Consider the following 55990-nt stretch of genomic DNA (forward strand, 5'->3'; position numbering starts at 1 on the left):
CCTTCATCAGGCCTCCGCCTGTTTGTGCCTGCGGCAGCGGGGGAGCGGCGCGCTGAGATGCTGGCTCAGATTGTGCCGGCCCACCGGGTGCTGCCGGTGGGCTTAGATGAAATTTGCCATCAGGCCGTCGGTCGGTCGCGGAATCAGATGCGCGCTGACGAGTTCGCCAACGGCACTGGCCCGCTCGGCTCCGGCGTCGACGGCTGCGCGGACGCTACCGACATCGCCTTGGACGACGGTCGTCACATAGGCGCCGCCGATTTGGACCTGCTTGACGAGCGTGACGTTGGCGGCCTTGAGCATGGCATCGGCCGCTTCGATTTGAGCGGTCAGGCCTTTGGTTTCGATCAATCCGATCGCTTCGTTCATTGGATTAAGTCTTTATAGAGATTGAATGAGTCAAATCAGACGACCGAGCCGACTAAGCCTGCCCGCCGGAGGACGCACGCTGCGGAAGGACGGAGGCGAGTTCTTCGTGCGGGCGAGGAATGACCTGCACGCTGACGACTTCGCCAATTTTGCTGGCGGCGGTCGCGCCGGCATCGACGGCTGCCTTTACAGCGGCGACGTCACCGACGACAAAAGCCGTGACCAGGCCGCTGCCGACCTTTTCCCAGCCCACCATTTCCACGTTCGCGGCTTTGAGCATTGCATCAGCCGCTTCGATCAGACAGACGAGACCTTTCGTCTCGACCATTCCCAGTGCTTCCATCGACTTTGCCATTTCAGTAGTTCCCCGAGGTTCGAGTTTTTTAAAGAGCTGCCCGTATTAAGTAGACAGCGATCAGCCAGAAATAGTGGTCTCTTGGTGCTGCCAGCAAATCGCTGACAGCCGGTCGCTTTAATGACTGCATTGGCACGGGGCCGGTTGAATCAATTCGACGCGCGTGGCGTTGACAAGATCAATCGCGTTGCCTTCGTCGGTATCAAGATGCACTTCCAGTTTAATTTTCTCGCCGGCGCGAACGACCATGTCTTCGAGGACGGTCGTGCAGCCAGGGGATTCGACACGCAGGTGCATCTTGTCGCCGTTTTGAACGCCGTAGTGTGCGAGGTCGGCGGGCCCCATGTGCACGTGACGCATGGCCCGAATGACACCCTGCTTTAACTCAACGACTCCCTTCGGCCCGACCAAAATGCAGGGAGCGCTGCCTTCGACATCGCCGCTGATTCGGACCGGGATATCAATGCCGAGGGAGATGGAGTCGGTGAAGGCAAGTTCGACCTGAGAGTCGCCACGGCAGGGGCCGAGGACACGGACGTTGGGAATCATCCGCTTGCGCGGCCCAACGACCATGACGGTCTCTTCCGCCGCGTAGTAGCCGTCTTGATAAAGGTCTTTTTGGGGCGTCAGGTCGTCTTTGCCGAAGAGAATTTGCACGTGCTCAGTCGTCAGGTGACAGTGCCGGGCGGAGATGTTCACGACGAGCGGATTCGCTGCTCCGGGAGCGGCGGCCGCTGGTGTGGCGCCGTTGAGTTTCTTCGCGAGAATATCGCGGACGACGCGTTCGACATCCGGGCGATTCAGTGCGGCGAGTTGATTCATCGGGAAAGCTTCGGGTGGTTGCGTGTGCTGAATACGGTCTTAATTATGTGGCGACGGTCAGTGCGACTTGCTTGCTCTTAATGACATCGCGCCAGCGATCAGGCAGCGCGTCGTCGGTCACAATGCGATCGACCGCGTCGAAACTGCACAGCGGGCTGATCGCCGAGCGTCCGAACTTTGCGCTGTGAGCGGCGACGATGACCTCGTCAGCGGTGTCGATCATTCGCCGCTCCATGTCGACAAGCAGCGTGTTCTTATTGAACAGCCCCTGCTCGGTGACGCCGCCGACGCCCATCACGAGGCGGCGGACGCGAACGCCTGAGAGTGCCGCCAAGGCCATGGGGCCAAGGGCGACACCGCTTGAGCGATCAATAATTCCGCCGATCATCATCAGTTCGATTTCCGGCCGGTGGGCGAGGATGTTCGCGATGGGCAGTGAGTTGGTCACAATTTGAAGGTGCATTGATTCTAGACGTCGGGCGACCTCGATTGCGGTCGTTCCGGCGTCCAGCAGGATGGCGTCGCCCGGTTCAAACAACCGCACGACCGCCGCTGCGATCTTCCGTTTTTCTTCCATCGATTCGGTCCGCAGGTCTTCGAATGGCTGTTCGGTGTCGTCGATGACCGCCGCGCCGCCGCGAGTTCTGCGAACCTGTCCAATTCTGTCAAGATGTTCCAAATCCCGTCGTACCGTCGATTCACTGGCTCCAACCCGATCGGTCAGCACCTGCAGCGAAATAAAGCCGGAATCCTCGATTTCCTTGAGGATTTTCGCTCTTCGCTCATCGACAATCATCACCGACTCCGACCGGCAGGGACACTGTTACCTTCCTATCTTTCCACCAAAATCAATCAAAAGCAATCATATCGCATCATGTTTGCGCAAAATTAATCAAAATGTGTTGATTGGTTATGGGTGGAACACGGTGTCTGCGCAAACTTAGATTGCACAACCGCCGCGCAAGCCGTTGCATTTCGGCAACATGCAAATTTGAAGAGGCCGCGCGTCCATCGCCGATACAGTCGGCACGACCGGCGTCACACGCGGCTCTGGGGGCGTCGTGCTGCTCAGACCGGTCGCACGCGGACACGGTTGCCGGCAATCTCCAGCCGGCCCGAGGCGAACAGCCGCACGGCTTCGGGATAGGCCTCGCACTCGGCGGCAAAGACCCGGGCAGCCAGCGAGTCGGCGGTATCCTGGGGCAGTACTGGGACCGTGCGTTGAAGGATGATCGGCCCGTGGTCGTATTCGTTATCGGCGAAGTGGACCGTACAACCGCTGACCTTCACACCCCGTTCGATCGCGGCGCGATGCACGTGCTCGCCGTGATAGCCTTTCCCGCAGAAGGCCGGGATCAGCGACGGATGAATGTTGAGCACCCGGTAGGCGTAGCGTTCGGGGATCTCGATGAAGGCGAGAAAACCAGCCAGCAGCACGAGGTCGGCTTCAGCACGATCGATGGCCTCGAAGGTCGCTTCGCTGAAATCGGCGGTGCTTTCAAAGCCCTTGCGACGGATGACCTCGACCGGGACCTCTCGTGATCTCATCCGATCGATGCCCGCGCAATCGGGCCGGCTCGCAATGACGTTGACGAGTTCGGCGTCAAGTTCGCCGGCGACGATCAGGTCGTGCAGATTCACGACGGTCGTTCCGCCGCCTGAAATTAACGCGGCAAGGCGGATCGGCCGTGACAGTGGCTCGGCAAGCGGTCGGATCGCTTCTTCCCAATTCGGTTGGCTCATTCCGATTCCGGCAGGTCCAGTTGGGGAGAGTCGTCCGTCTGCCGCGTCTGTCTGAGTTTCGCCCGTGCCTGGCGATCAGAACGCTGGGCCAGAAATACCGACACGACGGCGACGGTCACAATGAAGATGAGTCCCGCGGAAAGCCAGAATGTCGGTGCATCGTCTGCCGGCTCCGCGAGCGGAACGACCGGCCCGGCAATAATGAGGGGGGCGATTCTCGCGGTGTCACGGGCCTGGTAACCGTAAAGCTTGAAAAAGTAGCCCACAATGCGGACCGGCCGCTGCAGGTCGTCTCCCATCGGAAACCCTTCCGGCAGGTCCGATGTCACGATGACAGCCGGATTCTGCTGGGAATCGTCGGTGTACATCCAAAGCTCATAGAGCGTTTCGATGCCGAATTCGTTCGTATCAGCCGGATAGCTGATCGCTTTGCGAACGTGGCCGATCAATTCGACGGCCCGGCCTTCATAGGCTTCGGGGTTACTAAAGATGTCGACAAAGCGACGAAATGGAGCTTCCGCTTCGGTGGTGCCCTTGTAGCGGGGATCGGCCGCGCGCCGTTGTTGAAGGTACATTCTCGCGGCGTCCTGAAAATTTTCGGCGTCCGCTTGCCCGGCCCGCTCGACGAGCAGGTAATACAAATCACGTTCGGCCGGTGCGATTCCGAGCGTGCGATGCCGGACGTTCGCCCACAGGCCGGGTTCGACACCGACTTGTGACGGCGGCGGGACTGCGAGCGGTTCAAACTCACTGGCGATGATGCCGGGTCGCGAGGGCTCGTCCGCTTCGGAACTGACCAGTTTGAAGAACAGGCCCGTCAACTTGAGCATCTGGCCCGGTTCGGGAGGAGCAGCATTCTCCGGAAGCAGAACGATCGCCTGACGCCCGGACGCTCCGCTCACGGTCAGAACAATCGCACCCTCTCCCGGGGAGTCGCGTTCGACGCGACCCCGCACATGAATCGGCCGACCGCGATAGGTCTTGGGATATCGGAGCATGTCGGCATAGGGAGAGAAATCGGCGGGCGAACCCGAGAAGACGTCGAGCCGTCGCTCGCGAAATTCCTCGGCCGCCTCCCGAAGTACTTCCGCAGATTGATCTTCCAACTCCGCAAACAGTTCGGCCCGTCCCTGCTCCTCTTCGGTCCGGAACAGCGGTGTGCGGTCTTCCACAGCGGCCCACGAGTCATCCGCCGTTTCTTCTGCGGTGTTTTCCTGTCCGACCGCCGTTGTGAGCGGGACGAACTGGCAGACCGCCAACACAATCAAGCTCGGACACATCCATCGCATCTGATGAATTCGCCAAGGGGAGAGCCGGACGAGAACCTTCGCTTGCCCGAACGTCGATCGAGCAACGCGACCTCGGAAACTTGGAAAGGTAGACATGGGCATGATTTCGGTGATTTTTGGGGGACGATCTCGGGCCATTCGCTCGACTGTCGAGGCTTGCCGACACGGCTCACGGCTCTGACGGATGTCAATGTTTTGCTTTGGCTTACAACAAATCTGCTCTGCGATAGCACGTTGACACGGCTGATACGATCTTTATAATCCGCGCGATTGCCGGATAGCGACCGTCTGTCGGGAGTTCGACGTACGTGACCTGACTGCTAACCGATCGGATTGTCCGCGGATTCCCCGCGGACCGGAAGGGTGAAACATGGCGGAAAATGTAATGGAGTTTACTGACTCGAACTTCGAGTCCGATGTCCTCTCGGCTGGTGAGCCGGTCCTCGTCGACTTCTGGGCCCCCTGGTGCGGTCCTTGCCGAATGCTCGCCCCGACCGTCGAGCAGATCGCCGACGAGTACTCGGGGCGCGTCCGCGTCGGCAAGGTCAACACCGACGAAAATCCCGCTGTCGCGTCGAAGCACAACATCAGCTCGATTCCGACGGTGATGCTGTTCAAGGGTGGCGAGGTCGTTGAGACGTCAATCGGTGTTGCGCCGAAAGAGAAGCTGTCGACCATGATCGACAACCACCTCAGCTGATTGAAGCCTTTGGAAATATTGAAGCACGAACGGCCGCGGAGAAACGGTGATGTCTCTCGCGGCCGGTTGCCGGATCGGCAGGATGCTGATCGAGAAGATTGAGTGCCGGCTGGTCAAGGTCGCTCGCGACTGCGACTGTCGGCTTCGTTGACTTTCAGGGAACGGAATCCCTTTCATGGCTCGCTCCAGCGGTAACGCGCCCGATTATTCGCGCGACCTTGATCACAGTCACGCGGCGCATTTCCGGTTTGATCTGGAAGAGCCCGAGCCGATCGGATCATCGCCGTCGGCCTCCGGTCGCCCGATTTCCGACGCCGAGCTGCGTCGCCGCGAACAAGCCGTTATTGAGCAACTCTCTCTGCTGGAGCAGGAGCAGCGGCGATTCCGACTTGAGTACCAAAGCACGATCGACGAACGCGGTCGGCACGAAGCACGGATGAAGTCGGCCGAACTCGACCTGAAACGCCGCTCCGACGAACTCGATGAGAAGTTCGCGCGATGCGATGAGTTTCTGACGCAGGTCGAACAGCAGCAGCGCGCCCTCGAAGAGGAGCGACGCCGGCTCGACGAAGAACGGGACGCCGCCGCTCAGGATGCCGAGCAGCACGCCACCGAAAGTCTCGAAGAACAGAAGAAGCGGCTCGAAGCGGAACTGAAAGCTGAAACAGCGGCCGAACGCGAAGAGCTGCGTGCTCGAAAGGACGAACTCGATCGGAAAATTGCGGAGCAGGATTCGTTTCGCGAGAAGGCCCTCGCCGAACTCAGGCAGGGCTGGGACTCCGAGCGGGCCGAACTGCGACGGCAATTGACTTCGAAGCTGATCGAAGAATTGGATGCCGATCGAAAGTCACTTGTCGAGGAACGAGAGCGATTCGAAGCCCGCTGCGCTGCCGAGCGTGGCGAGTTGGAACATGAGCGTGAATTGCAGGATCGGGCCCTGCAGCAGTCCGTTCAGGAGGTGGAGCGTCTCAAAGCCACCGCCGCCCATCAGGCCCGCGAGGCCCGCGCTGAACTTGACGTGGAACTGCAGCAGCTCCGCGATCAAGCCGAGGCCGAGTTGCAGGCTGATCGGAATCAGTGGCAGGAGGACCGCGATCGCTTCGAGGAGACCGTCAAACTGAAGTATGCGGAAGAAGCCGAGCAGATTCAGAAGGACCGCGAAGAATTCGAGCAATACCGGTCCGCCGAGCTGGAACGTCTCGAGTCGGAGCGGCAATCGTCACGGGAGCAAATTGCCGAAGAGCGTGAACGCTGGCACGAAGAACACGCGACCGAGACCTCGAAGCTCGAACAACGCCTCGCCGAAGTCGACACGTTCGTTGATGAAACCGAGCGGCAGGTCGGCGAATGCCGGGCGAAAGCCGAAGCGGAGATCGCGGAACAGCGGCAACGTGCCCAGGCCGAACTCGATGCCGCTCGCTCGGAGCAGGACGAGGAACTGGCCGACCGGCGAGCCGCATTCGAACGCGAAATGGAAGCCCGACAGACCGCGTTGACCGAAGAGCGCGAGGTCATGGAAAACCGGTTTCATTTCCGCGAACAACACCTCGAGAAGACTCGCACAGAACTGGAGCTGGCCCGAGACGAACTGAGCCGTCGATTGCAGGCGGGCCAGACATACGTCACCGAAGCCGCCGAGCAGCATCGGTTGCGATACGCGCAGCTCCAACGCATGCGAGACCGACTTGACGAACGGGAACGCTCGCTGGAGCGTGAAAAACAGGTGTTGGCCGAGATGCGTCGCGTCGTATCGGCCGACCGCGAGGCGTTCGACGAGCGCGCCGCAGCGGAAGATACCGCTTGGAAACATCGGCGCGAGAGCGATCAGGCGGAGATGCTTAAGCGGCGCGATGTGATCAGTGCCCACGAGGAGGAACTCGCGGCGCGACGATCTCGACTCGACCGACTGAAAGAAGAACTCGACCGCACGCACCGCGAGAATCTCGAACTGCGGGTCGCCGCTGAAGAAGCGTGGGTCAAATTCAACAGGGCCGCCGGTCCCGACGAATCGCAGCGGCGAATTGCTGCCGCTCGCAAAGAGGTCGGCAACTACATCGCCCAACAGGAGCAAAGTCTGGCCGCCGAGCGCGAACGCGTTTCCGCCGAGCGCGATGCGATCGAGTCATTGGTGACTCAGCACGAAGAGCAGCGACGGGTGCTGGCGCACTGGTATCGTGATCGCGAAGAGGCACTGGTGCGGCGGGACGCGGAGCTTCGACGTCAGACCGACGAAGCGCGGACTATCGCGGACCAATGGTCGTCGGCTCAGCAACACTGGCTCAACGAGAAATCACACGCCGAGAAAGTCATCCGCGATTTAATATCGCAGGTTGAAACGGGCGACGATCCGGCTCGGCTTCCGGAGCCACCCGCAGCCGAGCAGCTTTGGCTGCCACCCGGCCTGACCCTGCCCCAACAGGCAGGCGGAGACGAGTCCGTCGCGTCGGGGGATGTCGTCGGCTTGACCCATTCGCTGTCCGAAGAGGAACCCACGAACCGGCAGGAAAATCCCGACGAGCCTGATAAACCGCGGCTGCTGCGGCTTCCCCACGAAGATGATCGGTCCGTCGCCTGACCCCTTAACCGCAGTTCAATTCATGGTCAGCTTCTGCTGAAGTTTTTGAAGCGGATGCGGTGCGGCTGGTCGGCCTCGGCTCCCAGCCGTTCGTGTTTATTCGCCTCGTAGGAATCGAAGTTCCCTTCGTGCCAGTAGACCTGGCTGTCACCCTCGAAGGCGAGGATGTGCGTCGCGACGCGATCGAGGAAGTATCGATCGTGACTCGAAACCATCACGCAGCCGGCGAAGTTGCTGAGGCCCTCTTCGAGCGACCGTAGCGTGTCGACGTCGAGGTCATTCGTCGGTTCATCGAGCAGAATCAAGTTGCCGCCGGAGCGAAGCACCTTCGCCAAGTGAACCCGGTTGCGTTCCCCGCCCGAGAGCACACCGACTTTGACCTGCTGGTCGGTTCCTTTGAAGTTGAACCGGTTGCAATAGGCCCGCGTGTGGAGCTTGTGGCCGCCCAGTTCGATGAAGTCCGTTCCGCCGCTGATCTCTTCGTAGACAGTCTTGTCCGGATCAAGCGTGTCGCGTGACTGATCGACGTAGGCGAGCTTCACGGTATCGCCGACGCGCAGCGTCCCGGAGTCGGGTTCCTCCAACCCCATGATCATCTTGAACAGGGTCGTCTTACCCGCCCCGTTCGGACCGATCACACCGATGATGCCCCCGCGGGGCAGCCGGAATGTGAGGTCTTCATAGAGCAGCTTATCGCCGAACGCCTTCGTGACATGTTCGCAATCGACGACGAGCGTGCCGAGCTCCGGCCCGGGGGCGATTTGGATGACGGTATCATCGTCCCGCGTGTCGAACTGCTCGTTCCGCATTTCTTCGTAGCGCTGGATTCGGGCCCGGTTCTTGGTTCCGCGGGCTTTCGGCGAGGTATTGATCCAGTCGAGCTCCTGTTTCAGCATCCGATCGCGCTTCGACTGCCGCTTCTCCTCGACCTTGATCCGGGCCGCCTTCTGCTTGAGCCAGCCGGAGTAGTTCCCCTCGAACGGAAACGCCTTGCCCTTGTCGAGTTCGAGAATCCACTGCGCGACGTTGTCGAGGAAGTACCGATCATGCGTTACCGCGACGACGGTCCCGGCGAAGTTCTCGAGGTACTTCTCCAGCCACAGGACCGACTCGGCGTCGAGGTGGTTGGTCGGTTCGTCCAGCAGCAGGATGTCTGGGCTTTCGAGCAGCAACCGACACAACGCGACGCGACGCTTCTCACCGCCGGAAAGATTGCCGATGACCGCATCGTCCGGCGGCACGCGAAGCGCATCTTTGGCGATATCGACGGTGCGGTCGATTTCCCACAGATTCGCCGTATCAATTTTGTCCTGCACAACGGCCTGTTCCTCGAGCAACGCCTCCATCTCTTCGGGCGACATCTCCTCGCCGAGCTTCATGTTGATTTCGTTGAATCGCTCCAGAATCGCATTGGCTTCGGCGACCCCCTCGGCGATCGACTCCTCGACAGTCTGGTCGGGATTCAGCTTCGGCTCCTGATGGAAGAAGCCGATCTTCACGCCTTTGGCCGGTTCGGCCTTCCCCATGAAGTCCTTGTCATCACCGGACATAATTCTCAGCAGCGTACTCTTGCCGGTCCCGTTCTTGCCGAGGACGCCGATCTTCGCACCGGGATAGAACGCCAGCCACACGTCGCTGAGCACTTCCGTCTCATCGTGAATCTTCGTGAGGCTTTCGATTGTGAAAATGTAATTCTGACCCATGATTTCCGTATAAACTCGACGAAATGTGTTTGAATTATTCCCGTTTAGCCGCGACCGCCAGGGATCACTCCGTCTACTCGTCGCCGAGCATTCCGAACAGCAATCGCAGATACGTCGCCGCCTCCGCCGCAATACCCGGGTGCGTGCTCTCGCGGGGACCGGCGATATTCAGAGCCGCGATTCTATTAGCTTTTACCCACCCGGCAACCTGACCGGCCGGCGGCGGGGCCGAAAGATCGACGAGCCGCACCGGCTTGTGCCGTTCCATCGCGAACTTCGCCGTCAGAAAGGTACCGCCCGAGACAACCCCGCGAAACAGAATCAGCGTCCCGTCAGAGTCCCGCACGTTGAGCTTCGTCCGCACCGCATAGTCGGGCGATTCAGTCTCCGTCAGCGGATACCGCTCACCGAGGACACCATCCTCCGCCCGTCGCCCGCGCGGACACCAACCCCGACAGGCAAGCCGCAACTCGAGGGCGACATCAAGTGCCGCCCGATCGACCCCGGTCTGCCCGCCGGAGATGATGGTGAGGGAGGAGATTTGCATCCCGGAAGAATAGCAATCGACGGACAGCCCAGCCCACCCGGGCCGGGTGCCGCACGTGCGAGCGGTGTGGATGAGCTAGATTACATTCGATTGCGGTTCGTCGATCAAACGGCGGCTTTTCGCTCAATCGCCTATCATTGCTCCTCGTCGCTTTGTGACCCGGCCCGAGATCAAGCAACCGGCCAATCTGGTTTGTATTAGTCAGTGAGCGACAAATTCGGTTCCGTAGAATTTGCACGAGCGATTTCCAGCCAAGCCTTTCGGAGTGCAAAGACGACCAATCCAAATCCGACCCACTCACAAAACTGAAGAAGCAGGAAGGTGATGAAATACTTTTGGTTTGCGAAGTCGCCCCCGCCTAATTCGCCGAACAGGACCGTTCGCATCCCCGGCACATAGGTAATAGCCGTCCAGGCAACTTGTCCAAACCACGACAGCGCGAATCCAATCACCGCGATTCGTGCCGACGCAGGGACCGCATAGCGAAATCGTAAGCTGATATAAAACCCGACAGTCGAGATCGCGATCGGCGGCAACGCTATTAAACCAAAGTTATAGAGCAAATTCGTCAGAATAGTGAAAAGTTCGAAAGGCATGGTTCACCCTCGGGAAAAGGCTCGAGTAGTCGGGCACGAGCGAGTGGGCCGGCGGACCCAACAGGGGTGCCTCCGACGCTAATGCAGCGTTGACGCTCAGACACCAATATTTTGAGACCTGTCGACAAACCAGCAATCCTCCGCTGATTGCGCGATTGCCGCAAGCTGAGTCGCGCCCGAGAAAATGGCGTTCACCTGCCTGGACCGGGTTTAACTGAATCGGATAGCAATCGTTACTGCTTCACAAAGTCAGCAACGCGCCGCACGTAGTTCCTCGCGCACTTCCATCAGGATGAGGCCCAGCCAATTTCGCCCGGAGCCGTCACCGCCATCGCCCCAGAATGCGTCGTTCGACGTGTGCTCAACAAGCTTTGCATCGCCGGTGCCGAGAAGCTTAATTCGCAATTCGTCATATTGCGCGAACTTGGCAATGACCGCGGCCCTCATGACCTCAATCTTAATAGACTCCCAGTCTTTACGAAGCGGTTTCTTACGGCTGCGTCCGAGCCGTGCTGCTTTCATCGGCGAATGGGCAAGACGTATTTCTTCCTGATATGCCGAATCAGCAAATTTGGCGGCCTGAAAATAGTGCTCGCTGGTCGGCCAGCGTTTTCCATCAAGCCGAATCGGGAACGCTGCGAAGTTCGAAAACTCCCCGTACTCGTCGGTCGTGCTGTAGAAGTTGATGACTTCGGACATGTCTGAATCGTCAGCCGATCGCCAAGCGCTTTTAATTTGGATCGCGGCCGTCGCGACCGAATTGCCAGACACCGTCTCGGCCCTCAATGTTCACGGCCCTTCGATTCAGAGCGAGTACGACCGAGCCCGTAGGGCCGTCTTACTAGAAGGTATTTCAATACCAGCCAGAGGCGCAAGCCGATGGTTGATCAACCAGCAATTTGCCCCGACGGCTTGCGCCTCGGGCTTGTATGCTGGGCGATTTGAAACCGCTCTTAGGAGATCGGACACTAGGAATCTGTTAAGCGACAGATAAGCAATGCAAGAGCCCTCGAGTCCCGTGCTATTCCAATCAGCGTGTCGCCAACTCGGGTCAGCATTTCTGCCCAATCGCGATAAGGCCTCTCAAAAACGTAAGCCACGAATCAGCTCACAACGCGAGAAGAGCAGCGAAAGTAGGCCGCAAAAATCGGGGCAAGAAAGGATCGGGCGTTAACCGCTCATCGCCTCTCTATTTTACCCGCGCTGCCCTCTCCTACTTCACGAGGCAAAGCCTCAATCGGGGTGACATGATTTGAACATGCGGCCTCTACGTCCCGAACGTAGCGCTCTACCAGGCTGAGCTACACCCCGCTGTGGTCGCGATGCCGGGTTGAAGCCGGTCGCGGAACCGGTTCAGGCCTCGCGGCTCGAACCGGACGAATCGCAGAGTCTAATGATTCCACAGGTTCGGTCAACCGCGATGGTCGGCTTCCCAAATCCGGCGTGTGACCACTGCACTTGCATGACACGCCCCGATTGGCGGGGTTCACCGGCGGAATTGACAGTCGATCTGACAGTCGTCGCCGATCCGCCCGCCGATTGCTGCCAGCTTGGCAGGAGGGCGGCGCGGGCGAAAGCGGGTCAATCGTAAAAAGCCTTGCCTGCTCAATGGTTATGAACTTCGCACTTTGTCTGGCGCGCGTGTTGCATCAGTGACAGCCGGGCAGGGTCCAGCCGGACAACATGGTTCGAAATTGGACTCGGCCCGCTGATTTTGACTTTGAATGGGACACGCGGGCTTCCTCGAAGGATGCTCGCGAGAGTCGTACTCGATTGAAACGACAAGAGGTTCGGACGTGGCAAAGCTGCTCGAATTTGATGAAGACGCTCGCAAGAGCCTGCTCGCTGGTGTGACGAAACTGGCCCGTGCCGTGAAGAGCACGCTCGGCCCCCGCGGTCGCAACGCGGTGCTCGACAAAGGCTGGGGTGCTCCCAAGGTGACCAAGGACGGCGTGACCGTCGCCGAGGACATCGAACTGGAAGACCCCTTCGAAAACATGGGTGTCCAGCTCGTGAAGGAAGTCGCCTCCAAGACGAACGATGTCGCCGGAGACGGCACCACGACGGCAACCGTGCTCGCCGAAGCGTTGTTCCGGGAATCGCAGCGGTATCTCGCCGCCGGGGCCGACGCCACGCAGCTTTCCCGCGGGGCCTTCAAAGCGGTCGACGCGGTGATCGAAGAGCTGAAGAAGATGGCCAAGCCGGTCGACGCCAAAGACCGCAAAGCGATCGAAACCGTTGCCACGATTGCCGGTAACAACGACAAGACGATCGGCAAAACGCTGGCCGACGCCTTCATCAAAGTCGGTAAGGATGGCGTCGTCACGGTCGAAGAAGGCCGTGGCACCGAGACCTCCGTCGATATCGTCGAGGGAATGGAATTCGATCGCGGATTCCTCTCACCCCACTTCGTTACCAACGAAGACGACCAGCGGGTCGAACTCGATAACTGCAAAATCCTGATCTTCGAAGAGAAGATTTCGAACGCGAAGAACCTCGTTCCGTTGCTCGAAGAAATCTCGAAGTCGGGAGCGCCGCTGCTGATCATCGCCGAAGATGTCGAAGGCGAAGCCCTTGCAACACTCGTCGTGAACAAGCTCCGCGGCATCCTTAAAATCGTCGCTGTGAAGGCTCCCGGTTACGGCGATCGCCGCAAGGCCATGATGGAAGACATCGCGATCCTCACCGGCGGCAAGGCGATCTTCAAAGACCTCGGCATCAAGCTCGACGGCGTCACGATGGCCGAACTCGGTACCGCCAAGAAGGTCCGGATTGATTCGGGCAAGACCCGCATTATCTCCGGCGGCGGTTCGAAAGGCGACATCGACGGTCGTGCCAACCAGATTCGCCGTGAGATCGAAGAAACCGACAGCGATTACGATCGCGAAAAGCTCGAAGAGCGTCTCGCGAAACTCGCCGGCGGCGTGGCTCAGATCAACGTCGGAGCCGCGACAGAAACGGAAATGAAAGAGCGTAAGGATCTCATTGAGGATGCTTACAACGCGACAAAAGCTGCGTTGGAAGAAGGCATTGTCCCCGGCGGTGGCGTGGCCTTGCTCCGCTGCAGCAAGGCGCTCGACAAGTTGAAGCTCAAAGGCGACGAAGCCCTGGGCATCGGACTGATCAAAGGCGTGCTTGAAATGCCGCTGCGGACGATCGCCCAGAACGCCGGGCAGGACGGCTCGGTCGTTGCCAATCGCGTTCGCAAGAATGGTGAAGACAGCTACGGCTATGACGCCCTGAACGACAACTACTGCGATCTCGTCGAAGCCGGCGTTGTCGACCCGACGAAAGTCGTTCGCACCACGCTGCAGAATGCCCTCTCTGTGGCATCGCTCCTCATGACGACCGATTCGATCATCGTCGAAGCTCCGTCGGATGAGGAAGAAGGCGGCCACGACCATGACCACGACATGGGCGGAATGGGTGGCATGGGCGGCGGCATGCCGGGTATGGGCGGCATGGGTGGAATGGGCGGCATGCCCGGAATGATGTAGACGCTTAAGGCAGCCCGACGCGCAAGCGAGGGATGATTTCCAACGAACTCCGATCGATCTGGATCGGACCTTAATAAACAATCAACTACGGAGTGCTCACTGATGAAACTGAATCCGCTTGATGATCGTGTCGTTGTCGAACCGCTCGAAGCCGAAGACGTGACCGCCGGAGGCATCGTGCTGCCCGATTCGGCCAAAGAAAAGCCGCAACGTGGCAAGGTCGTCGCTGTTGGTCCGGGCAAATTGCTCGATTCCGGCGAGCGTTCTGACATCGGCGTGACGGTCGGCGACGAAGTTCTGTTCGGCAAGTACGGCGGAACCGAAATCGAAGTCGAAGGCACCGAAGTCAAGATTCTTCGCGAATCAGACATCCTCGCCAAGGTCGTCGCGTAGCGGCTGGCGCCGCGGTCGATAGTCGAGGGTCGAGAGTCGAATGGCTCCTCCACATCTCTTAACTATCGACGATCGACTCTCAACTCAGCCTCTATCAGCATTCATCTTGGAGCATTTTTTCGATGGCCAAGCAGTTACTATTTGATGACCGTGCCCGCATTAAATTGCAAAAGGGCATTCGCACCCTGGCCGATGCGGTCGCGGTCACGATGGGGCCGACCGGTCGCAACGTGATCATCGACAAGTCCTTCGGCAACCCCACCGTCACGAAAGACGGTGTCACGGTTAGTAAGGAAGTCGAACTCGAAGACCCTTACGAGCACATGGGGGCAAAGCTCGTCAACGAGGTCGCCACCAAGACCAGCGACACCGCCGGTGACGGCACCACGACGGCGACCGTTCTCGCCCGGGCGATCTTCGAAGAAGGTCTCCGCGGCATCACGATGGGAGCCAACCCGACGATCGTCCGCCGCGGCATCGACAAAGCCGTTGACGCGGCGATCGCCAAGCTCGAAGAAATGTCGGTCCCTGTGAAGGACAAGTCGCAGATCGCCCAGGTCGGTGCGATCTCGGCTAACAACGATGACGAGATCGGCGCCATGCTCGCCGACGCGATGGAGAAGGTCGGCCGCGACGGGGTCATCACCGTCGAAGAAGGCAAGACGAGCAGCACCACGCTCGAACTTGCCGAGGGGATGCAGTTCGACAAGGGCTATCTGTCGCCCTACTTCGTGACCGATGCCGACACCATGTCGTCGGTCTTGGAAGACTGCTATATCCTGATCCACGAGAAGAAAGTCTCGAACCTGCGGGACTTCATTCCGCTGCTTGAGAAGATTTCTCAATCGGGCAGGCCCCTCTTAATTATTGCCGAAGACGTCGAGGGCGAAGCGCTCACGGCGATCGTCGTCAATAAGCTTCGCGGCACTTTAAATGTCTGTGCGGTCAAGGCACCGGGCTTCGGCGAACGCCGTAAGGCCATGCTGGGCGATATCGCCACACTGACCGGCGGCACCCTGCTCTCCGAAGACCTCGGCCTCAAGCTCGAAAATGTCGAACTCGAGCAGCTCGGCCGGGCAAAGAAGGTCGAAGTCACCAAGGATCAATGCACCATCATTGAAGGTGGCGGCGATCAGGACGCCGTTAAGAATCGCGTCGCTCAGATCCGCAAGGCGATTGAAGACACCGACAGTGAGTACGATCGCGAGAAGTTCCAGGAACGCCTCGCTAAGCTCACCGGCGGCGTCGCGATCATCTCGGTTGGTGCGGCCACCGAAGCTGAGATGAAGCAGACCAAAGCCCGCATGGAAGACGCCCTGCACGCCACCCGCGCTGCGGTCGAAGAGGGTATCCTGCCGGGCGGCGGCGTCGCGCTGCTTCGCTGCATTGAAGCGGTCAAAGGGGTGAAGGCGAAAGGGGACGAGAAGATCGGCGTCCACATCATCGCCCGCGCCCTGACGGCTCCCATCCGCCAGATCGCCGAAAACGGCGGCAAGGATGGAGCGGTCATCGCCGACGAAGTGCTGGAGCAATCAGGCAACTACGGGTACAACGCCAAGACCGGCGAATACGGCGACCTGTTCGAACAGGGCGTCATCGACCCGGCCAAGGTCGTTAAGAGTGCCCTGACCAACGCCGCCAGCATTTCCGGCCTCCTGCTAACCACCGACGTCCTCGTCACCAAGACCGACGAAGACGACAAAGACCACCACCACGACGTCGAAGGATCGGTGCGTTAAATAAGCTGTCAGCTATCGGCTGTTAGCTGTCGGCTATTAAGGTGACTTTGATCGATTTGCGGCACACGGGCCGGCCGGGAAACCGGCCGGCCTTTCTTACATCGAACAAAGAATGGGTGGCTGGGGTCGGCGCTTTCGCCGCCCCCAGTCGAACGCGGAGCACCAGTCCGAATTAGAAAAAATTGGTTTAGCATCACCTATCAAACTGGGGGCGGCATCCATGCCGTCCCCAGCCACCCGCCGTGGTGGAGAGCAAGGAGGGCAAATGATCACTCAAAGTGTCTTTGACGAGGTGATAGACAATCACGCGAGCTCAATGGGGGGCGATGTCTCAGTTGAGATTCAGCTCGTCGACGGTAGCGTACTCAATCTAAAGAGGGTGGTGTCCACGGAAGCTGACTACTTCGTCGCCGAGATTTACCCGGTTGAGGGAATGTCGGAAGAGGCCCTTAAAAGTCGTGAACGTCCGCTTGTAACTGATGATCCTACGAGCGTCGTTTTTGATCGAATTATAGTTGCTTATGAATCAATTCGATGGGTTCGGATTTCCGTAAAACGTACAGACTTGTCCACAACGCTGGGCTTTAATTCAAGCCGCTAAATTGCGATTGTTACGAGGGGTGGCTGGGGACGGCGCTTTCGCCGCCCCCAGTCGAGCGCGGAGCACGAGTCCGAACTTGAGTAAAATCATTTAGAACCAATCTGCAAAACTGGGGGCGGCATCCATGCCGTCTCCAGCCACCCGCATAGAATGAAGCGGCGTCATCGGAGGAACTACAATGAACCGGGGCATGCCCATGAACTAACATTTTCGTGCTTCCGGGGACTGCCACTGCTCGCGAAAGATCGAGCGCGACAGTGGCTTGCCGAATCCATTGACGAGGCCCGGCAGAAACACGACTTCGATCTTTGGGCGTACGTGTTCATGCCGGAGCACGTGCATCTCATCATTCATCCACGAAATGACGAGTACGATATTGCGGTCATCCGCCGGACTATCAAGTCGCCGGTCGCCCGAAAGGCGATCGATTACCTCGAACAGACAAAGTCGCCGTTCCTCCGGCGACTGACTCGAAAACGGGGTGTAAAGTCTGAACGATGTTTCTGGCAGTCGGGCGGCGGATACGATCGAAACATTACAGAGGCGAAAGCGCTGGAGAAAATGATCGACTACATTCATCTGAATCCAGTACGACGCGAACTGTGCCTACTTGCGACGGATTGGGAATGGTCGAGCGTGAACTTCCATGTGCATGGCACGCAAGGACAACTCAAAGTCGATTCCATCCCCCCAGACTGGACCGCATGAGGTCTATCAGAATGGGATTGTTCCGGAACAATTCTGACTGAACCCCGCGCTCGCTGGGGGCGGCGAAAGCGCCGTCCCCAGCCACCCAAACTAATTTCCAAAAGCTGATAGCTGACAGCCAACCGCTGGCAGCTCTTTAAAAAAATGATGGCGACAGATAAACGTGACTATTACGAAGTGCTCGGCGTCTCGAAATCGGCGACGGTCGTCGAGATTAAGAAGTCGTATAAGAAGCTCGCGCTGAAGTTCCATCCCGACCGCAATCCGGGGGATGAAGAAGCCGTCGTGCAGTTTAAAGAGGCCGCCGAGGCGTTTGAGGTCCTCGCCGACGAGGACAAGCGCGCCCGTTACGACCGGTTCGGACATGAGGGTCTGCGAGGAGCCGGCGGAGGCGGCTTTCAGGACGTCGACGATATCTTCGGTGCGTTCGGCGACCTGTTTGAGAGCTTCGGTTTCGGCGGCGGGCGGCGCGGCACGCGCGTACGGCGGGGTCAATCGTTAAGAGCTCAGGTCACGATCGACCTGTTGGAAGCAGCCGGGGGCGTCGAGCGCGACCTCGAAATTCGCCGCTCCAAACTATGCGGCACCTGTGATGGCAGCGGAGCCAAACCCGGTTCGCAGCCGGAAACCTGCTCTTATTGCGGCGGGGCCGGTCAGGTCGTGCAGTCGCAGGGCTTCTTCCGGATGCAGACGACCTGCCCCGGTTGCCGCGGCGAGGGGAGGATCGTCCGCGACAAATGCCAGGCGTGCGGCGGAGCGGGGTTCGAGAGGGAAAAGGTCACGCTGAACGTGAAGATTCCCGGCGGCGTCGACAACGGAATGCAACTTTGCCTGAGGGGCGAAGGCGATCCCGGTCCGCAGGGCGGGCCGCGCGGCGATTTGTACGTCGACATCCGGGTGAAAGAGCATCCGTTGTTTCAGCGGGAAGGTCAGCACCTGACCTGTCAGCTGCCGATCACCTACACGCAGGCGGCGCTCGGCACGGAGATTGACATTCCGACGATCAGCGGCAAGCAGTCGCTCAAAATTCCGGCCGGGACGCAGCCTGATGAAACCTTTCGCATTCGTGGCGAAGGGATGCCCGATCCGCACGGCGGACCCAAGGGTGACCTGTACGTGCACCTGAAATTAGAAGTCCCGAAGAAACTCGATGCGACGCAGGAGAAACTGCTTCGCGAGTTGGCCGAGACCGAACAATCGAACGTCAGCGCCCACCGTAAAAGTTTCTTCGAAAGCCTTTACGATTACTTTGCCGGGCACGAAGAAGAAGAGGAAGAGAAATAATATAAGCCGCGCACGTAGTAAGCGGATCGTGTTTCAGGTCACGTTAAGCTGACTTCATCCGCTTACTTCGTGCGCGGCTTGTTGCAAGCATTAATTATGTTGGATGTAATCATGCCCGATAACGAAGAATTAAGACCCGAAAACCAGCAGCGGCCCGATGAAATGAAGGCCGAGGTCGTCAGCGATTCTGCCGCCGATTCCGAAGCCGGCTCGCCGGAAGAGGACGGTAGTCGCATGGGACTCGAAGACCAGCTCGAAGCCGCCCGTGCGGAGCGCGATGAAGCGAAGGATAAGTACGTTCGCGCCCATGCGGAATTCGACAATTTTCGCAAGCGGATCGAGCGGGAACGGGCTGACGAATATAAATATCGCTCGCTCGGCGTCGCCCGTGATGTGTTACCAGCCTTGGACAACTTGCGACGGGCACTGGAGGCGGCGGAGAAGACCGGCAATGTCGAAGAGTTGGTGCAGGGGGTCGAAATGGTGTCGCGGCAATTTGAAGATGCACTCAAACTGCACGGCATCGAGCGAATTGCCGCCGAGGGCCGAAAGTTCGATCCCAATTTGCACGAAGCGCTCACCCAGGTGCCGTCGCCCGATCACGAGCCGATGACCGTCCTGCAGGAAGTCGAACCCGGTTATAAACTTCACGATCGCGTGATCCGCCCCAGCAAAGTCGTGGTCGTCGCGAATCCCTCATAAGGGTCGAGTGTCAAGGGACGAGAGTCGACAGCCACTCTCGCTCTGCTCTTGCTCTGGACTCTGGACCCATAGCCCTGGACTCAATCCATGCCGACTTACGATTATCGCTGCAAAGCTTGCGAGCACGAATGGGAGCTCTTTCAGAGCATTAAGGCCAACCCGATCCGGAAGTGTCCGGAATGCGGCAAGCTGAAAGCCGAGCGGGTCATTGGCACCGGCGGGGGGATCATCTTCAAGGGGTCGGGCTTTTATAAGACCGATTACCGCAGCGACTCTTACAAGAACGCGGCCAAGGCCGACAAGCCGGCAAGTGAGTCGAAATCGGAATCCAAAGGCGATTCCGGCAAGAAGAACTCCTCCGGGTCAAAGAACTCGTCCGATTGATTTTCAAAATTTCGAGTTTGACAGTACGCGTCGCCTTACTACGATCTGGGCGTCCTGAATCGAATGACGCGGTGCCAAATGATCCGCCCCCAGACCTGTCCGATTTGTAAAACCGAGCTTCCGCCCGAGGCGGCGACGCGCTCGAAATGGTTCCCCTTCTGCGGCGAACGGTGCCGCAACGTTGATCTCGCGCGGTGGTCTGACGGACGCTATGCGATCGTTGACGACCTTTCGCCCGATCAGATTGTCGACGAACTGGAGAAGCAGGGCATCGATGTCGAGGATTTGCTCGACGATGAAAACCTCACCGATTTTTAGACGATAGACTTCTGAACGTAATGCGGTCCGGCGGCGACCAGTTCAATACATCGCATTAAAAAAAGCCGGTCGGATCGTTAATCCAACCGGCTCTCATCAACTCACGATCTCAATGGTTTTGTTTAGTCGACCAAATCATCGAGTCCGTTGCGGCGAGCGGCTTCGTCGACGATCTCATCGACAGCCTCAGCCGAGTTCTCAAGTTCGGCATCCCGACCCGCTCGATTGGGCGGGGTCACGGGACGAAGAGTTTCGCGGCGGTTGGGAGCGTCCGATGAGACGGTTCCTCGACGATCATCGTTATTGTCCGCTGATTGCTGCTGATCGGCTTTTCGGTCGGCTCGCATCGCATCCATAATGCGACGGGCCAATTTGTTATCGCCCGCACGCAGCATGTGAAACAGAGCGATGTCCAAGTGGGACTGAGCCATCGAAGCGTGTTCGCGGCGCGTCATCGGTGCCGCATTGCGTTCGACCTCTTCTGGTCCTAATCGTTCTTCGTAGTCGGCCGCGTATTGATTGCGGTCAATCATATTCGGCAACAGGTAGCGGTCATCCAATCGGCTACCGGCACGATTCGATAGATAGCTGCGACGCAGGGCGTCTTCAGTGGCTGTCAGATCGTCGCCGAGGGGACCGACGGGATCGATGAGTTCGTCGCGCACGCCGTCCAAGTCGTCGCCATCGTATCCTGCGACCGGATCGATCGGGTCGCTGTCATACTCGGCTCGACCGTCAAAGGCACCGCCGACGCGTCGGCGAGCATCGTTCCGGTCGAGCAAGCCGTCACGATCAAGCGGCTCGATGTCGAGTTCGGCGTCGGGATAAGGTCCGACATCGTCATTCAAATCGACATCGCCTTCGTCATCCCGATCGATCGGAGCCTTGTCGGCGAGAGCTCGCTGGTCGACTCGATCCTGTAATTCAACAGTCTCGAAGTTGCGGGCATCGTCCGGCGAGACAGGTTCTGGCGTGTTTCGCAGTGGCGTTTCGTCGCTCGTCGCGCCGCCGATGTAAGTTTGAGCCGTCGCAGTCGTCAGCCCGAGCGACAACATTGCGACACTGGTGAGAAATACGCGTGGCAGATTCATGGTCGTTTTTCCTCGAAAATTCTGTGACTCCTCAAGATGATGCAAATGAATTGCCACTCTTCGCTGCTTTACGGTTCAAGACGTAAGTCACTCAGAGAATTGGATTTGTAGCCGCGCGGCGGATGGGACATTTCGTGAATGCGACTCAATCGCCGAATCACGCTCGAGAATTGATGTCGGGGTTGTTCGCCGAAGAGCCACTGCGGTCGATCGCAGGTCGGCCCGGCGTCGCAAATTGGGCGGAGTTTGCCGTTTGGGTAAATCGTTCGAACGCCGGTGCGTCTGAGACGGCTATCCCGCGGTCGACCAGAGTGCGATTTGCCGACCCGCTGCCACGGCGGCGAGACCCAAGAGCAGATTCAGCGCGACGTTCAAAGCCGCGAGGTCCCATCGCTTGAAATCGGTGACGTATTCCAACGTCTCGTAGCCGAAGGTGGAAAACGTCGTCAGCGAACCGAGCCCGCCGGTTACCAGCAGGAGCTTTAACTCGGGCGACAATTGCGACCGCATTGCCAGCGTTCCGAGATAGCCGATCAGCAGGCAGCCGACCACGTTGACGAGCAAAGTCCCCAGTGGCGCGTAGTCCGGGAACAACCGGCGAGCCCACAGTGAGACGAGAAATCGCGCGATCGCCCCGACAGCACCGCCAAAACCAACGGCGAGGAGCGCGAGAGGAAAATTCTGAGGCAAGGGACAGCTCGGCAACGGAACAATTGGCGGGCGGATCAGTCGGCGATCTTCCACAGCGTTGAATCGGTGCGGAAGTAGATCGCATCGTCACCGAGCGCGGGCGAACTGTGGATGTTCTCGCCGAGATCGTTTTCGGCGACGATCTCGCCCTTCGACCCGCTCAGGTCAACGACGCGCACCACACCGTCCTTCCCGGGGATATAGAGCCGATCGGAAGCGACGACGGGCGTTCCCCAAGCCGAAGACCCGGCGCGAATCTGCCATTCCACTTTGCCGGTCTCCAGATTGCCGCACGTCAATACGCCGGAGCGGTTGATGATGTAGACGCGATCTTTGTAGACGACGGGACTCATCGTCGAGGGAGAGAGTTTCGAGCTTTGCCACAATTCTGAGACCGAGCGGTGGTCGGGGGCGAGCCGGTAGGCCGTCAGCCCCGACTGCGGCAAGATCACGACATCTTCGACCAGCGCTGCCGAGGAGATCGAAGACGCACCGCTGTCGAGAGACCAGACGGTCGTTCCGGTCTTCGGCTCGATCGCGTCGACCCGGTCTCCTGATTGAAGAATGACAAGCTCCGGCGTCTGTGCTGTTCCGGGAATAACCAGGGGGGACGACCAGTTTGCTTTTCGGGGCCGATCAATCTTCCACCGCGTCGTGCCATCCGTCGGGTCGACACCGACCGCAAAAGACTCGGCATCGTTCTCCACTTGGGCGATGAGCACGCCGTCCGACAATACGGGAGAAGAAGACATCCCGAGGCTGTTGCTCGCATTCGGGAAGTCATAGGTGAGGCCGCGATACCACAGCAGATTGCCGTCGAGGTCGAGACCGATCAAATCGTTGCTGGAATAGAACGCGAAAATGCGTTCTCCGTCGGTGACGGGCGTCGGTGTGGCAACCCGCATTTCCCGGTGCGTCGTCGTGCGGCCGGTCGCCCAAAATTGACGGTGCCAGCGCTCTTCTCCCGTTGAGCGATCGAACGCGACGACGTGCAGGCGGTCGTTGCCGTATCCGCTGTTGCCGGTCACGACGACCAAGTCTTTGGTCACGATCGGACCGGAGAAGCCTTCTCCCGGCAACTTTGCTTTCCACGCGACTCCCGATTCGTCCGACCATTCGATCGGCGGGCTGGCGTCGCTGCTCGACGGCGCGGTTTTACCGCCACGAAACCCGCTCCACTCGGTCGCGAGCGCTGTCGACAATCCGATGCAGAGAATTGATGCTATGACTGCGCCACTGCTTAGGCCGCGGCTGTTCATCAGGACGTGAGGTTGCTTGCCCATCGACGGAATCTCATATCGTAGGAAATTGTTCTATCGACTGGCTCATTGAGCCGGTCGAATCGCGGCGCCGGCACCGTCGGTCACCCGGACTTGAACGGTGTAGGCCTGTGCCCAGTCCTGCGTCTGTTCATTTTGCAGCAGCTTGATGAGGAAGCGGTTTTCGCCACGCACAAGGTCGATCGGCACCAAGTATTGGTCGAGCCGTTTGCCTCGGTGATATTCCTCACGACCGAACACGAACTCGCCGTTGACCCAAATTTTGTAGGCGTTGGCCGTTCCCAACCTGAGTTGAGCGCGGCGGTTCTCGGACGAGTCGAAAGTCGTCGTTAGATAGACCGCCGATCCCTTCCAGTTCTCAAATGACTTGGCAATGTCGACGACGCCGAAATCATCATCGGTCTCAATCGGCTGCCAACGCACCTCGCCCAGTTTCCCGGCATAGGAAGCCGTCGGTTCGAACTTCGATTCGGGCGGATAAGCGACGTCAAAGCCGCCGGTGTCGGTATTGTCGAACGGCCCGATAACCTGCCACTCGCGGAGAAGTCCGAGATGCTCGGCAATGTCGACTTCGACATCCAAGTCGCCCAGCGCGGCGACAATCGCTTTGACCTGATCTTCATGGACTGCGCCGCCGAGGGCCTCCTGATAGACGTCCCGCGCCAAATCGAACTGCTCCTGTTCGAGCAAATTCTCCGCCCGGTCGACGCGGCGGGCCACAGCATCCCGCCGAAGTTCCCCACTCGGATCGGAAAGAAATCGATCAATCAACTCGTCCGCTCGCGTGGGGGATTCTTCTCGCACCCATTCGACGACCATTTTTCGGGCCTGGGGATCCTGCGAAGTGTCGGCGGCGAATCTCACCAGTTCATCGAGCGAAATCTGGTCCCGTTCTCGAGTGAAAATTTGCTCTGCGGCATTGCGGAGATAGTTCCGGGCGATCGGATTCGCATCCTTGAACGCGTGCAACACTGAAGCCAACTGCGATGCCGGGAGCTTTCCCAATCGATCGACGGCCTCGCGGGCGGCTGCATTCCCCTCACCGAAATGATCGACGGCTCGAACCGTTCGAAGCGATTCTTTGACCGTGGAGCCGACCGGCTCGTCGGCCGAGGTATCTGCACCGGGCCGACAAACGAGAAGGCAACCGAACATCGCACAATACGCCAAACTTCGTCCCATGCTCACTCCCATCATCTCTGCCGTGCAAAATTTCAGTCGCCGTCATCGAACAGAACGACTCAACCGCGTCTCAACCATTCGGTCGGGCATCGCTTCAGCGTAGCCGACGCCGGAGCAAAGGTCACGAAGTCGGGCCATCAATTTCGACGACCCGTCCTCTTCAAACCTCCTCGCCGAAATTTTCGCCGTACCGCTGCAATTTGCAAATTCGGCCTCGACTCACTTCGAGCGGACTGCTAGATTCCCGCCCCCATCCATGGGCCCCTCCCGGTCCTCAGCAGTATTTCCATGATATTCAGCCAAGTTCGAAGGCCCTATCGAACCACGCGCGGACGCCAAGTCCTTCGCGTCGGCGTTCTCGTATATGCTGCGATGTTATTGGTATTGGGAGCTCCCGAATGGAGCTTTGCGGACGACGGCGCTGATCCGTTTCTCTCAACGGAATTCGACGGCGGCGTCCAATACGCCAGTCATACCGATATCGGTGGCGATGCCGAGCCCTCCTGGCTTGAGCCGATCCCGACTCAGTCGCCTGACGAATCAGCCCCGGAGCCGGTTTTCTCAACCGATGTCGCCCCGGCCTCCGGATATCACTCGCCCTACACCGCGCCCGCGTCTAGCAATGCCGCGCTCTGCGATGACTGCTGCTATCGCTGGCATTTGCTGCCCGAGCAGGTCCTGTTCAAACCGTACATTGCGGGCATCCGCACGCCGCGAATGGCCGCGGAAATTGTGCACGATTACGTCTCGGGCGAAAACTACTTTGACTCCGCCCTCGGCGGCACGGTCGGAGTGTGGCGTTATGGAACCGGCGGACTACGGCCCGACGGCTGGCAGATGGATGTCTCCGCGGCGGCCTTCTTGCGTCAGAACGCATCGCAGGAACTCGACGTCGACGCGGTCGACTTTCGTGTGCGAGTGCCGATCACCTACCGCCAAGGCTCCACCGCGTTCCAATTCGGCTACGATCACATCAGCTCTCATGCGGGCGATGAGTTTCTTAAGCGCAATCCCGGCTTCGTGCGGCTCAACTATCTGCGTGATTCCCTGATTTTCGCGATTCGGCAGGATTTGACCGACGATCTGAACGTCTACGCCGAAATCGATTACGCCGTGAATTTCGACATTGCCGAGCCTTGGGTGTTTCAATTCGGAGCGGAGTACTCGCCCTTCTTGGAGCACGGGTGGAACGGGGCACCGGTCGTCGCCGTTAACACGCAACTTCGCGAAGATCTCGACTTCGATCCGAGCATCAGCGTCATCGCCGGCTGGCAATGGCTCAGCCCGGAGACCGACAATATTATCCGGCTCGGCCTCCGCTACTACCGCGGCTACTCGCAGCAATATTCGTTCTTCAATCAGCGCGAAGAACTGCTCGGCGTGGGGCTCTACTACGACTTCTAAGCCCGTTGCCCGGCAAGCTCTGTGTCGCTCGATCAAGAGTGCCCCGGACAACGTCCGGGTCGCACCGCGACCAAAGCATTCAGCTTAAGGCACGCCTCCGGAAAGGGCCGTAATCTCGTTTGCGACCACCCACTGAGCACCGCTCCCGTTGCCGCGTTGCATTGCCCGCAAACGGCTGATTCTGCAAGGTAATCCATCGAGCACGCCCTTTGATGGAGACCCCGATGCACAACAATCGTCGTAATTTCTTAAGAGCATCCGCCGCCTGCGGCGTGGGCCTACTCGCGCCAGGCTTCGCTTCGGGCGAATTATCGCTGCACGACGTTTATCGTCGCCTCGACGCGGCGGCGAATCGACCGGTATTTCGGCGCGAACATTTCGCGGAGCCGGTGATGATCGAGTCGGTCGAATTGCTGCGATACCGCGATAATTTTATCTGCCGTGTCCGATCGAAGGATGGCGCGGAGGGGCTCAGCGTCGGTCACAACAACCGGATGAAATACCTCCATCCGATTCAAACTCAGCGCGTGCAGCCTTACTTCGTCGGCAAAGATGCCCGCGACCTCGACGCTCTGATCGACGGTGTTTACCTCTACCAGAACAACTACAAACTCCAGAACATGGCATTCTGGATCCCGGTCGCGACTGTCGAGTTTGCCATTCTCGACATGTTAGGAAATATCGCAGGCCGCCCGATCACCGAATTAATCGGCGAGACGAACCGGAATCGTATTTCCATCTACCGCGCGAACAATCTCCGCGGGCGTTCGGCGGTTGAGTCCATCAAAGTCATTAAGGCCCGCGCCGAAGAAACCGCCGCAAAAGCCGTCAAATTTAAGATCGGCGGACGAATGCTCGCCGAGGAGCAACCGCCGGGACGGACCGAGAGATTAATCCCGCTGATGCGTGAGACCTTCGGCCCCGACATGACGATTTATGCCGATGCCAACGGTGCCTACACCGCGGATGAGGCGATTCGGATCGGTCGTATTCTGGATGAATATCAGATCGACCTATTTGAAGGGCCGGTCCCGTTCGACTGGTACGAAGACATCGCCATAGTGGCCGATGCGCTCACGATTCCGCTCGCCGGCGGCGGGCAGGAAGCGAGCATGCGCAACTTCCGCTGGCTGATCGCGCGGCGGGCGTTCGAGTACTATCAACAGGATTTATTTTACTTCGGCGGCATGATCCGCTGCATGAAAGTGGCCCGGATGGCGGCCGAACTCGGGATGCCCTGCTGCCCGCACATCTCGGGCACGGGACTCGGTTATCTTTATATGTTGCAATTCGTCGCCGCGATCACGAACCCCGGCCCCTACCACGAATTCAAGGGCGTCAGTCGGAACATCCCGTTTCATTGTGACACATCCTCGCTCAAGAGCATCGATGGGCAAATCAAAGTTCCCACCGGTCCGGGTGACGGCATCGACGTCGACCCGGCGTTTGTAGCGAAGCATCGAATTGTAAAGAGTTAAATCTGACGGAATCAGTTGCTAAGAGCCTCGTCGGGATTTGCATCTCGGAGATCGAGCAAGCTCCAAGGGATCTCGGCATCGGCTCCGGCCCACTTCATCGTGAAGTTCTCGGCAGGATTGGCAAGGAAGAGTCCCCACTCGGTTGGAATATAGAACCAGCCGTCGGCAATCGCGACCGCACAGATTCCGATAAGCGAAGTCGTCGCGATGAAGGCCTGGTAGAATCGCATCTCGTTGCTCGCATCAAAGCAGGGCACAATTGTTCCTGAGTTTCGATAACGCGTAGCCGAAGAGCGGGGTTCACCAGCCGACGGAAATCTTCATTTGACGATTCGGGGCTGGTGTAAGGTTCGGCGATCGTCATAATCGAGTTCATTCAAGAGCTTCTCAAAGGATAACCGGTGATGAGCAGGTTCGCGTATGGGATGGCGGTCGCGGTCACCGCAGTCGTTGTGTCCGCCGTTCCAGCCGCGTTCGCGCAGGAGCAGGAACTGCCGCCGCTTGAGAAGCTGCAGAAGGCCTTCGAACGAGCAAAAGAAGGATTGAATCCGAGTTCGACGGAAGGCCCGCCGCAACTGAAAGAAGTCGCACGCATCACCGGCCTGGATGACTGGGCCGTAGCGGTCGCCTTCAGCCCCGACGGAAAACAGTTGGCCGTCGGCAGCTATGATGAGGTTCGACTCTACGACTCGTCGTCGCAAGAACTGCTGAAGACCCTCAAGACTCGAAAGGGTTACGCGAGGTCGCTGGCATGGACCCCGGACGGCACTCGGCTGATCGTCGGCGAGTACCAGTCGATCAGCATCTGGGATACCGCTCGCGGTAAACGCGTCAAACGGCTCAGGGGCCACCGCGGCTATGTGACCGCGTTGGTCGTCTCTGACGATGCTTTGGTCTCCGGCTCACTCGACGGCACGGTGCGCCGATGGAATTGGGGCGACGGAGAAAATTCTGTAATCGCCGACTTCGGAGACATTCCCGTCCAAGACGTCGCGGCGTCACTGGACGGAACGCTGCTGGCGGTCGCGATCGGCGATGAGACGGCGGTGACAGAGCCTGGGCCGATCGTGCTGCTCGATCCCGTCGCCGGGGAGGAACAGCATCGGTTCGAGCCGCACCTGAAAGCCGCGCTCGCCGTTGAATTTGCCGGCGAGCGGCTGATCTCGGGCGGCGAGGACGAAATCATCCTAATTCACGACGTTCCGGGCCGGCAGACCATCGCGAAGAATTCCGAGCACTCGCGGCCGATCAATGACTTCGTCGTGTTGCAAGACGGCGTCACCATCGCGTCAGCCAGCGGCGGGCGAGCCGTCAAGAAGAACGAAATCTTCGTTTGGAGTTCCCTCGACGGTGAAGTCTCCGGGATGGTCGAAGGACACGCCAAGAAGATCACATCACTGGCGATCAGCCCCGACGGGCGGACCTTGGCCTCCGGCAGCGTGGACAAGACTGTGGCCCTGTGGGATCTCGTTCCGATCGTCGGCCCACGTCCACCGGTCGAAGCAAAACGTCCGGACATGCCGTAAATTACGGCGAAATCGGCGAACCCGCGTCGATCTGTCGCGGTCAGAGGTTGTACCTCCGGGTCGAGGCCGCCATAATTCCGCGTCTTTCGCCCGGAGCGAGTTCCGCGTGCGACTGCGAGGGCGTAGCTCAGTTGGTAGAGCAACGGACTTTTAATCCGTAGGTCCAGGGTTCGAACCCCTGCGCCCTCATTTCTTATTTCGACCGAAACGCGAACGAGCAGGTGGTGCTGCTCGGGGTTTCATAAAGCTCGTTAGACGTTGCTCCTGTTTCGTCGCCCGCGCATCGTCGCTTTAGTTTCCGACAGTGTCGGTCAACGGCTCAGACGAGTCCCTCTAGCGGCCCGGTGCTGTCGGCCACGTGGTCGGTTGGGACGCCTGCCAGGTTGAGCATCGAGACGAATAGGTTTGCGGTCGGAACTTGGGCGAGGCCGTCGTTACGCTCGGCGTAGGTCGGGACGGGGCCGAGTTTCAAGTGTTGTCCCTGCTTCAATTGCCCGCCGGCGTGACCGGCCAGCACGAGCGGCAGGTTCCCGCCCCAGTGACCGCCGTCGGTCATGGAGTCGCCATACAGGATCAGCGAGTTGTGCAACACGCTGTTGCCATCGGAATCTTGTACCTGATCCAGCTTGCCGAGGAATCGGCCGAAGTGATCCATCAGGTACTCGTTGATCTTCGCGGCCATCTCCAATTTTTCGGCGTTGCCGCTGTGGTGGCTGATGGGGTGCCACGCTTCGGTGACTCCCTCGACGACCTGTCGATAATCCTGGGGGCCGTTCCTGGCCAGAGCGATCACGCGTGTCGAATCGGTTTCGAAGGCTTTGACGATCAGGTCGTACATCGTCTCAAGCCAGAGGTCTTTGGATCGCTCGACATCGCGATCGGGTTCCGACAGCCCGGCCGGTTTCTGTTTGGGGATGTCGACCCATTGTTCGCGCCGTTGGATTTTTTGCTCCAACTCTCGCACCGACGTGAGGTATTGCTCGAATTTTTGCCGGTCGAGGTCGCTCATGCGGCGCTCAAGGCTTTTTCGATTGTCGGTCACCAGGTCGAGGATGCTGCGATTGCGGGAGAAGACATCTCGGATCTCGCGTTTGTCGTCCGCCGCTTTGTCGACGAAGAGCTCTCGAAAGACCTGGCCGGGACTGTTGATCGTCGGCAGCGGTGTCCCATTGCGATTCCACGACAGCATCGTGTCCTGCGAACTCGAGCTGCCCAATTGCAGCGAATCGAATCGTGTCTCTCGCCCGATGACCTCGGCCGCCAACTGGTCGACCGAAGAGTGGGTGCTGATCTTGCCCCGCCCCTGCGAATCGGTGCCGCCTGAGAAATGGCCGGTGAGCCAGACGCGACCTGAGCCGTGACCTCCGACCGAGCCGCCCCCGGCGGAGGGGTTGTCGCAGAAGTGGCGTGTCCCGGAGATGACCGAGAAATGCTCGCGGTGCTTTTCCATCGGTTTGAGAGCCCGCGAGAGCGTGTAATTCGGGCCGTCATCCTTGGGGAACCATTCCTCCATATTCGTGGCCGCCCCGTCGTAGCGGAACATCAACCGGACCGGCGGTTTGGAAGCCTGCTGCTCAGCCCGAGACACGGAGTTCATGGTTTCAAGAAACGGCAGCGCGACGCTCGCGCCGAGACCTTTAAGAACCGTTCGGCGGGGGATGTGCCATGAGTTCTTCATTTCGCTTACCTCAATCAGATATTTGTCGTCTCCATCGCGATGACAGAGGCGAGTGATTATTTGGAGAGAAACGCTTCGCTTGTCGCAATCGCGGTGACGAGGGCCGACACCGAACCGCCTTTGGTGTCGACTTCATGCACAATTTTTTCGATCTGTGGGTCGTCCGTGAAATCGAGAGGCCGTCCGAGAGCGTAGATCAGCATCTTCTCGGCCAAATTTCGTTTGATCTCCGATTCCCGCTGCATCAGCAGCTTCAGGAACTCCTCGTAGCTCGCGAATTGATCTCCGGTCAGCAGGACTCCGGAGGGATCGATCGGCTGTTTCGACTCCGCTTCGACCTCGCGATATTTGCCGATCGCATTGAAGTTCTCCAGAGCGAATCCGAGCGGGTCGATCTTGTTGTGGCAACCGGAGCACGCCTTGAGCGCCCGGTGCGATTTGAGTCGCTCCTTAAGCGTTGCGCCTTTGGCTTCCGGAACCGGGGGGACATCGGGCGGTGGTGGCGGCGGTGGATCACCCAGAATTTGCTCAAGAATAAATGTGCCACGCTTCACCGGTGACGTCCTCACGCCATCGGAGGTGACCGTCAGGACGGACGCGTGAGTCAGCAGGCTGCCGCGGTGATCAGAGGGCTTCAACTTTACGAACTGCATGTCGGTGCCGACGACGCGATCGATGCCGTACAGCGAGGCCAGTTCCTGATTCAAGAACGTGAAGTCGGCGTCGAACAACGTTCGAATGGGCAGGTCGTTGCGAAGGGTATGCAGGAAGACGAGTTCCGATTCCTGCTTCATCGCCGCTTCAATTCGGGCGTTGTATTCGGGGTACTTTTTTGGATCGGGCTCGACGCCTCCCAACTCGCGAAGTTGAAGCCACTGTCCGACGAAGTTCTCAGCGAAACGTCCGACCCGCTCGTGATCGAGCATCCGCTCGATCTGCTCCCGCAGCACCGCTTCATCGGTCAGGCGACCCGATTTGGCAAGCTCGTACAACTCGGCATCGGGCGGCCCGCTCCACAGGAAATAAGAGAGCCGTGACGCGATCTCGTAGGAATCAAGCGGCAGCCGCTCGCCGCCGGGCTCTTTCGGTTCGACGAGAAATAGAAACTCCGGTGAAACGAGAATCGCCGTAATGGCATCGCGAACGGCGTCTTCGAAGGAAGCCCCGGCACGTCGTCGTGACTGATAGAAATCGTGAAAGGTGTCGACTCGAACTTGTTCCACAGGCTGTCGAAATGCTCGCTCCGCAAACTCGGCGATGATGTCTCGGGCATGCTCGTCGCCATATCTTCCATTGAAGATCACTTGCTGGGCCGGCGTCGGCCACGGGTTGAGCGGCCCTTGGACTTCCAACGATTGAATCCACAGACCCGGCGCGTCCGGACCCGGGTTTCCACCCGAGTTCAAGACGCGAATCCGTACGAACTGCAGCGGCTCGTTCAGATAAGTTTCAACCGTCACCGCGGAGACTTCGTCATCAAGGTTTTTCGACCATAACGATCGCGACTCAAACGGTGTTTCGACGGAGAGATTAACCGTCGGCAACGTCCCGTCCTTCCCGGCCACACCGCGGATGACCGCAGTCGCGCGGTAAATGCCGGGGCCCTTCCATCGAAAACCGATTCGCGGCAACTTCATCGTCGCGACACGACGCACCACCAATCCGTCACCGACCCGGGCGAGACCAAGGTCATCGCGATCGATTTGAAAGGCGTCGCGATCCGGTTGCTTCACAGATTGCGACAGCTTTCGTGCCTGCTTGCGCAACCGCTCATATTTCTTCGGATCAGAGCGGCGGTACTGGCGTGACGCGTCATACAGTTGAGCCGCTTTGTTCTTGACGGCAAGTTGCTTGTCGATCCAATCTTGAGAGAGCGCCGCCCCTTCGAGCCGACCGACTTCCGGTTTCGGTGGCTTGCTCGATGGCAGTGCCACTTGCAGTGATTTCTGGGCGGACTCGAAATAGAGTTCCAGCAGCCGTGCGGAGACGTTCTGCACCGCGCCGACGGTGTCGAACCCCTCATAGACATCATCATCCGGAAGCTTTTCGGCCGGGTCGACTTCCGGATGCAGGGAGAGCAGTTGCCGAATCGTCTCCGCGTATTCGCTCTTGTTCAGTCGCCGCAGCACGACTTTGCCGCCAGTACTGGCGGCCGCCTTCTCCGCCCGTTTGATCTCGGCTCGAATCCAATCGACGATCGCCTTGCGTTCTTTATCGGACGGCTGAGTGCTGTCTTCCGGCGGCATCGCTTCCAATTCAATTTGGTCGGCCACGTGCTTCCAAAGATCGCCGCTCGTCCGGCCATCGATCGGCGTCATGTCGTCGACCCGCACGCTGGCCTCCTGCGTATCGGCCCCGTGGCAATCGGTGCAATAGGTCGAAAGAAACGGGCGGACTCTTGTCTTGAAGGTGGAAAGGTCGGTGCCGACGGCGAGCGTCTGGGGTTTTGAAGTACCGACCTGAGCGCTGTTTCGTGAGTCGTTGGAGGCGAGCAGGACTTGGGGCTCGACCGGGTCGATGCCATCGTTCGCAATCTCAATGCCCCCGAAGTCATCGACGACCGACGAGTCCGCGGCTTGAGTGGTCGCTTCCCCGCCGGGCCGAAATAGAGTCAGCGCCGCGACGAGGGCGAAGGCAGCAAAGCCGAACGCCGTGATCGACCCAAGCCCCGATAAACGTCGACGTTCTCGTCGCTTCGGTCTCGCGATGGAGTCCGCATTTGACGTTGAGCGCTTCGAACTCGGCATTCCGGTTCTTTCGGCAGTTCAGTGCATTCGCGATTTGAAAGTCTCAGCGGAGACTTCATCGTATCATCCGCATCGAGCCATATCTCACGAAGTTTCGGTTTCACCTACTTTGAATTCCGCCGGGCGACTTCATCGCCGCGGACCGCGTCTGGCGGACTTCTTCAGCGAACCATCAATGGATAGTGGGTTGCTTCGACGAAGCCGCTCGATCGTGCAACCGCGACCCCGGATCATATCAAAGATTGCATGCAACTCAATGGGTGCACGCGAAATGAGGCACTTCGCACAATCCTCGCGTAAACCGTCGCGACGGTGCTTTTCAGTCGGCTACTCGTCGACCCACTCGTAGCGGATCGCGATGATGTCGTCCAAGCGGGAGATGAACGCGTCGATCACCGCGGGATCGAACTGCGTGCCGCGGCCTTCCTGGAGGATTTCAATCGCTTTGCTCATTGGGAAGGCCGGCTTGTAAGGCCGCTTGCTGCACAGGGCGTCGAACACGTCGGCGACCGCCACGATGCGGCCCTCGATCGGGATTTCTTCGCCCGCAAGACCTCGCGGGTACCCTTTGCCGTCCCACCATTCGTGATGCGTCGCCGCGATGCGGGCCGCCATGACGAGAACCGGCGAACGGGTCGACTTCAGTACGTCCGCCGGGATTTCGACGAACTTCGCGTACCGCTCACAGACTTCGTCACTCATCGAGCGGGCAATCTCTTCACCGATCGCGGCGTGAGCCTGCATCCGGGAGCGTTCTTCCTCATTGAGCCGTCCCGGTTTCAGCAATATCGAATCGGGAATGCCGATCTTGCCGATGTCGTGCAGCGGAGCCGCCAGGCCGATCAGTTCGCGGATTTCCGCATCGCACTCAAGTTCGTCGGCGAGAATGTCGGAGTAGCGCCCGACACGCGTAACGTGATTGCCGGTGTCGACGTCGCGAAATTCGGAGGCTCGGGCGAGGCAGTGAATGACTTCGAGCCGTGAGGCTTCGAGTTCCGTTGTGCGCGTCAGAACCGTTTGCTCCAGCTCATCGGCTTTGAGTCGCCAGCGCCGCCGCTCGGCATCTTGGAGCAACGTTCGTCGCGTCAGCGTCAGCAGTTCCGTCGGGTCGATCGGAATCGTCGCGACGTCGCTTGCCCCGGCACGCAAAGCGTCGACCCGGGCTTCTGGCGACGGATTTCTCGACAGGATGAGATAGGGCCGATCCGCCGCGGTCACGAAGTCACGCAGAGCCTCGGGCAAAGCGTCGCCGATCGCCTCGACGATGAGCAGGTCGAAGTCGCCGTCCTCTCCGGGGTGCTCGCCCGCACCGGCCGCAGCCTCAATGGCGTCGACGGTCACGTTCGCGTAGCCGTCGTGGTGCAGATATCCGGCGGCCAGCCGTCCGACGGAGTCATCCCGCGTCAGAATGAGAATAGAGTGGTCGGTCGGCCCGACGTGCGACTCCGCTTGCTTTGGTGCGAGCAGGCCGGCGGGAGATTCGAATGACATCACGGCTCGACAACAACTCAACGGCGGGGCGAAATCGCGGGGGACGGCACGCATCGCAATTCTACCACGCGGCAAAGCCCGACGACCCGACCCGATCCCCCGTGTGAGGGGAATGCCGCGGCCGACTGCGCCGGTCGAAACGATTATTCGCCGACTCGCTCGTCAACAAGCACGCCACCCCGAGCGAACGAGATGCATTGCGTCCCGCTCAAGCCGACCATCACCGACTCGAGCAGGACGTGATCGCCCCGTTGTTCACCACTGCTTGAATCACCGTCGGCGGTTGAATCGCCCGACAGGGCGACTTCGACCAGAAAGTTCGCCCCGGACCCGCCAGCTTCCTCGTGCTCTTCCACAAGGAATTCGATCGTCGCCATGGGACCGACTTCAACGGGCTGATCGACATACGATTTGAGCGGCGCCCCGGCCGTGTCGAAGTATTTGACCTTGGTCACCACCATCGGCCTGTCGATCGACGTATTGCGGATGCTGAGGGTCGTTTCGAGCAGAATCGGACGACCGCCGCGGTGGTAAATGTGCGAATAGCACGGCACGTAGTAGGCGTGACGTTCCGGATACTTCCCGAGATCGATCGAGGCATCGCCGTCCGGCGGCGAGGGCGAAACGTTCTCGTGCGGCTTGTAGGCCAGGCGATCCTCAATCTGCTCGAGCCGGCCTTCGAGATACAACACCGGCCCGAAGACCAGCAGCACGAGTATGAGCGGCAAGCCGGTCAGCACGAGGATCGGATGCGACCACAGCCACAGGATGTATTTGGGAACGGGATCACGCTGCGTCATGGAATGGACTCGAAAAGGGTTCGGCGGCAAGCGGCTTCCGCTCGACTCATCTTGACCAGTTTGGCTTCGAGATTCGATAACCCGGCTGTTCTGAACAGGAGTATGCGATGATCGCCGAGTTTTTGTTCGCCGCCGCGATAGCGTTTTCACCGAATTTGCAAGCAGATTTGAAAGCCGACCGGCCCCTGCCGGTCGAGGCTCCCCGAGCGCGCAATTATGTCTCGAAAACGCTTTCCGACTGGTCGCTCAATCCCGACATGTCTCACCGGGGTGACGGCTTTCCCTACCCGCATGTCAGCGCAGCGAAGGAGATCGCCATTGCGAAACTCCTCGACGCGGACGGAGGCGAGCCCGAGCTACTGGTGACCTCAGTCCTGTACGGCGACGTCCTTCGAGTCGGCGACCGGATTGTTGCCTCTCGAAAAAGACTGCGGGTTCCCGCACCCCGGACATACTTCCGCCAAGCGTCGCTGTTGTCGTCCGCGGACATCGGGTTGAAAAACGAATACCTTCTCATGGTCGACCATTTTGAAGTGGGAGCCGTCACCGAGCGGCCGCTGCGCATCGCCAACGGTTTGCTCTGCCAGCGCACCAAGTTCGGCTATTGCGTCATCATGGGAGCGTACGACGGCTCAGCGATGTACTGGAAATTAAACGAAGACCGGGGAAGCACAAGTGGGTTTCCGCTCGTCTATTCGCCAGTGTTAAGGAAGGCAGAGCATCTTTACTTTACACCGGTCTACGTGCCCTGCTCGATCATGAAGTCCGCTGTCGAGTTCAAGAAATCCGCAGGAGCATTTCAGGACGCGTTGACGACTCATGGGCAATCGGACTCCTCGGCGCCCACACATCGCAGCTATAGCGAGCCAACTTCCAAACCGCGAAAGCTGGTCGGGTTTGATTCTTCGGCGATCTGGCACGCATGGGGCGTCCTGCCTGAATCGTATCGAACGGCGGTGAACCTCGTGCAGCCGCGGCAACCATTCGCCAGACGATCGGACCGCCCCTATCTCTCAGTGCTGGACGACCTCGGCGAGTTGGAGACGGCCCCGCTTCGAAAAAAAGCGGTTCCGCAGTTCGATGCCAATGAAATCCGCTCTTTCTATATTAGCAACACACGTTAAACGCAGACGTGAAGCAGGCGGCGTTCTGCTGTGAGAATGACATCGCTCGAAAGGCGAAAGCTGCGGTCGAGTGCTCCAGCTTTGGTCCACGCGAACTCTCGCCAGAGCGCGTACGAGCTTTCATCAACGGCGTAGCCACGTAGCCGACGTAACAGTTCATGACCGTAGGCGAACAAGGCCAGGTCTTGCTGCAGCGAAGGTTCCCTTGATAGCGACTCGACATCGTCAGCCGATAACTTCGAATCGGCGGCGCCGGCGAGTTCGCCGAGTCGGAGCCACTTGAGTTGATCGGCGTAATGCCGATGGCGTTTTGTTAATCTTCGCGGTCGCAGATGCTCGGCTTGAGAAAGCGCCGCGCAACACCAGCAGCCGCAATGCGACACTTGCCGTGATTCCGGCGAAGGATCGAGCACGTAAGACGCCTTTAAGAACGACGCGAACATGTTCGCGAATTCTTGCGTCTCGCCTTCGTCAGGCCGGCAATCTTCCGGCAACATGCCCCGCAATGTTCGCAACCAGTCGCGGGCAATTTCCTGATCGGTCATGGCCTCGTGCGTGACATCAAATTTCAGGTTGCCCCGCTGCAATTGTGAGCGCACCCACTGGAGCAGCCGAAAGCCCGCGGCCTGAAAGGTGATGGCACGGTCGAGTTCAAGGCGATCAAATGTGCTGAGCGTACCATCCTCCAATCTCGACGTGCAGATGAATTGCTTGCACGCCGGACACGTCGTTGGGAAATCGGTTCGCTTAACGACGAATTACATCCCGTAACTCGCCCCGCCTGCGGCACGCTTCTTATTCAGCCGATTATTCGCATGCAGGCCATCGAGGATGAACTCGGCGAGACTGGCTGTCAGGGCGTCGCGGGCGGGGCCTTTTGACAGTTCGGGTTCGAACTCGCCGACGAGGCGGTTGAGGTCGTCCTTAAACTGCTTGACTTGGAAAACCTCGGCGAGGAACTCGTCGGTCTTAAGGCTATCTCCCGCGCGGATCGTGCGGCCATTTTCAATCACTTCGACGAGATAGCGAAACGCCTTCGCCTTTAAGTATTTGTCGAAGACGTTCTTAACGGCTTCGTCGACGATCCGCTCGATGACGCGGTCCTCTTCACCCGGCTCTTCGGTCATCGAGAGTTCCATCTTGCCGCGGGAGCCGCTGGGGGCGTGGGCAAGGTCACCGATTTTGGTGGCGACGGTCTGTTCGCCGTGCAACAGCCCGCGGCGCTCGGCGTTGGAGACCATGTTCTCGAAGTTAGCCACCGACATCCGCACGCTGACGCCGGAGGCTTGATTGACGTGCGGCGACGTGCGGGCGAGTCGACTCGCCTCTTCGACGACCTCTTTCATGAACGTCGGCACGATGATCTCGACCTCCGAATCGCGTTCCGTCCACGCGTTCTCGTCGGTGATTTGCATTCCGAGTTCGCGGGACAGCGGGTAGTGCGTGCGGATCACGCTGCCGATGCGGTCTTTGAGCGGCGTGACGATCCGCCCGCGATTCGTGTAGTCCTCCGGGTTCGCGCTGAAGACCATGCACAGGTCGAGGTTGAGCCGGACCGAGAATCCGCGAATTTGCACGTCGCGTTCTTCAAGCACATTGAATAGCCCGACCTGAATTTTGGGTGAAAGATCGGGGAGCTCGTTCATGCAAAAGATGCCGCGATGCGAACGCGGAATCAGCCCGAAGTGCATCACATCTTCGCTGGCGAGGTGCCGGCCCTCGGCGTGTTTGATGAGGTCGACCTCGCCGATCAGGTCGGCGATCGTGACGTCAGGCGTCGCCAGTTTCTCGTGATATCTGTCGTCGCGACCGATCCATTCGACGGGCGTGTCGTCGCCTTTCTCGGCGATAAGGTCGCGGGCGTACTTGGAGATCGGGGCGAGCGGGTCGTCGTGAATCTCCGACCCGGCGACGATCGGCGTCGTCTCGTCGAGCAGATGCGTCAGCATCCGCAGCATCCGCGTCTTCCCCTGCCCGCGCAGCCCGAGGAACAGCATGTCGTGCTTTGAGAGAATCGCGTTTTGAATCTCGGGCAGCACGGTCTGTTCGTAGCCGAGGATGCCGGGGAAGATTTCCTCGCCGGACTTCAGCTTCCGAATCAAATTTCGCCGCATCTCGGCCTTCACCGAGACGGGCCGATAACCGGAAGCTTTGAGTTCGCCGAGGGTGGTGGGATGGTCGGGCATGTTGACTTTGCGAGGAAGGAACTCACGTTCGGGGACGGGCGAATTCTAGGCGGAGTGCCCCGGGTGACCAACCAGCGGGGTTATCCTATTTACGCCCGAAAATTTGCGCGAGAAAAAAGCCCACGCATTGCAACGCGTGGGCTTTAAGTGATTCAAAATGCGATGAGTGTTCTACTGGGCCGCGTTGACGGCTCGATCGATCCACTCGGCAGGCATCCACTTCTCAGCCTTCGCCTTCGTCCAGGGACGGGCGGTAATGGCTTTCCCGGCGGCGGCGAGACCTTTCCACTCGACCTTGGCGTTGGGCAGAGCTTCGCGAAGTTTCTCAACGTCTGCCGGCTCAACGAGGGCGTTGTCGAGGTCGACGACTTTGAGCGTATCGGCCCGCTGGACGAGGTGCTTCAGGCCGCCCTCCCAGGTCAGGATCGCTTCGCCGAGTTTGATGTGCTTGAGATTCGGGCAGGTCGAAAGGTGCTCCAACGTCTTATCACCAGTTTTTCCTTCCCACCAGGCACCCATTTGAATCGTTTCGAGCGTCGGATGATTGCGGAGGTGAGCCATGCCTTCATCGGTGGCCTGCACGTGCCAGATCCGAAGCGACTTCAGTTGGTCGAGATCGGCACACGCCTTCAGCCCGCCGTCGCCGAATCCGCCGCCCGCTAGGGTCACATTTGAAAGCTGGTCAAGCTCGGTCAAATACTTCAGCCCCGAGGCGTCGAAGTTTTCGATCGGCTGGCTGCGATCAAAACCGTTGCTGTTGTGCCACAGCGTCAATCGCTGAAGCTCCGTGAAAGCGGCGAACGGCTTGAACTCTTCGTTCGAGAATCCCGCCGAATTCGACGTCACATAAATGACGTGTCCGCTGGCGGGATCGTACGTGATTGTGCAGGTGCCGATGTCTTTCTTGGCCGCCTTCAAATTCTTGACGGTGTATTCCTTCCGCTTTCCGCTGCGATCGGGCTTCTCGACCGGATCCGTTTTGAATCGATCGGCAATCTGCTCCCAAGCCGCCTGCTCGGCCGGATCGGCAAGCTGAGCCTGAGCGAGGGGGGCGAGCAAACCGACAAAAAGCAATCCCGCAATGACACGACTAACCATCATCATTCCTGCGAAAGTATTGGGCTGATGAAATCACCGAACATTGATGCATATCAGCACCCTGCCGCGGCGATGTCTAGTCTCTGCTTTACCATATCTTGCAATTTCCGTTGGTCGCCGCGGACGATTGCGGCAACTCAGTCGGACGATGCAGGCGTTGCCAGCGCCTCCAAGACGGCCGGGTCAATGTCCTCGTCCACCCAGCGGACCGAGCCGTCGGCGTACGCGAAGAAGCAGAGACTTTGGATCGAGCAGATGAAACGAGCGCTGCAGAATCCGGTGGATGGAGCGGTAGCACGCATGCATGCGGACGACCTGCTTCGGCGTTGGCCTTGGCTTAAGCCTGAAGCGCTGCTTGCCATTGAGAGGCTAGTCAGAACATAGGCCCTTGACCGCATTGACGATTAACGACAGCGGTAACGGGGCCGCCGCCAATAGACTTTGATTTCAAGTTCCGCGTCATCGGCGGCTCCCGTTCACCGCATGGTTGTGCCACCTATTCGGGCAACGATGCGAATTCGGCATCGTTGGACTTGATGTAAGCATTGAGTTTTTTCATGACGCCATCCATCGCATCGAAATACAAGGCATCCGGCGAAGACTTGTCCTTGATTGCGTCCATCAGTTTGTATTTTGATTGCCACATTTCCAGACGGCGGTCGATGTCGGCTGGCGGCGTGGAATTCGGGAATACGGCAAAAGCCTTCTCGAACGCAGCGGAAGCAGCTGAAGCACCGATGGTCTTGTAGGCTTGTCGGGTAAGCAGGAATTCAGGATCACCGGGAAAGTCACCTTCAAACAAATACTGAAACCCACCATTACCGATAATGCCGAAGGAGTGATAAACAAGCATCACCGTTTGTTGCGGTTTCGCAATCTTCGATGGGTCAACATCGTCACCGTGTTGCTTGAGGATACGTTCAAAAGTGACGTCGGCAAGATCGATGTCTGCCATCGGCGAGTCCTCATTTGCGTTAGATGTTGGGTTTGAAGTCTCCGCCCCACATCCAAGCAGCGTCGTAAGGGAAATCGCGATCAGTGCGATACGATGCACGGCTGGAGTCTCATGCTGGCATGACGTAAAAGGCTCAGTTGCCGGCCGCCCGCGGGAGCGAGCTCCAAACCGACAACAACACCATATCGCGGGTGTCGCCGGTCAACTGCAGCCGGTGGTTAGGGGGTACCTACCAGCGAAACACGACGACTGGATAGCCCGGCAAAGGGTTCCGGTCGAGATCAAGCAGGACTGCGGCCAGGACTCTCTCGTCGTCAATCTTGCCTTCGCCATATTCGCGGTAAACCTTATCGAGCGTGCGACCGGCAATCTCGGGATATCTCGCCCGCAAAGACCTGGCGAGCTTGCGTAGCGAGAAGAACTGATCGCCAAAAGGATCATCCGGGTCAGAATCCGGGAACTCCTCAACGAGCAAGCCAATCGAGTCGCCTTCGCTCAACTCGCCAACGACGCTTTCAAGCTTCTGTGGCGAGAGAGCTTGATAAGAGAATTGGAAGAACGTCTCTCGATCGGCACACCCTTGAAGCGGCTCATGTTTGTACGCGGCGATGATCTGGTCCCGTAGGGGGTCGTCTGTGCCGGCGACGACGTCATCGACGCCACGCATGTCAACGGAAAAGCTCATCGCCGAAGCCCCCTAACGTAAAAGGCTCAGTTGCCGGCCGCCTGCGGAGAGCAAGCGCCAAACCAACAACATCATTCTACTCGCGGGCGTTGCCGGTCAACTGCAGCCGGTGGTTAGCTGCTGACCCAGATCAACCCCAGATGTCTATTGACCACGTCCCGTGTTGAATCTGCGAAATCGGAAAATTCCTTGACAAGCTCGTCACACTCGTCATCCGACGGTTCGAAGGTTTCCCCTTGCGTTCGAAGCCACTCGGTGTAGCGTGACTTGATTGCTGGAGGGTCTACTGCAGCGATCAACTTGGCCAACTTAGGAAGCTGCTCGCTCTTGAAGGCGTAATCTTCCCCAGTTAAGTTGATCGCTGAGTGCTTATGATTTGTAAGCCAAGTTTGGAAGATGGAACCACTTCCATCGACAAACTCGGAAGTTCCATTGAGGAGCAAGTGGTATAGGTCGACGTTCCGGTGGTTCACCTCGGGGCCAATCATGATAGCCTCAGAATCCGGCCAATCTTCAGGAACCACCGCCGCTGGTTGCTTAGCGACCGACTGTCCTGTCAGACGCTGCCACAATGTGCGCTTGAGGCGCTTAGGCTGGATTTCCGGCATACTGCCCTCAACATAGGCCCAGAGCGAGTCTGGATTCGACTTGATGAAATCGATGTGATGGTCTGGTGCTACAAAAATGCATAGATAGGTTGCCATCAAGCCCCTCTAAGCAGCTAACGACCCGCATCACGGGGCGGCGGGAGTCAACTTTGTTTTCACAATCCGCTGGCCACCGCCGCTCCCGTGCATGCGATGGTTCGCCCAGTAGATGGTTTTCAAAAGTAGCGCCCCAATGTTACCTGAATGGTTCCGTTCACTACGCTGCCGACGACGGCACCGGCGCCAGGCAGCAGACACCACGGCAGCGGAAACAACCCGGCAAACATACAGCCGATGGCGATAATGATCACAGCTTTAACACCATCTTCGATCACCGATTCACCAAGCAAACAGAATAGACCGGCAAAAGCACAGGACGCAATTCCCAGTGCTGCGTGCAACCGGCCAACATTGAAATCATAGCCAAGGGCAAGACCATGCATGGCCCAGAACACCGCCCCAATCAATGTGATCCCGATCACAGCATTTCGGATAGCGTTCTTCTGAATGACCGGCCAGCGTCGAGTATCGCCACGGACAGATTCCGCGAGCAATTCCGGCGGCACCGCTTCCGGGTCTCGATCGGCAATTTCACGGACTCTCGCCTTCCATCCCATTAGTGCTCTCGTGTGGGCGAACGTCCGAGCTAACCGGGCGGCGGACAGCGAATTTCGAAAACCACTACACGCGCCCAACCGCCGCTCCGGTTGAGCGATTTGTTATGCGATACTCTTCGCAGGGGATACAAGGCCAGCTCGTTCCGAGATGTAACGATGTAGATGCGGTATTCCCGCGATGCCGACAGTTTTGATCTCTAAGGCCAACGCTGCGACAGTGACTGCCGGGACATACGTTACCCAAGGCAGACTGGTTGTGACATCACTCAGGGCAGGGGTCTCGCCGTTATCACCCATAATAAAAAGCGTTTTGTCGGAGAACTCTTCGGCCATCCACCGAGACTCGAATTCGACAATCGGTGACTCCGTTCGAGTATCCAAAACGACTAGCGCTACGCAATCTGCAATCTTGCGAACACTGTCCTTCCAAGTTTGGTCATCGTCATCAAAAGTGCGAAATACGTGCCCTGCGTATCGGAAGTTGCCATCACTTGCCGCGTTTACGTTGAGGAGAGTTGCGACGATTCCACCATGCAGAAGAGAGATGAGACCTCTCTGAAGTCGGAACAAAGAGTCTGATGACGTGCCCAACAGGAGAACGATAGGAACTCGCCCAGCAAATAGCGCCCTGGCAACTGCAAGTGCTGCGAAGGAGCCACCAATAAGTGTCCCGACTCCACCGAAGTAAAAGCCGATGAGTGCGACCGAGAGGTATTGGACGATCTCCCGTGCAAATGATGTCCTCTTTCTTCCCGGGGCGGAAGCGCGTTTCGAACGGCCATGGATGCGCCACATCGTTGGAACGACGGGCAAGAACTTCCAGCCGTAGCAGCGAATCATCGGCACCCAAGAATACATCGCAATCGCAATGAGTGCGAACCAAGAGATGTAGAACAGGTAACTCATGGTGAATGTGATGACTCTATCGCAGAACTAGTGTTTATCAGGAATGATTCCGAATAACGTGCGCACGATATTCGGAATGAAATTGGACGAAGTCGGCCGGGCTGCGGACGCCGCGACTGCCACTATTGAGTCCATGCGTGTCGACCATTGTCGTCCGAACGTCCCGCTGTAATTCGATAACCTGTGGCCAAGGAGTTCCTGCACCGTTCGGATATCGTAACCGGCTTCGATCAAGTGCGTCGCGAACGAGTGCCGGAACGTGTGGGCTCTGACTCTCTTCGTGATATAGCTCCGAATGGTTGCGGCTCGAATTGACCTCGACACGGACGACTCGTGCGGGTGATGGCGGCGGCGCATCCCGGCGGCAGCGTTCCGAGCGCGATTGAGTGTCGCTGCGATCACAATCTCGAAGACAAAATTTGCCGAGCAACGTGCCACGGAATCACACCTGAGTACAACGTCGACTGTTACTGGGTTCAGCATAAGACGCTGACGCTCACACCGAAACAGTATTTGGATTCCAGACTCCCATTCGCGCCGACGGCGATTGCGGCGAAGATGCAGCCGCGCTGTCAGGCCACAGGGAAGGGGACGCGATGGGGAACGGATTTGAGCGGCTGGCGATTTTGATGTGCCCGCCTGATTACTTCGGGATCGAGTACGAGATCAATCCGTGGATGAGCCGCTCGCGGCAGAGTGATCATGACGAGGCGGTCCGGCAATGGCAGGCGCTTCGCGAGGTCTTTGACAGGCTCGGCGTCGACATCCGAGAAATGGAGCCGAAGCCGGGGTTGCCCGATCTCGTCTTCACGGCCAACGCGGGATTGATCCATCGACAAACGGTTTACTTGTCGCGGTTCCGCCACGCAGCCCGGCAGGGCGAGACGCCGCTCAATAAAGAGTGGTTCGAGTCGGCGGGATTCGAGCCGATCGAACTGCCCGAGGGCTTTGACTTCGAAGGCGCGGGCGACGCGCTGTTCTGCGGAGAGACACTATTCGCCGGTTACATCTTTCGCTCACACGCCAACGCGATGCAGTGGGTGGGGGACCAGATCGGCTGCCGGGTGATTCCGCTGCAACTCGTCGATGAGCGGTACTATCATCTCGATACCTGCTTCTGCCCGCTCGATGCCGAAACGGCGATCTACCATCCGGCGGCGTTCGACGACTACGGTCGCTCTGCGCTCGAAGCAGCCGTGCCGAAATTGATTGCCGTCGACCCGGTCGAAGCGCAGCGGTTCTGCTGCAACGCCGTCGTGATCGGTCGGCACGTCGTACTCAACACGGGCTGCCCGCTGCTGGAACAGTCGCTGCACGACATCGGATTCGATACGACAGCGACCCCGCTCGATGAATTTCTCAAGGCGGGCGGCAGTGCGAAGTGCCTGACGTTAAGGCTCGACGGAGAAGAAGCCGCCGTTTGGTCGGGCTGACGTCAACGGCAAACGCCTCAGGCCGGATGTGTTACGTCGGCCCGTCAGTCGTTCGTCGTGGAGGTACGGCGAACCTGTCCGCACTCGGAGCGACTCCCGCAACCCCGATTCATCTCGCAGCAGCAGCGAAATGGGTTCGGCTTCAAAGACGCCCTCGCCCGGCACAGTCAATTGGACGAACAGCGTTGCCTCCGCAGTGACGTTCGGATTGTGCGCCGGCACCGGGGAGGTCAGCCGCAGCGCGATGAAGTCCGCATTTCCCCGCTCAAAAGACCGCGTCCAGGTCGCCAGTTGCTTCGGTCGGCCGAGTTGTTTGGTGACATAGCCATCGGTGACCGGAATCGTTCGCTGAGCGCGTGCAACGAGTCGAAAGCGAGCCGTCCCGCCCGGAAATCGCATCGGCCCTGCCGATGCCGCGAACGGGACCCTGACGGCAATCGCGGTGACGTCGGCTGTACCGCCCGTCCGCAGCGGAATCGCTTCGACCCGCAATTGTCCGATCGGCGCTGCCGCCCGTCCGGGAACCTCAGCCGCTGGCAATGGAACATCGGGCGGCAACGCCGGGGAATCAAATTGGAAAAGTGTGGGCGCAATGATTTGCTGCACGCGGGCGGCTCGCGCGGCCCCCAATAGCACCGCGGCTTCACGCGGTGCTACCGGACCGGCTTCTGGCGGTAGGAGATCACGATACGCCGCCAACGGATCGGGCCGAGCGCCGAGTACTACGGCATCGACGGGGCGATACGCCCGGGAGAACGGCCGCACGATGACAGCGGGCCGCGGGACAGCCGGTCCGTCGCACGAGTGATTTCGCTCGGGACCGTGGACGGGCCGAGAGGCAGTTTCAATACCAGCCAGAGGCGCAAGCCGATGGTCGATCAACCAGTGATTTTCCCGACGGCTTGCGCCTCGGGCTTGTAGGTCAGACGATTTGAGATCGCTTCGCGAGCCCGAGGGCACCCGTTTTCGCGTGATCACGATTCGACCGTCGTCGGAGCGGAGTCGGCGTTCATCCGCTTCGGCACCGACCGATGCTTCCATCGTCGAGCCCGCCAACGCCTGCTCGACACCGAACGTCGGCGAGTCCGTCAGGATGATCAGCGCGATCGCCATTCCGGCCGCGAATTGGGCCGGCGTTAGGAATCGCGAATCGCCCCGCTGAGATTGTCGGCGGAGGAACTCGAGGTGGCGGAGCATGGCGAAAACTGAAAGTGTCGTGGATGGCTTCGGCCATCATCACCACGCAAATCACAGTCCCGAGGCCTCCCCGGCCAAATCCCCTCGTCTTCCGTCAGAACCGATTGTCGTTTTGTTCAAATCGTTGCACAGCCGCCGAACGGATGTTGCCCTAAGGCCACAGTGTCGTTTCGCATGTTGCCGAATGGCCTCACCTCCGCGGCATCAGAAATCAGGGGCAACTTGACACTTTCGGGCCGCATCGGGATGATTCCCACTGTCAAATCGGGCGATCTGCATGTCATCCGTCGTGAGCCTGCCTCTCGGCGGGCCAGATACCGTTCGTCACTTTTCGTATTTCATTTTTGGATCGCTCCCCAAAAGGTGGTGCCGCATGTCCGCAGCCAGTCATCGCCGCATCGACGTTGAAGAGATCGGTGACGTCACGATCGCGCGCTTCGTCGACAAGAAAATCTTGGATGAGACCAACATCCAGATTATCGGCAACCAGTTATTCGGGCTCGTCGATGAAGACGGTCGCCAGAAGATCATTCTGGACTTCGCCAATGTCGAGTACCTCTCGAGTGCGGCGCTCGGCAAACTCATCACGTTGGATAAGAAGGTCAAATCAGCCAAGGGCAAGCTGCGGCTGTGCAATATCCGGCCAGACATCTACGAAGTTTTTGCGATCACGCGACTCAACAAGCTGTTCTCGATGTACGACGATCAAGAAAAGGCGCTGGCCGGGTTCTAGTTGAAACCCGAAGCCCGCTCGTCCGTCACGGGCGATGCGAGGCCCTTGCCGAGGCTGCCGCACGGAGGCAGCGAGACCAGATTGCCGAACTGAGCCGTGACAGCGCGAGCGAAAAATATGGCCTGGGTTGAAGAATTCGAGATCACGATTCCCAACGACACCGCTGAGGGTCAGCGCGTGCAGGAGAGGATCGTTGCGAAGCTCGAAGAACTCGACTTTCCCGAGCGCGACGTGTTCGGCGTGCGCCTGGCGCTCGAAGAAGCCCTCGTCAACGCGATCAAACACGGCAACGGGATGGACGAGGAGAAAACCGTCCAGATCGGTTGCTGGATCAGTGACGATCGCGTCCGCATCGAAATCGAAGACGAAGGTCCGGGCTTCGACCCGGGCGATGTGCCCGACCCCACACTCGACGAAAATCTCGAGCGACCCTGCGGCCGCGGCCTGATGCTCATTCGCAGCTTCATGAGCCGGTGCGAGTATGTCGGGCGCGGAAACAAGGTGATCCTGGAGAAAGAACGCGCGCCCGCGACGACCGAAAAAACCGGGTCATGACGCCCTCGGCCAGCTCTTTCGGCGAACCTGTCCGCCACGACCGGCCTCCAGCCTTGAAACCGGCGGCATCGTTACTAATCATGGCGAATTCAACGCAGCATATTCCCCGATAGCTCAATCGGTAGAGCGGCGGACTGTTAATCCGTAGGTTGTAGGTTCGAGTCCTACTCGGGGAGCTTCCGAAGTCTTAATCAATTAGCGACTTGCGGCGACCGATCAGGGTCGCCGTTTTTCGTTTCCGGCCCGGTGATAGCCAATGTGTTAGCTGGCCGCGCCGCCCATACAATATCGGCCGCGTCGTCGGCTTCGATGCCGACGTAATAGCTCATCGTCGTGTTGATCGAGGCGTGCCGCATGAGCTGCTGCAGGACCGCCGGTTTGACCCGCTGTGCCCACCGGGTACCGAACGATCGCCGCAGGTCGTGGGCACTCGCGAACTTCACTTTGCCGGACTTCGATTCGGCGACCTTCACGCCAGCTTTCCGGCCGATCTTGACGAGCGTTTTGCTCATCGTGCCCCACGTCACCCGGCCGCACTTCTTCGATCGCAACCAAGGGTTGAAGACGAAGCCGGTTCGCTGATCGTCGGGGATCTTCGAGAGCAGATCAGCGAATTCCGGAGCAACAGGCAACATGCGATCCTTGAAGCCCTTGTCGGCCCCCGCCCGAATCCGAAACATTGGCCGACGGCCCGACAGATCGACGCACAACTCCCGGTCATCGGTCCAGTGTAGGCGGTAGGCTTCGCGGATTCGCAGGCCGGACCACCACAGCCCGCGAATTAAATCTTCCCACCCACCGACAGCATCCGCCGGCACAACGGTCGGAACTTTCGCGATCATCCGGTCGAGCTCTTCCGCGGTGATCGCTCGCCCCTTCATCTTCGGCACTCTCTTCGGCATGTCGATTTCCGGGGCGCGGCCGATCAGCCCGACCTTTGCCGCCCATCGCAGCGACGATTTGAGGTGAGCCAGATACGAAGCGATCGTCGCTTCGCTGAGTTGTTCTTTGCGTAGCATCCCCTGCATTCGCGAGATTTGACCGCTGTCGAGTGCGGCCAAGTTCTTCGGGTCAATCGTGCGTTCGACCGCTGCGAACGCACACGCGGCCTTCTGGCCGGTCGATTCGGCCTTGCCGCTCAGAAACTCCGATTCGTATCTCTCGCGGAAGTCTTCCCAGCCGGTGAGTTGGGTTCCGATGAATGTGCCCTCTTCGAGTTCTCGCTCGAGCTTTGCCGCCTTGCGTTCGGCGTCACGCCGGACCGGCGTTTTGAGCGACTTCGTTTTCTTCCGACCGGTCACCGGGTCGACCCACTGACCAACGTAATTCTTCCGGTTCTTTGGCCTAAAGCATGAAACTTTCATTCGACCCGCCCCCCTGTCACGCTGTTGTCTTGTTTTCGTCACGGTGAATCCGAAAAGAGACGCCCCGGCAATACACGCGGGGCGTCTCGTCAGAAGCCGTTCACGCTATGCGTGAGCCGCGTACGGATCGGGTGCCGCTTCCAGCCCGACCTTGATTCCGGTGTGCTGTTCGTAGAGGTCGCACACTCGGCTCATCGTCGCGTCGTCGTCTTTCTCGACCGTGAGGCCGATCGCGACGGTGTAGCCGGCGTCCTCTTCGCCCACCGGGGGATATGACCCGACGCCGAAGCAAGCGACACCCTCCCCCTCGCACGCTTCGACGAACGCCGCGTGAGCTTTTCCGCGCGGGCCCTTCGTCCCGTAGGAATCGTCAACTCGGTCAGCCTCGACCGGGTTGTTGTTGACGATCGCGAGCAGACCGTCGACTTCGTCCACGTCATCGAGGCACGCCCGGAAGCGAAAGCGGTCGGACTCGTGAACCTCTTTCGCGACATCGTTCAAAATCTCTTCGTTGGTCCGTTCTTCGGCCATTGTTCTACCTATCAATTCAGGGTTTGAATGCAGCCGCGACATTGCGGACCGCACGTTCAGTTACCGTTGCCGTTTGAAAATTCCGATTCAAGTGTTCATGCCGCCTTGGATTCGTCCGGGGCCGCCGCGGCTTTCCGTTTTTCGATGAATTGGTCGACCTTCACCTCGATCGAGTGGGACGCATCGAGCAAGACGCCCTCGATCGATCGCATCAGTTCGGACGTGTCGTGCCAGCGGTCCCGGTCCGGGTCGGCTTCGTCGACGTCTTCCCAACCCGTCAGGTATTGGGCAGAGTACAGAGAGCATCGCCCCATCTTTTCGAACAGCCGTTGCCGAACTCGGTTGACGAGCCACGCGGCATCGTCGTCGGCCGCCGCGGCGAGCCGGTCGAGGTCTGTCGGGTATCGCCGGGGCGGCGAGTCATCGGCGACTTCGACGCCACGCTTTTCGCGAAAAGCGGTGATCACGGCGGGTGGCCCGACCGTGAAAACACCCGGGTCACGAAGCGACGGGATGTGGTTCGACACCGTTCGGCTGACTGATCCGTCTCGCGTAAATCGGGAGGTTCTCGAACCACATCTTGTGCCTGTCGTCACCCGGCCGAGAATCGGCCGGGCCACCCGTGGTTGTACGTTATTCGGAATGATTCTTGGTAAATACTCGTTAGGCTTCACGCATATGGGTCGCCAAATTCAATTGTACGTCTGTCCTTTGATGCGAGAGGCAATCGTTTCGGAGGCGAAGCGTGTCGGCGCGAAGCTCGTCAGCCATAGCGCGGCGGGCGCTGATATCGAGTTCTCGACTAATTTCGGCGGCTCGCCGGAAGGTCGAATTTGGACAGAGGCAGCCGACCCATCGCAGTATCTGGCTCTATGTCGCGCCGCGAAGCGAGGCGCGGCCTATGACCGCGAGGCCAAACTTTGGGTGAAGCGAGCGTCTCAAGAAGAATTCCGTGCGTACTGGGTCGCACGGCAGAAGTCGCTCGACGAGTTGGTCGCACGAAATCGAAAGTTTTACATTGAGGTGCTTGGTGGCAGGCCGGTAAAACCATGAACGCCAGTCAAATCGCTGCGGCGAAACCCAGCCCCGCTTTGAAACTGGACGGTTCGGATTATTTGGCAGCGATTGTTCTGCTCACTTATCGGCGGGTAGCCCGGGCGCACGACCGGCCGGGTCGCGAAGCGACAGGATGTTGTTCGAAACCATTCCGCTGACTGATCGGTCTTGTGCAGATCGGAAGGTTCTCGAACCACATCTCGTGCCTGTCGGCACCCGGCCGAGAATCGGCCGGGCCACCCGTTGGCAATTGAAACAAGGCTACTCTTAAGAGAAGAAGGCATAGCCGTCCATGATACCCGGCGGGTGGCTGCGAACGGTCTCGTAGAGCCGCCCCCAGCGAGCGCGGGGTAAGGCTGCTGTTGTTATTTACCCCAGCCACCCGTCGCGGCACCCGTAGAATCGCTTGGGCAAAATGTCCAACCGCGGGAAATTTGCGACATACGCAACCGGAGAATCAGACGGACCCATCTGCCGAGAAATTACCATTTGTCGTCTTGATAAACTTCCTCCTTCTTACCGATTAAGTTCGACTCGGGTTGGCCGACAACATCCGTGTCTTTGTTGAGATAGGGCACGGCATTGAGGACGTACTTCATACAGGCCAGCCGAGCGCGCTTCTTGTCGTCACTTTTGACGACCGTCCAGGGCGAAAACGTCGTGTCGGTCGACATAAACATTGACTTCTTGGCTTCCGTGTAGTCGTCCCACATGGCCAGCCCCTGCGCGTCGACCGGGCTGAGCTTCCATTGTTTGAGAGCGTCGTGTTCTCGAGATTTGAAGCGCCGAAACTGTTCTTCCCGGCTGACTGAGAACCAGAATTTAAACAGGCGAATCCCGTCGTCGATCAGCATATTCTCAAGCATCGGCACCTGTCGCAAAAACGCATGGTGTTGCGACTGAGTGCAAAAACCCATCACCGGCTCGACAACGGCGCGGTTGTACCAGGAGCGATCGAACAGCACGATCTCTCCGTTCGTCGGTAGCTGTTTAATATAACGTTGAAAGTACCACTCGCCGCGTTCGGTCTCACTCGGCTTACCCAATGCGACGACCCGGGCATTTCGCGGATTCATATGTTCCATAAACCGTTTAATAGTGCCGCCCTTGCCAGCCGCGTCCCGACCTTCAAACAGCATCACGATCCGCTCGCCGTTGGTTTCCACCCAGTGCATCATCTTCAGCAATTCGACCTGCAGTGCGTGCTTCTCGCGTTCATAAGTTGCTGTATCGATCTTTTTGCTATACGGATAACCTGATCCTAAGACCCGACCCTTGCGGGCCTTTTTCACGCGATTGCGAACTTCTTTAGGTACCACGTGGTCTTGAATGGCGACCGTGGCTAGGCCGGTTTGTGAACCGTTGCCGTTCGTCGAGAACCCGTTGCCCACGGATTTTGCAGACTTATTTCCAGACATCGCACGCATTCAACCAAGAACTGGAGCCATTCTCAGGAGCGCGGAGAAAAGCCGGAAAGGGAGATGGAGCGGATGCCACGCAATGTGGCGGTCCATCAGGCGATCAGGAATCCCTTCCGGGCGGGCAAGACATGACGATCGAACAAATCCAGACCATCAAAGCCCGCGAATCGACTGCTGACACCAATTGAGCAAAACACGTACCACACTTTTGCCGGAGAAGATCATCAGCAGTACGACGATCATCTTCCGGGAGGGGCAAGTTCAAGGAACCGCATAGATTACTCGCGAGGAGATCACGGGCCGAATTCTCAATTCTTCGACTAAGACGTGTCGGCCATGCGAGTGGCCGTTCATGGGGTCGAGTTCGATGGGCAGGCTGCTTAACAACCGGGCACGCTAGTGTGGCTCCTCACAAGCCCGTCACTCCCTGCCGGATGTGAGAACTTCTGGGCAGTTCAGCCGAAGTCTTGGGCCGTCGGCGGGTGGCTGGGGACGGTCTCGTAGAGCCGCCCCCATCGAGCGCGGGTTAAGGCTTAGGATGTGGATCATCAATTGCGTTCTCGGCCCGAAGGTATCATTGGGCGAGCGGTTGGGCCGCAATGTATGGTCAACTTCAACAGCAGCGCGTCCTGAGATGACCGCTGGTTCGGCGGAGAGTGGATGATTGATCTACTATGAGCTAGAGTCATCCGGTTCAAGCCTTGCTCCGCCGTTCTGGAGGGCCGTGCCCTGTTAAAGGGGATTCAATGCCCGGAGGTTTCTGATGTCGTCGCGCCGCTTAATGTTGTCTTCCACTTTCGCGTTCCTGCTGACCTGCCTGAATGCTGTCGGCAGGGCGGATGAGCCGAACGTCCTGCTCGTCATGCTGGACGACGCCGGCTGGACCGACTTTGGCTGCTACGGCTCCGACATCGACACGCCGAATATCGATGCGTTGGCGGGCGAGGGAGTCCGATTTACAGACTGTCACGCTGCGGCCCCGAACTGCTCGCCGTCTCGCGCCGGGATGCTCACGGGGCGGATGCCGACGCGGGCGGGAATTTATTCCTATATTCCCCCCGGCCATCCGATGCACCTTCGCAATGAAGAGGTCACGCTTGCCGAAGTTCTTAAAGAGCATGGCTACGCGACCGGTCATTTCGGCAAGTGGCATCTCTCACAGGTCGGCAGCGATCAGCAACCGCAGCCGTCCGATCAGGGGTTCGATCATTCCCTCGGCACCACCAATAACGCGAAGCCCAATCATCTTAATCCGACCAACTTCTACCGCAATGGACAGAAGCTCGGCCAAGTGAAGGGCTATTCGTGCGACATCGTTGTTAATGAATTCGACCAATGGTTGAGCGACGTGCCACAGGAGCAGCCGTTTCTCGGCGTGGTCTGGTTTCACGAGCCTCACACGCCGATCGCTTCGCCGCCTGATCTTGTTGCAAAGTATCGAGACCGCGGTTTAACAAAGAAGAAAGCCAAGTACTTCGCCAATATCGAAAATGTCGATCGCGCGATGGGCCGACTGCTTCACCTTCTTAAAAGTGCCGGACGTGCCGACAACACGTTTCTCTTCCTGACGTCCGACAATGGCGGCGTGAATGACTGGTCGAACCAAGGTCTTCGCGGTCGAAAGTCGTTCGTCTATGAAGGCGGCCAGCGTGAGCCGGGGATTCTATGGTGGCCCGACAAGATTAAGGCCGGCACCGTTTCCGATGAGACGGTCAGCCATCTCGACCTGTTCCCCACGATCTGTGAAATTACGGGGGCCTCGCCGCCGGCCGATCGCTCGCTCGACGGGACGAGTTGGCTGCCGCACCTCGTAGAAGGGGAGGCTTTAACTCGGGAGACGCCCCTGCTGTGGTACTTCTATCGGGTCGCGCCCGCTGCGGCCATGCGGGACGGCGACTATGTGCTGCTCGGCTATCTCGATGACCCGATTCACAAGCACTCTCACGCGCTGACAAAGCCCGATATGCCGATGATTAAATCGGCCCCCCTGCACCGCTTTGAACTTTATAACTTGGCGACCGACCTTGATCAGACGACCGATTTATCCCTTGAGCATCCGCAGCGCCTGCAAAAAATGATGCAAACGATGCAGCGAATGCACCGCGAGGTGGTGAGCGAAGGACCGAGTTGGAATCTCGACGACTGGCGGCGTTAATCGTCCGGGACTCATTCAGTCGTTCGCTGTGGCGCTTCCCTCTAGCATCGTGAGCGCGTACGTTTCTATATTGTCACCAACGAATCGAACCCTCGGGCACACATCGGATGAACCAAAATCCTTTCCCCAGCCTGAGCGATGACGAAATGTCGTGCCTGCAGCAATATGGCACATGTCGTCAGTTCGACGATGGCGAGTCGCTCTTCGAGGCGGGAGACCGCGACTATTCATTCTACGCGATCAAGTCGGGCGAGGTCGTCGTGCTCGACCGGACCGGTGACGACGAAAAGGAAGTCGCTGTCCATCAGGAAGGCGAATTCACCGGCGATGTGTCGCTGCTGACCGGTCAACCCGCTGTCGTCTCTGCCGTCGCCCGAGGTGGGTGTGAAACGTTTGAAGTAAAGGCAGATCGAGTTCGGTTTCTTTTAAGCGAACTTCCCGGCCTGAGCGAAAAGTTGCTCGAGGCGTTTCAAATTCGTCGGCAAATTCTGGAGGGCTCTGATTTCCAAGGGCTGCGGGTCGTCGGCCCGCTGAATTCAATGCCGACGAATCAACTGCTGGAGTTTTTATATAAGAACAAAATTCCTCACACGTTCTACGATATCGCAGATGAACAGGGGGAAAAGCTTGCCGACAAGCTCGATGTTTCAACGGACGAGACGCCGTTTTTAGCCTGCAATGAGAAGGTGGTGAAACGGCCGTCACTGGCGGGTCTCGCCGAGTGCCTCGGCATATCACGAGATATCGACGACCGACTTTATGACACGGTGGTGATCGGAGCCGGGCCGTCTGGTTTGGCCGCCGCGATCTATGCGGGGTCGGAAGGCCTCGACACCGTCCTGCTCGACAGCATGGGGCCTGGTGGTCAAGCCGGGCAAAGCTCCAAGATCGAGAACTATATGGGGTTTCCGGCCGGACTCTCCGGCGCGGAGCTTGGAAATCTCGGCTATCTTCAAGCCATGAAGTTCGGGGTGACCTTTACGGCGCCGGTGATCGCCCGTGATATTGAATCGACCGACGAGGGACATCTGCGAATTAAGCTTTGCACCGGCCAGAATGTGCGCACGAAAACGGCCCTCATCGCGACGGGCGTTTCTTACCGCCGACTGCCAATTGATGATATCGAGCGATTCGAGGGGGCCGGCGTTTACTACTCTGCGACCTCAGTGCAGGCCCGGATGTGCCGCGACGCGACGGTCGTTGTTGTTGGCGGAGGAAATTCCGCGGGTCAGGCCGCCCTTTATTTGAGCCGACATGCCGAGCGTGTGTTGATGCTGCTGCGTGGTGACAACCTGCGAAAGAGCATGTCCGACTATCTCGCCAAGCGGATTGAAAACAGTGACCGGATTGACGTGCGGTTTCATACCGAGGTTGAGAGCGTTGGCGGTGAGGATCAGCTTGCCGGCGTCGGGCTCGTCAATAACCAAAGCGATGAACGCGAGCAGATCGACTGTGCCGGGCTGTTCGTGTTCGTGGGCGCGAAACCGCACACCGAATGGTTACCCGATTCGGTGGTGCTCGATGACCGCGGCTATGTGCTGACCGGCCCTCGGATTCAAAAATGCGACTGCTGGCCGCTCGACCGCACGCCATGCGAGTTGGAGACGACGCTCCCAAGCGTCTTCGCCGCGGGCG

At 58.8% G+C, this 55990-nt stretch carries 55 protein-coding genes and 3 tRNA genes (2 of these 58 only partly in view); 23 read left to right on the forward strand and 35 right to left on the reverse strand.

Features of this window, described 5'->3' with window-relative positions; genetic code table 11:
* From Pan189_RS04105 to Pan189_RS04135, 7 genes are all read right to left on the reverse strand, one after another.
* Positions 1-7 carry the beginning of an acetate/propionate family kinase gene (locus Pan189_RS04105; RefSeq protein ID WP_145362694.1) on the reverse strand. 1208 nt of this gene lie to the left of the window's left edge, so 7 of the gene's 1215 nt are visible here — the first part of the coding sequence; it begins with the start codon at positions 5-7; the stop codon falls past the left edge of the window.
* A gap of 95 nt (positions 8-102) precedes the next feature.
* Positions 103-369: a BMC domain-containing protein gene (locus tag Pan189_RS04110; protein ID WP_145362695.1), complete on the reverse strand. Its 267-nt coding sequence runs from the start codon at positions 367-369 to the stop codon at positions 103-105.
* 52 nt (positions 370-421) lie between these two features.
* Complete coding sequence (locus tag Pan189_RS04115) at positions 422-724, reverse strand: BMC domain-containing protein (RefSeq protein ID WP_145362696.1); 303 nt, start codon at positions 722-724, stop codon at positions 422-424.
* 117 nt (positions 725-841) lie between these two features.
* Complete coding sequence (gene pduL / locus Pan189_RS04120; RefSeq protein ID WP_145362697.1) at positions 842-1546, reverse strand: phosphate propanoyltransferase; 705 nt, start codon at positions 1544-1546, stop codon at positions 842-844.
* Positions 1547-1589: 43 nt separating this feature from the next.
* Positions 1590-2342, reverse strand: coding sequence for a DeoR/GlpR family DNA-binding transcription regulator (locus tag Pan189_RS04125; RefSeq protein ID WP_145362698.1), 753 nt, complete (start codon positions 2340-2342; stop codon positions 1590-1592).
* A 272-nt stretch (positions 2343-2614) separates the two neighbouring features.
* Positions 2615-3289, reverse strand: a complete 675-nt coding sequence (purN, locus tag Pan189_RS04130; RefSeq protein WP_145362699.1) for a phosphoribosylglycinamide formyltransferase — start codon at positions 3287-3289, stop codon at positions 2615-2617.
* Positions 3286-4674: a hypothetical protein gene (locus tag Pan189_RS04135; protein ID WP_145362700.1), complete on the reverse strand. Its 1389-nt coding sequence runs from the start codon at positions 4672-4674 to the stop codon at positions 3286-3288. The genes purN and Pan189_RS04135 overlap by 4 nt, the downstream gene beginning before the upstream one ends.
* Positions 4675-4948: 274 nt before the next feature.
* Here Pan189_RS04135 and trxA point away from each other — a divergent pair, with 274 nt between their 5' ends.
* A complete protein-coding gene (trxA, locus tag Pan189_RS04140) occupies positions 4949-5278 on the forward strand; it encodes a thioredoxin (protein WP_145362701.1) in 330 nt (109 codons plus the stop codon).
* Between the two features lie 175 nt (positions 5279-5453).
* On the forward strand, positions 5454-7853 hold the full coding sequence (locus Pan189_RS04145) for a coiled-coil domain-containing protein (RefSeq protein WP_145362702.1): 2400 nt from the start codon (positions 5454-5456) through the stop codon (positions 7851-7853).
* 26 nt (positions 7854-7879) lie between these two features.
* On the opposite strand, the gene ettA is transcribed toward Pan189_RS04145, so the two are convergent.
* The 5 genes from ettA to Pan189_RS04170 form a co-directional block, all read right to left on the reverse strand.
* Entirely contained in the window at positions 7880-9556 is a 1677-nt protein-coding gene (ettA, locus tag Pan189_RS04150) for an energy-dependent translational throttle protein EttA (RefSeq protein WP_145362703.1), read from the reverse strand.
* Positions 9557-9629: 73 nt separating this feature from the next.
* Positions 9630-10103: a putative molybdenum carrier protein gene (locus tag Pan189_RS04155; RefSeq protein ID WP_310821057.1), complete on the reverse strand. Its 474-nt coding sequence runs from the start codon at positions 10101-10103 to the stop codon at positions 9630-9632.
* A gap of 197 nt (positions 10104-10300) precedes the next feature.
* Positions 10301-10699: a hypothetical protein gene (locus tag Pan189_RS04160; RefSeq protein WP_145362704.1), complete on the reverse strand. Its 399-nt coding sequence runs from the start codon at positions 10697-10699 to the stop codon at positions 10301-10303.
* Between the two features lie 249 nt (positions 10700-10948).
* A complete protein-coding gene (gene ybiA, locus Pan189_RS04165) occupies positions 10949-11398 on the reverse strand; it encodes a riboflavin biosynthesis intermediates N-glycosidase (RefSeq protein WP_145366090.1) in 450 nt (149 codons plus the stop codon).
* A 538-nt stretch (positions 11399-11936) separates the two neighbouring features.
* A tRNA-Pro gene (locus Pan189_RS04170) sits at positions 11937-12010 on the reverse strand.
* 485 nt (positions 12011-12495) lie between these two features.
* Between Pan189_RS04170 and groL (Pan189_RS04175) the strand changes: the two genes are divergently transcribed.
* From groL (Pan189_RS04175) to Pan189_RS04215, 9 genes are all read left to right on the forward strand, one after another.
* Positions 12496-14196 (forward strand): chaperonin GroEL, encoded by a 1701-nt coding sequence (gene groL, locus Pan189_RS04175; RefSeq protein WP_310821058.1) that lies wholly within the window; start codon positions 12496-12498, stop codon positions 14194-14196.
* A 102-nt stretch (positions 14197-14298) separates the two neighbouring features.
* Entirely contained in the window at positions 14299-14589 is a 291-nt protein-coding gene (groES, locus tag Pan189_RS04180; protein ID WP_145362706.1) for a co-chaperone GroES, read from the forward strand.
* Positions 14590-14711: 122 nt separating this feature from the next.
* The gene (gene groL, locus Pan189_RS04185) at positions 14712-16328 is read left to right on the forward strand and encodes a chaperonin GroEL (RefSeq protein WP_145362707.1); all 1617 of its coding nucleotides are present in this window, start codon (positions 14712-14714) and stop codon (positions 16326-16328) included.
* Positions 16329-16440: 112 nt separating this feature from the next.
* A complete protein-coding gene (locus tag Pan189_RS04190) occupies positions 16441-16929 on the forward strand; it encodes a hypothetical protein (protein WP_145362708.1) in 489 nt (162 codons plus the stop codon).
* 150 nt (positions 16930-17079) lie between these two features.
* Positions 17080-17637, forward strand: coding sequence for an REP-associated tyrosine transposase (locus Pan189_RS04195; RefSeq protein ID WP_145362709.1), 558 nt, complete (start codon positions 17080-17082; stop codon positions 17635-17637).
* 147 nt (positions 17638-17784) lie between these two features.
* A complete protein-coding gene (gene dnaJ / locus Pan189_RS04200) occupies positions 17785-18921 on the forward strand; it encodes a molecular chaperone DnaJ (RefSeq protein WP_145362710.1) in 1137 nt (378 codons plus the stop codon).
* Positions 18922-19032: 111 nt separating this feature from the next.
* Positions 19033-19623, forward strand: a complete 591-nt coding sequence (gene grpE, locus Pan189_RS04205) for a nucleotide exchange factor GrpE (protein ID WP_145362711.1) — start codon at positions 19033-19035, stop codon at positions 19621-19623.
* 87 nt (positions 19624-19710) lie between these two features.
* Positions 19711-20007: an FmdB family zinc ribbon protein gene (locus Pan189_RS04210; protein WP_145362712.1), complete on the forward strand. Its 297-nt coding sequence runs from the start codon at positions 19711-19713 to the stop codon at positions 20005-20007.
* A gap of 78 nt (positions 20008-20085) precedes the next feature.
* Positions 20086-20325 carry a DNA gyrase inhibitor YacG gene (locus tag Pan189_RS04215; protein ID WP_310821059.1) on the forward strand — a complete coding sequence of 80 codons (240 nt, stop codon included), beginning with the start codon at positions 20086-20088 and terminating at the stop codon, positions 20323-20325.
* Positions 20326-20447: 122 nt separating this feature from the next.
* Here Pan189_RS04215 and Pan189_RS04220 read toward each other — a convergent pair whose 3' ends face one another.
* From Pan189_RS04220 to Pan189_RS04235, 4 genes are all read right to left on the reverse strand, one after another.
* Positions 20448-21416: a hypothetical protein gene (locus Pan189_RS04220; protein ID WP_145362714.1), complete on the reverse strand. Its 969-nt coding sequence runs from the start codon at positions 21414-21416 to the stop codon at positions 20448-20450.
* Between the two features lie 291 nt (positions 21417-21707).
* Complete coding sequence (crcB, locus tag Pan189_RS04225; RefSeq protein ID WP_145362715.1) at positions 21708-22106, reverse strand: fluoride efflux transporter CrcB; 399 nt, start codon at positions 22104-22106, stop codon at positions 21708-21710.
* 35 nt (positions 22107-22141) lie between these two features.
* Positions 22142-23389 carry an outer membrane protein assembly factor BamB family protein gene (locus Pan189_RS04230; protein WP_145362716.1) on the reverse strand — a complete coding sequence of 416 codons (1248 nt, stop codon included), beginning with the start codon at positions 23387-23389 and terminating at the stop codon, positions 22142-22144.
* Between the two features lie 42 nt (positions 23390-23431).
* Positions 23432-24568: a hypothetical protein gene (locus Pan189_RS04235; RefSeq protein ID WP_145362717.1), complete on the reverse strand. Its 1137-nt coding sequence runs from the start codon at positions 24566-24568 to the stop codon at positions 23432-23434.
* Between the two features lie 384 nt (positions 24569-24952).
* Between Pan189_RS04235 and Pan189_RS04240 the strand changes: the two genes are divergently transcribed.
* Positions 24953-25972: a DUF1207 domain-containing protein gene (locus tag Pan189_RS04240; RefSeq protein ID WP_310821060.1), complete on the forward strand. Its 1020-nt coding sequence runs from the start codon at positions 24953-24955 to the stop codon at positions 25970-25972.
* Between the two features lie 224 nt (positions 25973-26196).
* Entirely contained in the window at positions 26197-27450 is a 1254-nt protein-coding gene (locus Pan189_RS04245; RefSeq protein ID WP_145362719.1) for a mandelate racemase/muconate lactonizing enzyme family protein, read from the forward strand.
* 11 nt (positions 27451-27461) lie between these two features.
* Here Pan189_RS04245 and Pan189_RS04250 read toward each other — a convergent pair whose 3' ends face one another.
* Positions 27462-27680: a hypothetical protein gene (locus Pan189_RS04250; protein WP_145362720.1), complete on the reverse strand. Its 219-nt coding sequence runs from the start codon at positions 27678-27680 to the stop codon at positions 27462-27464.
* A gap of 174 nt (positions 27681-27854) precedes the next feature.
* On the opposite strand from Pan189_RS04250, the gene Pan189_RS04255 reads away from it, so the two are divergent.
* On the forward strand, positions 27855-28976 hold the full coding sequence (locus Pan189_RS04255; RefSeq protein ID WP_145362721.1) for a WD40 repeat domain-containing protein: 1122 nt from the start codon (positions 27855-27857) through the stop codon (positions 28974-28976).
* A 116-nt stretch (positions 28977-29092) separates the two neighbouring features.
* A tRNA-Lys gene (locus Pan189_RS04260) sits at positions 29093-29165 on the forward strand.
* Between the two features lie 130 nt (positions 29166-29295).
* Here Pan189_RS04260 and Pan189_RS04265 read toward each other — a convergent pair.
* From Pan189_RS04265 to Pan189_RS04280, 4 genes are all read right to left on the reverse strand, one after another.
* Positions 29296-30654, reverse strand: a complete 1359-nt coding sequence (locus Pan189_RS04265; protein ID WP_145362722.1) for a DUF1552 domain-containing protein — start codon at positions 30652-30654, stop codon at positions 29296-29298.
* Between the two features lie 56 nt (positions 30655-30710).
* Positions 30711-33401, reverse strand: coding sequence for a DUF1592 domain-containing protein (locus Pan189_RS04270; protein WP_145362723.1), 2691 nt, complete (start codon positions 33399-33401; stop codon positions 30711-30713).
* A gap of 327 nt (positions 33402-33728) precedes the next feature.
* Positions 33729-34892 carry an HD-GYP domain-containing protein gene (locus Pan189_RS04275; protein ID WP_310821061.1) on the reverse strand — a complete coding sequence of 388 codons (1164 nt, stop codon included), beginning with the start codon at positions 34890-34892 and terminating at the stop codon, positions 33729-33731.
* Positions 34893-35035: 143 nt separating this feature from the next.
* Entirely contained in the window at positions 35036-35692 is a 657-nt protein-coding gene (locus tag Pan189_RS04280) for a DUF3124 domain-containing protein (RefSeq protein ID WP_145362725.1), read from the reverse strand.
* Positions 35693-35799: 107 nt separating this feature from the next.
* Here Pan189_RS04280 and Pan189_RS04285 point away from each other — a divergent pair, with 107 nt between their 5' ends.
* Positions 35800-36816: a hypothetical protein gene (locus tag Pan189_RS04285; RefSeq protein ID WP_145362726.1), complete on the forward strand. Its 1017-nt coding sequence runs from the start codon at positions 35800-35802 to the stop codon at positions 36814-36816.
* On the opposite strand, the gene Pan189_RS04290 is transcribed toward Pan189_RS04285, so the two are convergent.
* The 9 genes from Pan189_RS04290 to Pan189_RS04330 form a co-directional block, all read right to left on the reverse strand.
* A complete protein-coding gene (locus Pan189_RS04290; protein ID WP_145362727.1) occupies positions 36813-37505 on the reverse strand; it encodes a hypothetical protein in 693 nt (230 codons plus the stop codon). The genes Pan189_RS04285 and Pan189_RS04290 overlap by 4 nt on opposite strands.
* 69 nt (positions 37506-37574) lie before the next feature.
* Positions 37575-39002, reverse strand: coding sequence for a sigma 54-interacting transcriptional regulator (locus Pan189_RS04295; RefSeq protein ID WP_145362728.1), 1428 nt, complete (start codon positions 39000-39002; stop codon positions 37575-37577).
* 171 nt (positions 39003-39173) lie between these two features.
* The gene (locus tag Pan189_RS04300) at positions 39174-40100 is read right to left on the reverse strand and encodes a leucine-rich repeat domain-containing protein (protein ID WP_145362729.1); all 927 of its coding nucleotides are present in this window, start codon (positions 40098-40100) and stop codon (positions 39174-39176) included.
* 496 nt (positions 40101-40596) lie between these two features.
* Entirely contained in the window at positions 40597-41154 is a 558-nt protein-coding gene (locus Pan189_RS04305) for a DMP19 family protein (RefSeq protein ID WP_145362730.1), read from the reverse strand.
* A gap of 130 nt (positions 41155-41284) precedes the next feature.
* Positions 41285-41740 (reverse strand): hypothetical protein, encoded by a 456-nt coding sequence (locus Pan189_RS04310; protein ID WP_145362731.1) that lies wholly within the window; start codon positions 41738-41740, stop codon positions 41285-41287.
* A 113-nt stretch (positions 41741-41853) separates the two neighbouring features.
* On the reverse strand, positions 41854-42444 hold the full coding sequence (locus Pan189_RS04315; protein WP_145362732.1) for a hypothetical protein: 591 nt from the start codon (positions 42442-42444) through the stop codon (positions 41854-41856).
* A 119-nt stretch (positions 42445-42563) separates the two neighbouring features.
* Positions 42564-43004, reverse strand: coding sequence for a hypothetical protein (locus Pan189_RS04320; RefSeq protein WP_145362733.1), 441 nt, complete (start codon positions 43002-43004; stop codon positions 42564-42566).
* Positions 43005-43106: 102 nt separating this feature from the next.
* A complete protein-coding gene (locus tag Pan189_RS04325; RefSeq protein WP_145362734.1) occupies positions 43107-43910 on the reverse strand; it encodes a hypothetical protein in 804 nt (267 codons plus the stop codon).
* 27 nt (positions 43911-43937) lie between these two features.
* Entirely contained in the window at positions 43938-44393 is a 456-nt protein-coding gene (locus Pan189_RS04330; RefSeq protein ID WP_145362735.1) for a tyrosine-type recombinase/integrase, read from the reverse strand.
* Between the two features lie 113 nt (positions 44394-44506).
* On the opposite strand from Pan189_RS04330, the gene Pan189_RS04335 reads away from it, so the two are divergent.
* The gene (locus Pan189_RS04335) at positions 44507-45343 is read left to right on the forward strand and encodes a dimethylarginine dimethylaminohydrolase family protein (RefSeq protein ID WP_145362736.1); all 837 of its coding nucleotides are present in this window, start codon (positions 44507-44509) and stop codon (positions 45341-45343) included.
* On the opposite strand, the gene Pan189_RS04340 is transcribed toward Pan189_RS04335, so the two are convergent.
* Complete coding sequence (locus Pan189_RS04340; protein ID WP_145362737.1) at positions 45302-46540, reverse strand: hypothetical protein; 1239 nt, start codon at positions 46538-46540, stop codon at positions 45302-45304. The two genes, Pan189_RS04335 and Pan189_RS04340, sit on opposite strands and share 42 nt — an antisense overlap.
* 373 nt (positions 46541-46913) lie before the next feature.
* On the opposite strand from Pan189_RS04340, the gene Pan189_RS04345 reads away from it, so the two are divergent.
* From Pan189_RS04345 to Pan189_RS04355, 3 genes are all read left to right on the forward strand, one after another.
* Entirely contained in the window at positions 46914-47273 is a 360-nt protein-coding gene (locus Pan189_RS04345) for an STAS domain-containing protein (protein WP_145362738.1), read from the forward strand.
* A gap of 117 nt (positions 47274-47390) precedes the next feature.
* Complete coding sequence (locus Pan189_RS04350; protein ID WP_145362739.1) at positions 47391-47828, forward strand: ATP-binding protein; 438 nt, start codon at positions 47391-47393, stop codon at positions 47826-47828.
* A 103-nt stretch (positions 47829-47931) separates the two neighbouring features.
* A tRNA-Asn gene (locus tag Pan189_RS04355) sits at positions 47932-48004 on the forward strand.
* 15 nt (positions 48005-48019) lie between these two features.
* Here Pan189_RS04355 and Pan189_RS04360 read toward each other — a convergent pair.
* The 3 genes from Pan189_RS04360 to Pan189_RS04370 form a co-directional block, all read right to left on the reverse strand.
* On the reverse strand, positions 48020-49192 hold the full coding sequence (locus tag Pan189_RS04360; protein ID WP_145362740.1) for a tyrosine-type recombinase/integrase: 1173 nt from the start codon (positions 49190-49192) through the stop codon (positions 48020-48022).
* A 105-nt stretch (positions 49193-49297) separates the two neighbouring features.
* Positions 49298-49723: a hypothetical protein gene (locus Pan189_RS04365; protein ID WP_145362741.1), complete on the reverse strand. Its 426-nt coding sequence runs from the start codon at positions 49721-49723 to the stop codon at positions 49298-49300.
* A gap of 95 nt (positions 49724-49818) precedes the next feature.
* Entirely contained in the window at positions 49819-50250 is a 432-nt protein-coding gene (locus tag Pan189_RS04370) for a hypothetical protein (RefSeq protein ID WP_145362742.1), read from the reverse strand.
* A gap of 115 nt (positions 50251-50365) precedes the next feature.
* On the opposite strand from Pan189_RS04370, the gene Pan189_RS04375 reads away from it, so the two are divergent.
* The gene (locus tag Pan189_RS04375) at positions 50366-50776 is read left to right on the forward strand and encodes an adenine nucleotide alpha hydrolase family protein (RefSeq protein WP_310821063.1); all 411 of its coding nucleotides are present in this window, start codon (positions 50366-50368) and stop codon (positions 50774-50776) included.
* Between the two features lie 485 nt (positions 50777-51261).
* Here Pan189_RS04375 and ppk2 read toward each other — a convergent pair whose 3' ends face one another.
* Positions 51262-52197 (reverse strand): polyphosphate kinase 2, encoded by a 936-nt coding sequence (gene ppk2, locus Pan189_RS04380; RefSeq protein WP_310821064.1) that lies wholly within the window; start codon positions 52195-52197, stop codon positions 51262-51264.
* A 766-nt stretch (positions 52198-52963) separates the two neighbouring features.
* Here ppk2 and Pan189_RS04385 point away from each other — a divergent pair.
* Positions 52964-54355 (forward strand): sulfatase-like hydrolase/transferase, encoded by a 1392-nt coding sequence (locus Pan189_RS04385; protein ID WP_145362745.1) that lies wholly within the window; start codon positions 52964-52966, stop codon positions 54353-54355.
* Positions 54356-54462: 107 nt separating this feature from the next.
* Positions 54463-55990, forward strand: partial view of an FAD-dependent oxidoreductase gene (locus tag Pan189_RS04390; protein ID WP_145362746.1) — the 5' portion only. The gene runs 98 nt beyond the window's last position; only the first 1528 of its 1626 coding nucleotides appear in the window; it begins with the start codon at positions 54463-54465; its stop codon lies off the right edge, out of view.

This window comes from Stratiformator vulcanicus (assembly GCF_007744515.1).
GTDB lineage: Bacteria > Planctomycetota > Planctomycetia > Planctomycetales > Planctomycetaceae > Stratiformator > Stratiformator vulcanicus.

What these genes read in the sequence shown, in the direction of transcription:
- Pan189_RS04340 (WP_145362737.1), bottom strand. Translation starts at nt 46,540, where the DNA reads ATGCTCCGCCACCTCGAGTTCCTCCGCCGACAATCTCAGCGGGGCGAT.
- Pan189_RS04195 (WP_145362709.1), top strand. Translation starts at nt 17,080, where the DNA reads ATGAAGCGGCGTCATCGGAGGAACTACAATGAACCGGGGCATGCCCAT.
- Pan189_RS04235 (WP_145362717.1), bottom strand. Translation starts at nt 24,568, where the DNA reads ATGGGACGAAGTTTGGCGTATTGTGCGATGTTCGGTTGCCTTCTCGTT.
- Pan189_RS04210 (WP_145362712.1), top strand. Translation starts at nt 19,711, where the DNA reads ATGCCGACTTACGATTATCGCTGCAAAGCTTGCGAGCACGAATGGGAG.
- Pan189_RS04230 (WP_145362716.1), bottom strand. Translation starts at nt 23,389, where the DNA reads ATGGGCAAGCAACCTCACGTCCTGATGAACAGCCGCGGCCTAAGCAGT.
- Pan189_RS04255 (WP_145362721.1), top strand. Translation starts at nt 27,855, where the DNA reads ATGAGCAGGTTCGCGTATGGGATGGCGGTCGCGGTCACCGCAGTCGTT.
- Pan189_RS04295 (WP_145362728.1), bottom strand. Translation starts at nt 39,002, where the DNA reads ATGCCCGACCATCCCACCACCCTCGGCGAACTCAAAGCTTCCGGTTAT.
- Pan189_RS04285 (WP_145362726.1), top strand. Translation starts at nt 35,800, where the DNA reads ATGATCGCCGAGTTTTTGTTCGCCGCCGCGATAGCGTTTTCACCGAAT.
- Pan189_RS04155 (WP_310821057.1), bottom strand. Translation starts at nt 10,103, where the DNA reads ATGCAAATCTCCTCCCTCACCATCATCTCCGGCGGGCAGACCGGGGTC.
- Pan189_RS04280 (WP_145362725.1), bottom strand. Translation starts at nt 35,692, where the DNA reads ATGACGCAGCGTGATCCCGTTCCCAAATACATCCTGTGGCTGTGGTCG.
- Pan189_RS04135 (WP_145362700.1), bottom strand. Translation starts at nt 4,674, where the DNA reads ATGTCTACCTTTCCAAGTTTCCGAGGTCGCGTTGCTCGATCGACGTTC.
- Pan189_RS04265 (WP_145362722.1), bottom strand. Translation starts at nt 30,654, where the DNA reads ATGAAGAACTCATGGCACATCCCCCGCCGAACGGTTCTTAAAGGTCTC.
- Pan189_RS04360 (WP_145362740.1), bottom strand. Translation starts at nt 49,192, where the DNA reads ATGAAAGTTTCATGCTTTAGGCCAAAGAACCGGAAGAATTACGTTGGT.
- ybiA (WP_145366090.1), bottom strand. Translation starts at nt 11,398, where the DNA reads ATGTCCGAAGTCATCAACTTCTACAGCACGACCGACGAGTACGGGGAG.
- Pan189_RS04385 (WP_145362745.1), top strand. Translation starts at nt 52,964, where the DNA reads ATGTCGTCGCGCCGCTTAATGTTGTCTTCCACTTTCGCGTTCCTGCTG.
- Pan189_RS04190 (WP_145362708.1), top strand. Translation starts at nt 16,441, where the DNA reads ATGGGTGGCTGGGGTCGGCGCTTTCGCCGCCCCCAGTCGAACGCGGAG.
- groES (WP_145362706.1), top strand. Translation starts at nt 14,299, where the DNA reads ATGAAACTGAATCCGCTTGATGATCGTGTCGTTGTCGAACCGCTCGAA.
- Pan189_RS04350 (WP_145362739.1), top strand. Translation starts at nt 47,391, where the DNA reads ATGGCCTGGGTTGAAGAATTCGAGATCACGATTCCCAACGACACCGCT.
- purN (WP_145362699.1), bottom strand. Translation starts at nt 3,289, where the DNA reads ATGAGCCAACCGAATTGGGAAGAAGCGATCCGACCGCTTGCCGAGCCA.
- ppk2 (WP_310821064.1), bottom strand. Translation starts at nt 52,197, where the DNA reads ATGTCTGGAAATAAGTCTGCAAAATCCGTGGGCAACGGGTTCTCGACG.
- Pan189_RS04300 (WP_145362729.1), bottom strand. Translation starts at nt 40,100, where the DNA reads ATGGTTAGTCGTGTCATTGCGGGATTGCTTTTTGTCGGTTTGCTCGCC.
- Pan189_RS04110 (WP_145362695.1), bottom strand. Translation starts at nt 369, where the DNA reads ATGAACGAAGCGATCGGATTGATCGAAACCAAAGGCCTGACCGCTCAA.
- ettA (WP_145362703.1), bottom strand. Translation starts at nt 9,556, where the DNA reads ATGGGTCAGAATTACATTTTCACAATCGAAAGCCTCACGAAGATTCAC.
- Pan189_RS04215 (WP_310821059.1), top strand. Translation starts at nt 20,086, where the DNA reads ATGATCCGCCCCCAGACCTGTCCGATTTGTAAAACCGAGCTTCCGCCC.
- pduL (WP_145362697.1), bottom strand. Translation starts at nt 1,546, where the DNA reads ATGAATCAACTCGCCGCACTGAATCGCCCGGATGTCGAACGCGTCGTC.
- Pan189_RS04325 (WP_145362734.1), bottom strand. Translation starts at nt 43,910, where the DNA reads ATGAGTTACCTGTTCTACATCTCTTGGTTCGCACTCATTGCGATTGCG.
- Pan189_RS04145 (WP_145362702.1), top strand. Translation starts at nt 5,454, where the DNA reads ATGGCTCGCTCCAGCGGTAACGCGCCCGATTATTCGCGCGACCTTGAT.
- Pan189_RS04160 (WP_145362704.1), bottom strand. Translation starts at nt 10,699, where the DNA reads ATGCCTTTCGAACTTTTCACTATTCTGACGAATTTGCTCTATAACTTT.
- Pan189_RS04345 (WP_145362738.1), top strand. Translation starts at nt 46,914, where the DNA reads ATGTCCGCAGCCAGTCATCGCCGCATCGACGTTGAAGAGATCGGTGAC.
- groL (WP_145362707.1), top strand. Translation starts at nt 14,712, where the DNA reads ATGGCCAAGCAGTTACTATTTGATGACCGTGCCCGCATTAAATTGCAA.
- Pan189_RS04125 (WP_145362698.1), bottom strand. Translation starts at nt 2,342, where the DNA reads ATGATTGTCGATGAGCGAAGAGCGAAAATCCTCAAGGAAATCGAGGAT.
- grpE (WP_145362711.1), top strand. Translation starts at nt 19,033, where the DNA reads ATGCCCGATAACGAAGAATTAAGACCCGAAAACCAGCAGCGGCCCGAT.
- Pan189_RS04330 (WP_145362735.1), bottom strand. Translation starts at nt 44,393, where the DNA reads ATGCTGAACCCAGTAACAGTCGACGTTGTACTCAGGTGTGATTCCGTG.
- Pan189_RS04375 (WP_310821063.1), top strand. Translation starts at nt 50,366, where the DNA reads ATGATTCTTGGTAAATACTCGTTAGGCTTCACGCATATGGGTCGCCAA.
- Pan189_RS04270 (WP_145362723.1), bottom strand. Translation starts at nt 33,401, where the DNA reads ATGCCGAGTTCGAAGCGCTCAACGTCAAATGCGGACTCCATCGCGAGA.
- Pan189_RS04320 (WP_145362733.1), bottom strand. Translation starts at nt 43,004, where the DNA reads ATGGGATGGAAGGCGAGAGTCCGTGAAATTGCCGATCGAGACCCGGAA.
- Pan189_RS04335 (WP_145362736.1), top strand. Translation starts at nt 44,507, where the DNA reads ATGGGGAACGGATTTGAGCGGCTGGCGATTTTGATGTGCCCGCCTGAT.
- Pan189_RS04365 (WP_145362741.1), bottom strand. Translation starts at nt 49,723, where the DNA reads ATGGCCGAAGAACGGACCAACGAAGAGATTTTGAACGATGTCGCGAAA.
- Pan189_RS04220 (WP_145362714.1), bottom strand. Translation starts at nt 21,416, where the DNA reads ATGAATCTGCCACGCGTATTTCTCACCAGTGTCGCAATGTTGTCGCTC.
- dnaJ (WP_145362710.1), top strand. Translation starts at nt 17,785, where the DNA reads ATGGCGACAGATAAACGTGACTATTACGAAGTGCTCGGCGTCTCGAAA.
- Pan189_RS04115 (WP_145362696.1), bottom strand. Translation starts at nt 724, where the DNA reads ATGGCAAAGTCGATGGAAGCACTGGGAATGGTCGAGACGAAAGGTCTC.
- Pan189_RS04250 (WP_145362720.1), bottom strand. Translation starts at nt 27,680, where the DNA reads ATGCGATTCTACCAGGCCTTCATCGCGACGACTTCGCTTATCGGAATC.
- Pan189_RS04275 (WP_310821061.1), bottom strand. Translation starts at nt 34,892, where the DNA reads ATGTCATTCGAATCTCCCGCCGGCCTGCTCGCACCAAAGCAAGCGGAG.
- Pan189_RS04245 (WP_145362719.1), top strand. Translation starts at nt 26,197, where the DNA reads ATGCACAACAATCGTCGTAATTTCTTAAGAGCATCCGCCGCCTGCGGC.
- Pan189_RS04315 (WP_145362732.1), bottom strand. Translation starts at nt 42,444, where the DNA reads ATGGCAACCTATCTATGCATTTTTGTAGCACCAGACCATCACATCGAT.
- Pan189_RS04310 (WP_145362731.1), bottom strand. Translation starts at nt 41,740, where the DNA reads ATGAGCTTTTCCGTTGACATGCGTGGCGTCGATGACGTCGTCGCCGGC.
- trxA (WP_145362701.1), top strand. Translation starts at nt 4,949, where the DNA reads ATGGCGGAAAATGTAATGGAGTTTACTGACTCGAACTTCGAGTCCGAT.